The sequence below is a fragment of the Candidatus Cryosericum hinesii genome (genome assembly GCF_003570985.1).
Classification (GTDB): domain Bacteria; phylum Caldisericota; class Caldisericia; order Cryosericales; family Cryosericaceae; genus Cryosericum; species Cryosericum hinesii.
Genome location: NZ_QXIW01000033.1, coordinates 57,672 through 115,342 on the forward strand (window position 1 = coordinate 57,672; position 57,671 = coordinate 115,342).

A 57,671-nucleotide genomic window follows, 5' to 3' on the forward strand; every position below is an offset into this window, starting at 1 on the left:
AGGCAATAATGTGGAAAGCATTTTCTGTGTCGTTGATTTACCTGCGCCATTGGGACCTAGAAAACCAAAAATTTCACCCTTCTTTACGGCTAAGTCCACACCCTTTACGGCTTCCACTTCTTTCTTCTTGCCTTTGATTTTAGAAACAAATGTTTTCTTAAGTCCCTTTGTTTCGATTACAAGTTCCTCGGTCATAGACACTCCTCGGTCACATACGCTTTTTGATCATATGGATTATATCGTATTCCCTATCATCAATATGGTCAATCAAACGAAAAAACCGCCTCAATTAGAAGGTGGCAGTTCAAGTCTCATCCCTCTGTATCCCAAAATTGGATATAATTTACGAACAAAAATAGATAAAAACGATGCACCCGGGACAAAGAGATTCGAATCACGTGAGCCGCGCCAGACCATGCCCTGCCCATAATTGTGTTTCAGTTTTTCATCAAACCGTCGGCTTCGGGAAAAATCCCGTCTGTGTCAGGATCTTCCGGAGTGCTTCCCGGTCCGTCTCACCCAGCGGCACCAGAGGTGAGCGGGGAGGGCCGCCGTAAAGGCCGATCATCTCCATGGCGGCCTTCAGACCGGCGATACCCCACCTTTCCGTGACCGCATTGTTGCTGTCCATGAGAACCATCTGCAGATTCCGGGCTTCCTCCATCTTGCCGGCTTCGAAAAGCTTCTGCAGACGGGCGCATTCGTTTGGGAAGACGTTGGCCAAGGCGAGGGTGCCTCCGGTGGCGCCGAGGACGAGGCTCACGTAAAGGAAACTCGCGGAACCCGCAAAAACGGAAAAACCCTTCGGTGCATTCCGGATCATGTCTGCGATCTGGACGATATTGCCGCTGCTATCCTTGATTCCGATGATGTTTTGGTGCTTTGCAAGTTCGACGGCAAGTTTGGCAGAGATGTTGATTCCGGTATTGCGCGGCATGTTGTAGAGAATGAGCGGCAGTGGAGAGACGTTGGCTACATCTGTGTAGAAACGCGCCAGAACCGGGTCAGTCATGCTCCCTTTGTAGTAGTTCGGGGTCACGACCAAGACCGCTTCCGCTCCCGCTTCGGCGGCCTTTTCATTGAGATGGATTGTCTCCATCGTCGATTCGGCGCCGGTTCCCGCGATAACGGGTTTTTTACCTTTGGCTCGGGTGCAGACAAATCGCATCAGTTCCACTTTTTCCTCCGAGGACAGCAGGACGAACTCCCCGTTGGAGCCCATGACTACGATGCCCTCCAAGTCAGATTTGAGCCAGAAATCCAGATTTTTTTCTAACTTATCGTAGGCGATTTTCCCACCTGCAAACGGCGTTGCGATGGGTGCATAAATTCCGTGAAGTTTAAACATCGGAGAATCCTCCTTTTCCTACCAGCATATCGGTAGGGAACAAATGGCTGAATGACGTTGACACTGCCCTGAAGACCGCAAAGATTGAATTGATCTTGTGTAGCCAAGACTCAGCCAAGTGGCCATGGAGCAACTTCGAGGCTGGCATGGGGACACCTCTAGATTAGCTACGACATTAACTATGTCCCCGTTACCACTATAAACATAAATCACGAAATTCCCCTCATAATCCCCAAGTGTTGTTGCCCATGTTAACATCCATTCATCTGAATCCGGACTAGACACCCCACCAAACCGTGGGATAATTATTAAAATAGAAAGTTCAAATTGAGGAGATTATTGGGATGCCAATTCAGGGGGGACCAGTTCGCGGGGGGTCATTTTACGGGGGCATGCGGAGCATTATCAATTCCCCCGATGAAAAACCAAGAATCACACGGCAACTGCTTAAACGGGTGCTCTACTACGCCAAACCCTACCGCTGGCTCATCGGCGGTATGCTGCTGCTGGTCTTGGTCAACACGGGTTTGATGCTGCTGACACCGCTCATCTTGCGTGACTTGATTGACAACACCATCCCGGCCCGGAACATTCATAGGTTGATACTACTGGCCATGGCACTGCTTCTGATCCCAGCCTTGACTGGTGCAATCAACGTGGCCCAGCGGCGCATAAATGCGCGCGTTGGTGAGGGCGTAACGTATGATTTGCGCCTGGCACTCTATGCTCGTTTGCAACGTATGTCGCTGCGCTTCTTTACCAACACCAAAGTCGGCGAGCTCATGAGCCGTCTCAACAACGATGTTGTGGGAGCACAAGATGCCATCAGCAGCACTATTGTCAGTATGGTCACCCAGACCATCCAGGCAGCGGCGGTATTGACGATCATGCTGACACTCGAATGGCGGTTGACGTTGATCAGTGTGGCTATTCTGCCTTTGTTCATTTTAGCGGTGCGCCTGTTGGGCACCCGCCTGCGCGACATTGCCCGCAGACAGATGGAAGCCAACGCACAGATGAACGCCATGATGAACGAGACACTCAATATTGGCGGTGCACTGCTTGTAAAGCTGTTTGGTCGGCAGCAGTTGGAGGTTACCCGTTTTGGCCAACGGGCAACGCAGGTGCGTGACCTGGACGTGCAGCGGACATTTACCGGATCGATCTTTATAGGAATTATCGCTCTGATCAGTGCGGTGGGCACCGCCCTGGTTTATGGGCTGGGTGGCTATTTTGTCATCCAGGGTGCTTTCACGATCGGAACAATTGTGGCCTTTGGAGCCTATCTGAGCTACCTGTATAGTGCGCTGCAAGGGCTTTCAAATGCGCCTGTGGACTTTGCCACCTCGATGGTCAGCTTTGAGCGTGTGTTTGAAGTGATCGACCTGCCTGTCGATATAGCCGAGAAATCAGGTGCAGTAGCACTCCAAAACATCCAAGGTGAGATTGTTTTTGACAATGTCTCTTTCAAGTACGAAGCCGGCGATGAAAAGTTGCTCGCTGATGTCCACCGCTATGGCAGTATGGACAACGTCACAGCGGTCCTCTCGAGAGCACGGACAAGCGCAGAGGATGAGGAGATTGCCTCGCGCAGTCAGGCGCGCAGTATTGCGTTAGAAAACGTCAGTTTCAGGGCTGCACCGGGGCAGCTTGTTGCACTTGTGGGGCCGAGTGGCGCAGGTAAAACGACCCTCACGTATCTCATCCCCCGCCTCTATGATCCAATTGCCGGGGTCATTCGCATTGATGGTCACGATCTACGTGACTTGACACTCGAATCACTCTCGGCACAAATCGGCATGGTCACCCAGGAAACATATTTGTTCCACGATACCATCCGCACCAACCTGCAATACGCCCGGCTAAATGCAAGTCAGCAAGAACTCGAGACCGCCTGTCGGGTCGCGAATATCTACGAATTTATCCATGCGTTGCCAGAAGGGTACGATACGATCGTAGGCGAGCGCGGTTATCGCCTGAGCGGTGGCGAGAAGCAACGGATTGCATTGGCGCGTGTGATACTCAAGAATCCGCGCATTCTGGTATTGGATGAAGCCACCAGCAGCTTGGACAGCGAATCTGAAGCTCTGATTCAGGATGCACTTGGTTCTGTGATGGCACAACGCACCAGCATAGTCATCGCCCACCGGCTGAGCACCATCCTGGCTGCAGACCTGATTCTGGTCATGGATCGGGGGAGAATTGTGGAGAGTGGCAATCACGCCACGTTACTGGCGCAGGGTGGGCTGTATGCGGGCCTGTACGAGACGCAGTTCCGAAAAAGCTCTCAGTAAAGACGTTTATTCGATGACGTTATGCCTTTTCTTTAGGAACCAAAACCCTGATCGCCTCTGGAATGATCTTGATATGAAGAGGCATTTCTTTTAATACTTCGCCATCATATTGAATCGTTTGTTTGGGGCTTGAGGAAACGCTGATGTCTTTGCCTTGCCAGTGCTCCACTAATTCAAAATTGTCCGGACGTTCCCGTTTAAGCAAGGTGACAGCCATAAGTTTAAGCAGACTGAGATTCGCTTCTCGTACGACAACAACATCCAAGAGCCCATCGCTGACGTCTATGTGCTTATCGTAAGAAATGTTGCTGAACCCGAGATTCCCCGTATTGGTAACAATACATGTCAGACCTTGAACTTCGTGCTTTTGTCCATCGATTTCCAGATGGTAGACGGCCTTCTTGGCTTTCTTTAGTGCCGCGGCCGCTGAAAGAAAATAGGCGAAGAAACCAATTCTATTTTTGGTCTCACGATCCGCACCCTCAATCAAATCCGCACCAAAACCAAGACTTACTCCTAGAATGAAATAGTGGCCACTAAACTGCCCCACATCAATGGTTTTCATTGTCAACGGAACTTGACTCATGAGTGCACAGGCTTCTTTAAGATCCTGGGGTATGCCAAGTTCCTTGGCCATGATATTCGCCGATCCTCCCGGTAAAATAACCAAGGGGACCCCTGATCCCATCAGGCCACTGATTGCTTCCATGAGTGTGCCGTCGCCGCCGAAAACAGCAAGGGCATCTACTCCTTCTTTGACAGCAGCCTTGGCAAACTTGATCGCCTCGCCCGCTTCGTGGGTAATTGATGCATGCCACTTAATGCCAGCTTCTTTCATGGACAGATTGAGAACAGGCAAAACAGATTCTCCCCTTCCAGCGGCTGGATTAATAATAACGCGGATATTGCCTATTTTCTTCTCCATAGCAACTTTTATTCTGACCCTATTCTACTACTGTGTCAATTTTACTCTTTCGACACTTATAGCAATGTTCTTACAAGGAGAGGGAGGAATCCATGGGGAAGGTATATTCAGTTTTGAGTGCCAACTACATGGCGGAATAGTCAGGGTTTACTATGGGTGGAAGAAACTCAGAATTGGCAAGTGTTTGAACCAGATGCTCCTGCAATGCCACATAGGACAGAGGAATAGCAGAAAATGCAAACTGCCCGTACCGAGATGGTTGTTCGATTTTCGGTTGTCGGTGCTTTCAAATAGTCGCATAATGGCAATGCGTCAAGATGATCCAAAACACAAAATACTGAAGAACAGGGAAGGTGAATCTATGAATCACTCATTACCCGACAGCGAAATATTGTATTCGGCGTTGGTCAACAGAGACAGCAATTTCGAGGGGATATTCGTGGTTGGAGTCAAAACCACGGGAATATTTTGCCGTCCCACTTGCACTGCGCGAAAACCAAAGCGTGCAAACGTCGAGTTCTTTGCTTCGGCGCATGACGCGCTCCTGGCTGGGTATAGACCATGCAAGGTTTGTACTCCCCTGGAATATAAAGGGGCTGCCCCTGACTGGCTTAAACCACTGTTGACCGAAATTAATGACAATCCATTGATCAGACTAAGGGATAGTGACTTGCGGGCAAGGGGTTTAGATCCCAGCCGCGTCAGTTACTGGTTCAAGAGACATCATGAAATGACTTTCCAGGCATATTTGCGCGCCTTGAGGATCGGGCAAGCGTTTGGACGAATCAAGCATGGAGAAAGCGTTACCAGAACGGCTCTTGAGTCTGGTTATGAATCGTTGAGTGGTTTTGCAGATTCGTTCAAGAGAACGGCCGGCTTTTCTCCGAACAAGAGCCAGGAGAGTCAGCTCATTGTGACAACAAGGATCTTGACACCTTTAGGGCCAATGCTGGCAGGGGCTACCGATGATGGAATCTGCCTATTGGAATTTGTCGACAGAAGAATGCTGGAGACCCAATTGAAGAGATTGAGCAAGTTGCTGAACGCCGAATGTGCTCCTGGTTTCTGCAAACACTTTGACAAGTTGAGCAGTGAATTGGAAGAGTATTTTTCTGGAAAGAGAAGAGAATTTGATGTTCCCCTGGTGCTGCCAGGAACACCATTTCAGCAAAGAGTATGGACCGCATTGCAGACGATACCGTACGGTTCAACGCGTTCTTACAAAGAACAGGCCGAAACCATAGGTCTTCCCAATGCGGTCCGGGCAGTTGCAAGGGCGAATGGCGATAATCGAATAGCCATCATCATTCCGTGTCACAGAGTCATTGGGGCAGACGGTAACCTCACCGGCTATGGTGGTGGGTTGTGGCGCAAGCGATACCTGTTGAATCTCGAATCCAGTCATGGCCCAAGATAGGACCTCTGGGCGGCTAACACCGCATGCACCAAACTTTCTCTGTCGCACTTCACAGGTGGCAGACTGCGAGTAGTCCACTTTCTTGGAAAAATGCTAGACTCATCTTGACATGCAGCTGCGATACATGCAATCTGGGTAAACCAACTGTAAGCTAACAGCGTCCTGGCTACTCGAACCGGAGGTGAGGGTGTGAGTATCGTGTTTAATGAAATTCTCTTAGGTATCAAGAGATCAATTGGCTTACTGAGCCGAAGAGAAAAGAGAAGCCTCTGTATTGCAACCTTCCTAATGCTCATAACGGGTATCCTGACCAATGGCCCTGCAGTTATTTTAGGAAAACTCGTGGATCAACTGGTGAGTGGCAGCACTATTCTATTCAGTGTTGTGGTTCCTTTCATCCTGCTGCTCTGTATTGTCATTCTGGTGCGTGAAGGATTGACCGTAATTCTAAAATATCTCATTCAAAATATCGCCACCCAAACTGACAAGGACCAAACGGTCAAGGTGATTGAGCGATTACTAAAAGTTGATATTGGCGGATATCTCTACCAACAACAAATTGGCTCTTTGTATGGACGTATCTTCCGATCCATCGAAGGACTCATCAGTCTTCTCAAACTCACTTTTTTGGATTTTATGCCCGTCTTCTTTGCCGCACTGGCAGCCATTGGCATTGCCTTCTTACAGAAACCGCTGATGGCCTCCGTCATGATTCTCGTGATTCCCACCGGGTTGTATCTGGTTGTCAAACAAGTCTCTTCACAGAAAGGGATCCGAGTTGCCCTACTGAGAAAGAAGGAAGAGGTCGACGGCAAAGTGGTTGAAATGCTGGGGGGCATTGAGACTATTCGAGTCCTGAATACCGTCCAGTTTGAAGTCGCCAAAGTCGAGAAAAGTACCGAAGAGCGCCGCAGAATCGAAATCAAGCATCATATTGCCATGGCCTTTTATGATGCGGCCAAGTCGCTTAACGAAGGGATTTTCACGATCATGGTGATCGTCCTATCGATTTATCTGGCCTCCCGGGGCCTTATCTCAAAAGGCGATATTCTAGTTTATGCCATTCTGTTCACCAATATTACGGGTCCACTTCTCGAGATTCACCGCATACTAGATCAAGCATCCGAGAACTCTATTCAAGTAAATGATCTCTTTAATATTCTGCATCAGCCACTGGACATTTCTTTCACTGAGCAAGATGCCAATTCAAAGATAGAAGAGAACAAGAGTGAACCGGCTGTTTCAGTCCATAACCTGTCTTTTGCTTATCATGGTAGTGAGGATGTCACAATCTTAGATGGGATCAATCTAACGATCAAAAAAGGCGAAAGTATTGGCATTGCGGGCGCCTCCGGTTGTGGGAAGACGACGTTTATTCATATTCTCCTGAAATTGATCCATGACTATACTGGCGAAGTGTCCCTATTTGATAAAGGACTACAAGCCATTTCCAGAGAAGAGCTAGCAGACAAGATTGCTTATGTTCCTCAAAAACCCTTCGTTTTTTCGGGCACAATCAAGGACAATATTCTGTATGGGTGCCGGCAAACGGTACCCGACGAGGACCTGCTTGAGGCGGCCAGGAATGCCTGCATATTGGACGAGATCCAGGAAAGTCTCGGCGGCTTCAACGGCCTTGTCTCTGAAAATGGCAATAACTTGAGCGGCGGCCAGCGGCAAAGGTTGGCTCTGGCCCGCGTCATGCTGCAAACACCGCAACTGATTATTTTTGATGAGGCTACCTCCGCACTGGATAATACGAACGAAGCAATCATCCAACAAAACATCGAAAGGATATTCAACCAGAAAACGATCATCACGATTGCTCACCGGCTGACAACTCTCAAAAATGCGGACAGAATACTGGTCTTTGATGCCGGAAGAATCGTACAAGAGGGTAGCTTCAAGTCATTGTCAGAAACAAAAGGTCTGTTTCAAGACTTCCTGCAACAGAGAAGCAAGCCCCTTGACTTGAAAGAATCCCGGAACAACCAATAACTGACTGACGCCGACGGCGAGGTCCTGGGATGACGTTTAAGCGTGCAGTAGACGTCGTCATACCAGACCTTGGTGGATTTGTCGCAGGATTGGATTTGCTGTGCACTTGTAAGTAACGCGCCCAACACGGCATGCGGCGGAGGGGTCGAGATGGACGACGAAACGAATAACCAACTGGGGCTCGAGGGCACAGGCACGCGAATCACCCAGGAGATTCCTGGACCAGCATCAGGGGAAATACCGCACGAAGAGTCTGTCCCAGTCCACAGCCGCATCTGGGTGTCAGCGGCTGACGGCGCCACCGCTATCCTCTGTTCGATCGCCGAAGGCGCAGCACTGACCTACTACTTCACGCGCATCATGGGACTGGCCCCACGCCTTGCCTCCATCGTGTGGCTGCTCTTCGGAATCTGGAACGCCTGCAACGACCCACTGTTCGGGTACATCAGCGACCGGACCAGGAGCAGACTTGGGCGCCGTATTCCCTACATCCGGTATGGGGCACCCCTGTACGCAGTCGCCTTTGCAGTCTTCTGGATAGTCCTGCCTGGGTTCAAGGGCAATCAGACGGCATTGTTCATCCAGATGCTCATCGGCATGTTCCTGTTTGATGCCTTCTATACGGCTATTGCAACTGCTGTCTACATCATGCCGTATGAAATGGCAGTCTCCAACAAGGCACGAAGCAGCATTTTCATCTGGAAGATCGGCTTCAGCCTCATTTCCACTGCCTTTCCCATCGTCATTGGACTCATCCAGCCGGGACCCGGCCAAGATGCCACACCGTACCGACTCATCATGATCGGTCTCGGCATCGTCATGGCGGCAGTCATTTATGTCAGTACCTTCTTCTATAAGGAGAACCACTTCCAGCAGGAAGAGGAACAGTTCAACTTCTGGAAGTCTCTGGGCGCGTGCTTCCACAACAGGTCCTTTGTCGTGTTCGAATCTATCAGCTTCACCGTCATCTACGTCCAGAACCAGCTCATGCAAGGCATCTACTACTACTATGACGAAGTGAGCATGGGCGTCGCAAAGGGCGTAGGTACCGCCCTCACGCTTGGCTCGCTCTTCGTTGGAGCAGTCCTGGGCCTGCTGCTGTTCCTCAACCGTCGCGATGTCTGGGGCGTGAAATGCTGTGTGCGCGTGTTCGCCTTCTTGTTCGGCATCGGATGCATTATTGGGCTCCTGTTCCCTCACCAGCTCATTCCGATGATGGCCGCCTTTCTGTTGATCGGCGTTGGCTTTGCCGGTGGCATGTACCTCATTCCGCTCATGAATGGTGATGTCATCGATGTGGACGAATATACAACAGGACTGCGGCGCGAAGGCATGTATGCAGGAGTCAACAGCTTCGTCACCAAGCCTGCCATGAGTCTGGCACAAGCTGTCTTCCTGGGGTTCCTGTCACGAGCAGGCTACGACCAGTCATCGGCAAAGGGCATGCAGAGCGCCTCAGCTGAAGCCGGCATCGTGCGAGCATGGTTCCTCGTGCCTGCCCTGCTTCTGCTCGCCTGCGCAGTCATCCTCCGCTGGTATCCCCTGGATGGTCTCAGCTGGGAACAGATCAAGGCCCATCTCACCGTCGTACATCGAGAGAAGGAGAGAAGATACCTGGCCGAACACGGTCTGAAGTAAAGAAAGGGAAGCTCTCCACGCGTGCCTTCTTGATTGTCTGGCAATGGCACACCTTGTGGAGGCCCCGCACCCGATTCTGCACTATACTCTTCTCTTGAGTCTCTGACTCGCAAGAACTGAGAATCAAAGGAGTACGATTATGCTCAGCCGAGAGAAACGAATGCGTCTGTGGACGTACCTTCTTGACCCGCCAGTGCTTGCCATGCTGACATTCCTTTTCTTCTATGTCATGAAGCCGACCGACCGAAACCTCGGCGCATGCCTGACAGGAGTCATCTGCCTTGGCTTCGTCCCACTCAGCGCCTGGTTTCACATGGTGCATCACCCAGCTGACTTCGCCGGCGAACGCAAGGTCGGTTTCATACTCAGTATTGCCGGCTATGTTGTGGGGACGCTGACTATGCTCATCTTTTTCCGCGAGTCACGTCTGAACATGGCACTTATGCTTTCGTACTTGTTCACGGTAATCGGACTTACAATCGTGAACCTCATGCACTACAAGGCATCAGGGCATGGGTCCGGAGCCGCTGGTCCAGCTACAGCGCTCACCATCGTGTACGGCTGGCCGGGCGCAATCTCCTTTCTCCTGCTCGTCCTCGTCGCTGTAGCCAAGATCGACATCAAGGAGCACACGCTGGGTCAACTTTGCACGGGAGCCGCCCTCTCGATAGCTTCCACTCTGGCTGCTTTCGCGGTCATGGGCCTGCTGCGCTTCTAGCTCCGCACTCTTGCGGGATCGAGATCCTTCAGCGTCAACGCGCGCGCCGTTTCACTTCACCCAACATACCGGCGTCGTTGCACAACCCGGCGCCGAGTCTGAACCTCTCCACGGTGACACCCGGCCAGGAAAATGCTGGTATACTTGCATGGATTGCCTGCAGGCGCGGTCGCCCCTGCCAGACGCGTCGACGTGATGGCGGCATATCGAAGACAAAGGAGAGGAAAATGAACTACGACTTCGAACACGGGCTTGAACGACACAACACGGGCTGCGTCAAGTGGGATCAAAGCTGTACGGTCTTTGGCAGTGATGACGTCTTGCCGATGTGGGTGGCCGACATGGACTTCCCGATACCAAAACCGGTCACTGAAGCACTGATACGGCGTGCCCAGCACGAGTGCTACGGCTACTCATGTGCAAGTCCGTCCGTCCTGGAGGCCATTACACAGCGCCTGTGGCGCAACTACCAGTGGAAAGTCGATCCTGAGTGGCTGCTGTTCACCCCTGGTGTCGTGCCCGCTCTGCATGCTGCGATGCGTGCATTCACGACCCTGGGGGACGAAGTCGTCCTTCAGAGCCCGGTCTATTACCCTTTCTGGTCTGCCGTCCGTGAGAATGGCTGTCAAGTTGCCAACAACCAGCTGCAGTGGGACGGCCACCGGTACGTGATGGATCTCGACGGGATGAAGGACATCTTTCAGCCGCACATGTCCGGCATGTCGACGTGCCCCTCACACACGAAGATGATCATCCTGTGCAGCCCGCACAATCCCGTTGGTCGTGTCTGGTCACGGGACGAGCTGATGGCTGTCGGTGAGATCGCCCTGGCCAACGATGCGGTCATCGTCTCCGACGAAATACACTGCGAACTTGTGTTGAATGGTTCGCGCCATGTCCCATTTGCCTCTCTGAGCCCCGAGCTGGAGCAGAACAGCATCGTGTGCATGGCACCATCGAAGACGTTCAATCTTGCCGGCCTCGCCACCAGTTTCATCGTCGTTCCCAACCCCAGGATGCGCGCAGCGATGCAACGGCGCATCAACGGAGCCGTGGGCAGCGTCACGCCATTTGGGTACACTGCGCTCGAAGCCTCGTTCCGGGAAGGCGACGACTGGCTCACCCAGATGCTGCACTACATAGAAGGCAACGTGACGTATGTCCGTCTGTTTGTGCAGGACCACATGCCACAGGTCAAGGTCATGCCCATTGAGGGGACGTATCTGATGTGGCTCGACTTCCGTGCTCTCGGCATGGACGTCCATCAGCTCTCTGACTTCCTGCGCAAGAAAGCAAAAGTAGGTCTGGACGAGGGTTACGTCTTTGGTCCCGGCGGCGAAGGCTTTGCACGCATGAACATCGCGTGTCCACGCTCGACGGTGCAAGAGGGACTAACCCGTATCGCTGGTGCCATACAGGCACTGGAGCAGCGATGATGGGCCTGTCCAGACGTGAAGGCGATGAACTGGACTGCACGACGATTGTCGTCGGCCGGTCTGCATCGCAGTCGGGTTGCCTCGTCGTCGGTCACAATGAAGATGATGCGCACCGGCTGGTCGTACGTCATCATATCGTCAAGGTCGGTGAACATCCCGGCGCTATGCGGCTGAGTGATGGGACACTGCTCTACCGCGAACTACACTCCTCTCTGGAACTCCCTGTACCCAAGGACACTCTGGCCTACGACTGGACAGAATTGGTCGGACAGGACTTCGCAGACAGTTTTCTCAACAGCGAGGGCGTCAATATTTGCTGCGACAGCGCCGCAGGCACACGTGAACAACAGCCTGAACTGGAGCGAGGTGGCATTGGTCACTTCCTGCCACAACTGGTCACCCAACAGGCCCACTCCGCCCGTGAGGGTGTCCTGCTGGCGGGTCGGCTTATCGAAGAATACGGCTACTGCGATGCTCGTATCATCACGATCGCGGACCAGCACGAGGCGTGGATCCTTCAAATACCCGGGGGTCACGAGTGGCTGGCGGAACGCGTTTCCGACGATGCGATTGTCCTCCTGCCAAACTATCTTATCTCTCGTCAGGTCGACCTGGCGAATACAGACCAGTTCCTGGCATCGGTGGACCTGGAGACCCACGCCATACAGTGCGGGTGGTACGATCCCTCCGGAACAGAACCTTTTGATTTCAAGAAGGCTTACGGACCGCCCGAGATCAATACTTCTTCATTGAGCACCAGCCGGCAGCAGACAGGGCTCTTCATGCTTACGGGGCAAGAGTTCCCGCTGGACAACATGCCGTTTTCATACGTGCCACAGCACCTTGTGTCCCTTGGTGATGTCATGGCGTGCCTGCGCTGTGTCACCCCCCATGGACAGTCTATCCAGCAGGCTCTGGAAATGAGCGGCAGCTTCCATAAAAACGTCACTCAGACTACCATGCGTCCAATTTCGGTCTGGACCACACAGGAATCCTCTGTAACCGAACTGAGGAGCCAAGCCCCCGAGCCACAATCCGTGACTGTCTGGCGAGCCTCCGGAATTCCCGACGAGCTTCCCTACACGCCATGGTATCCACTGGCTATGATGGAGACAGTTCCTGGATACCCGGACCCCTACGCCGCGGGAGACCCTGACCATCTCGACATGAGTTCCGCATTCTGGACGTTCCGACTCTTTGTGACCGCGGTCGACAGCAACTATGCCAAGCGCATCGCCGAAGTCCAGGCAGTCGTCCTGCCATTGGAAGAACAAGCCATGGCAGTGGACAAGTTCCTTCAGAACATGTGTGTGGACACAGACACCTCTCGCGAAACCATCGCCAGACTGCTCACGGCATACGGCGAAGGGCTGGGCATGGAAGCGCTGAGTATCTGCCGAGAGCTGCTTCGGCAGTGGCAAACGAACTCCGAGCGGACCCCGTTCAAGAAGTGACACCTCTCGCAGGAAGGAAGTCAAATCAGTGAGAGCGAGATTATGCTGGAATTGATAAAACCTCTAAAACTGAAATCTGGGGATTTGGTAGCTACCGTCAGCTTGTCATGGGGCGGAGCGGGAGATGCTGAAACACGTTGGCGTTATGATCTCGGGAAGAAACGGCTTGAAGAACTTTTCGATCTTCAAGTGATCGAAATGCCCAATACGTTGATAGGCAGAGAGTTTTTATATCACCATCCGGAAAAAAGAGCTCAAGATTTGATGGATGCTTTCCGTAACCCTGATATCAAAGCAATATTCAGCTGTATCGGCGGCGAAGAGAGCGTACGTATGCTTCCTTATATCGATTTTGATGTTATCCGAAAAAACCCCAAGATATTTATCGGCTATTCCGATACAACTGTCAGTCACTATATTTGTTTAAAATCCGGACTTTCCAGTTTTTACGGACCTTCAGTATTGGCAGAACTGGCGGAAAACGTTCAAATTTTCCCTTATACCGTAAAATGGCTGAGAAAAGTATTGTTCAGCGATACACCGGCAGGGTTGATCGAACCGAGCACAACCTGGACCAGTGAACGTATTCCCTGGCTGATTGAAAATAGGGATAAAGAAAAAACAATGTTTCCCAATACCGGTCCGATTGTACTGCAGGGAAAGGGTAAAGTGAAGGGAAGACTGATCGGCGGTTGCATGGAAGTGTTGGAGATGCTGAAGGATACAAAATTATGGCCGGATAAGAGCACTTTTGATTCGGTGATACTGTTTCTGGAGACATCCGAAAACATGCCTTCACCAGCCTATGTTGAATATTGGCTGCGTAATTACGGATCATCCGGGATTCTACAACGAATCAACGGGTTAATCTGGAGTAAACCTTATAATGAGAAATACTTTGAAGAGTACCAGAAACTGATAAAGAAAATTGTCACAGATGAACTTGGACTGACGAATCTTCCTATCATCTATAACATGAACTTCGGCCATACCGAGCCGATGATGATATTACCGTTTGGATGTATGGCAGAAATGAATTGTGATGACGCAAGCTTCAGTTTATTGGAAGGAGCTGTTGTTTGAGAAACAACACGCCGTCTTTATCATCACCAAGTGGCCCACCGGCCGGTATCCCCGGCAAACACTGATGCCCGAGGCATCGAAGGCACCGATCCGCAACCTTTAGCCCACTGCACACATCCCGTTGGCCGACGACAACACCGGACACATGATGTGTCCGGTGTTGCTATATACATTTCGCATCCTGATCATTTACTTTCGCCTGCCTCCTATTGCATTTTTCTTGGATAGTGTATACACTACACATGTAGTACCTACAGTACAGTGGAGGTGAATGATGGAAGAACTGACCAGCAAACAGCAAGCTGTTCTGGAATTCATCGAGGCACGCGCACGCCAGACAGGGTTCCGTCCCAGCTTGGAGGATGTACGGCGCCATTTTGGATTTAATTCTCTCAACTCGGTCGTCGTTTACGTCAGGACGCTCGAACGCAAAGGGTACCTTCCTCAGCCGGACCTCATCAAAGGCACGCCGGCTACCCCATCGCTGATGATACCGGTGCTGGGTACTGTCGCGGCCGGGACCCCCATTCTGGCCGAAGAGAACATCGAGAAGTGGATCTTTGTCACCCCGCCGACACCCTCAACTGCCGACTACTTTGGCCTCAAGGTCAAAGGGGATTCCATGATCGACGAGCACATCGTACCGGGGGATATCGTCGTCGTCCACAAACAGCAGACCGCAGACAATGGCGACATCGTTGTGGCACTGTTTGGAGACGAGGCGACCGTTAAGAAGCTGCATGAGGGAGATGACGGTATTTTTCTCATGCCGGCCAACCCTGCGTACCACCCTATTCCTGTCACCAGCGACGTAAGCATTATCGGCAAGGTTGTCGGCCTTGTCCGCGAGCACCTGTCCTGAGGAGGGCACATGAATCCCACATCTGGTTTCCCGGTTTCACCGACCCCGTCTGACAAGCTGCCGTTGCTCTACGTCGAGGAGCGAAACGGCCGTCTTGCCGCCTTTGTCTTCCGTGGCGAGGTCAAACATGTAGACCGTATCCTCAAGATGTGGGCCAGTGGACGGTTTACCTCCGACCATACGGAGGATGCAACCTACTATACGATCATGAGCGACGACAAAATGATAGTGACGGTCGCAAGAGACAACGTCCATCGACACTGGTACATGGTCCGGCTAATGGATTGACAAAGACACCATGAGCGGCCCGGCATGTCCTTTGTCCATCTGCACCTTCACACGGGCTTCAGCTTCCATGAGAGTCCCATCCGTATCGAAGACCTGGCACAGCGCAGCCGCGAACTGGGCTACTCCTCCTGTGCCATCACCGACAGCAATACCCTGGCCGGCGCCATCCGCTTCGACCGTGCGGCGCGTTCGGCTGGAATCACCCCTGTTTTTGGCACTGAGCTGACACTCTTCAGCGACAAGCCAGACGATCACGTCGTCGTCCTGGCCCGTGATCTGGAGGGATATCGCAACCTTTGTCGCCTGGTGACCTGTGCCCAGGCACACGGTCGCGTTCACCCGGGACTGACGCTTGAGCAGCTGGCTCCATACGCCGGCCACCTGGTCGCTTTGTATGGCAGTCCCGAGAGCCTGCTCTACCAGTCTCTGTCGGCACGCCGGCCACACAAGGCGCGCCGCTTGCTGGAGGAGATGCGCGAACTCTTCGAGAACAGTCTGTACCTGGACGTCCAGAACCCTATGTTCGCCGACTCCACACGCCTGCTGTACCGCATGCGCCGTTTGTCAGATGAAACCGGCGTGCCCGCCTGCGCCACCGGCGGCGTCACTCATCTGCACCGCATCGACGCAGAGGTGCGCGAGATGCTGTTGGCTATTGGTTCACTGGAAGACGTCGACGCCCGCAGCAGACAGTCCCATGTCAACGCCGAGAACTGGTTCAGGGGAGCAGACGAGATGCAGGAACTATTTGCTGACTGGCCTGAGGCACTGTCCGCCAGTGGACGCATCGCGGCGGAATGCCAGGTGGAACTGCCTCTGGATGGCTTTAAGACTCCCAGCTCGGTCCTGACGGCAACACGCAGTCTCCGCGATATCGTCTATGCCGGCGCCCGGGAAAAATATGGCATCGTCACCACTGCCGTGGAGGAACGTATCGAGCACGAACTGGAGATCATCCGGCACATGCGCATGGATGAGTACTTTCTCATCGTACGCGACATCATCGAGATAGCGCGGCGCAAAGACGTCGCCTACTCGGGGCGTGGATCGGGAGCCAATTCCATCGTCTGTTACTGCATCGACGCCACACAGGTCGATCCCATCCAGTGCAACCTGCTGTTTGAACGGTTCCTCAACGAAGGGCGCAAGAGCCTGCCTGACGTGGATATCGATTTCGACGCATTGCGTCGGGACGAGGTTGTGTCTGAACTGTTTGCCGTCTATGGCGAAGACAGGGTCTGCCGCGTAGCCAACGTGAACACGTACAACATCCGTGGAGCTTTTCGCGACGTCGGCAAGGCATTAGGGTACAGCAAAGAAGAAGTCGACGATGCTACCCGGCTCCTGCCCTGGTACAGTCACCGCCGCATCAGCGAGGTCATCGCCAGGCTGCCCGAGCTGGCCACATTCCCCTATGGGAGCATCGAACGCTGGATATCGCTGGCCGAGCGTATCATGGGACTGCCTCGCACGCTTTCTACACACCTGGCGGGGTTGATCATCGCACCCTTTCCTCTCACCGACCTGGTTCCCCTCGAACCATCAGGTACCGGTTGTCTCATCACACAGTACGACAAGGATGATGTCGAGCGTCTGGGCCTGGTCAAGATGGACCTGCTGGGATTGCGCACCCTGTCCGCTGCAGTGGAGGCAACTGCGATGGTTCGTACCGAGACGGGCACAGACCTCAGCCTGTCGACCATCCCCATGGACGACCAGCCGACCTATCGCCTGTTGCGTGAAGCTCGCACACTGGGTGTTTTCCAGCTCGAGTCGCCAGGCATGCGCAACCTTCTGCTCAAGCTGCAGCCCGTCTGTTACACCGATATCATGGCCAATGTTTCGCTGTTCCGTCCCGGCCCCATGGCAATGAACATGGACAAGTTGTACCTGGCCAGGAGAAATGGCAAAGTCCCGGTGACGTTCGAAGACCCACGCCTGGAGCCGGTCCTGAAAGAGACATATGGCGTCATCGTCTTCCAGGAACAGGTCCTGCAGGTCGCGAATACTGTCGCGGACCTGTCTCTCTCCGAAGCAGACGTTTTGCGGCGCACGATGACGGAACACACGCCCAAGGCAGAACTGGCTCGATTCGAGCAACTCTTTCTGGAACGCGCCGCAGCCAAAGGTACCGACCCGGAAACAGCTCAGCACGTCTATAACCAGCTCAAGGGCTTTGCCAGCTATGGATTCAACAAGGGCCACGCCGCTTCGTTTGGACTGCTGGCATATCGCACCGCTTACCTCAAGACGCACTGGCCCGCCCAGTATACCGCGGGGCTGCTCAATGCGATGCCTGTAGGGTTCTACCCGCCATTTATCCTGCTGGACGAAGCACGCCGCTGTCATGTTCTGATCGAGAAGCCCCTGGTGACGCGCAGCATGGTCCGGACAACTGCACAGGACATGACGGTGCGGCTCGGGCTGAGCCTGTTCAGCACGCTGCCCGCAAAGGACGCGATCTCCATCATGACCGCGCGGGAAATACGGCCCTTCGATTCAGTGATCGACTTCATGGACCGGACACGGGTCAATCGGCGAGCGCTGCAGCGCCTAGTGCTGGCCGGGGCTTTCGATGACCTCGGCACACCCGCGGCGGTCGCGGCCGACCTTGGGCTGGACCCCGATGAGGTCGAACACATCCTCAGTGTCAGTTCCAATCTTCAGTTGCGTGTCGTCCTGGGAGAGATAGCAGGTATCGGCTATCCGGTGTCGGCAAGCCTCGCCGTCCTGCTCGACCTGGCCACGGCAGACATCATGGACGCGCCTACGCCCGTGCAGGCGCGGGCGCCCCTTCTGCACAGTGCGCAGCTGCGCACATGGCCCCATGGGTCCAACGTATGGGTGCGCGGAGTTGTTGTTCGCATCCAGACTCCACCTACCAAGTCCGGCAAACGCGTTTTCTTCATCACGCTGGAGGACGAAGACGGCATGGTGGAGGCCGTCATGTTCGAGGACGCGCAGCGCAGGTATGCGGCGGCGCTCAAGCAGAACCACATGATGCGCCTGTACGGTGAACTTCAGAATACCGAGGGCAGCCCCACGGTACTCGTCAAGCGGTTGGAAGGGCTGCGGTTCATCCCCGGCGTCGAGGAGGCTCCTGTTGGCTGCGAATGTGCTTGAAATCGTTCATCGACAGTTCACAGCGCCCGTGGCGGTTCTTGGGAGCGGCATCCCCGCGATAGACCGCATAACCGGCATTGGCGGCTACCCACGCGGGCGTATTACGGAACTGTTCGGAACAGCCAGTTCCGGCAAGTCGGCCCTCGCAGTAGCCTGTTGTCTGAATGCAGCCGCCCTGGGTTTGACCGTCGTCTGGATAGACCTGGAACACAGCTTGACGGCCAAGCTGCCGCTGGACCCCGGTCCATCCGCACGGGATATTCTGCTGCTTGAGCCACAGACTGCAGAAGACGCTGTCGACATGGCTGTCATACTTCTGGAACGTGCCGACATCGACCTGCTGGTCATGGACTCGGCGATCGCCATGAACCCGTCACGCCGGCCTGAAGGCATGCCATCCAACATGGCGCGCGCCGAGATGGTCGGACGTGCGTTGCGCAAGCTCACCACGCTGGTCGCTCGTCGACAGTGTGTCATGCTCTTCCTCAGTCGCAGCTACCTGATGGCCGTTCCTGCATCGGTTGCCTCCATCGGCGGAGGCGCCCTGCGCAGTTTTGCCTCATTGCGCCTGAAGACGACACAGGAACAGTTGTCCATGGATGAGGGAGATCTGTCTTCTTTTGCAGTGCGGGTACGCATAGTCAAAAACAAACTTGCACCACCAGAGCACGAGGCGCTCCTATACTATTCGCTGGCGGACGGTACACTGGCAGAGGAACCGCCGGCAATGGTGGCAGAGGAACCCGGGGAGGAACCGTGGCCATGAATGCAGACATACGTATCGGCACGTGCGGATACTCGTTCCCAGACTGGAAGGGCGTCGTCTATCCGCCCAACGTGCGCCCCTCGCTGTACCTCGTCTATTACGCCCGCACGCTTGGCTTCAACGCGGTGGAGCTGGACAGCAGCTTCTATTACATGCCCACTATTCCACTGATCGAGGCTCTCCTTCAGAAGACGCCACCCGGTTTTCTGTTCACCGTGAAGGCCCATCGCAGCATGACGCACGACGTATGGAATGCCATGAAGCCTGCTAATCCAGGACGCCCGGCATTCCCTGAACTGGCCTCGGGACTCAAGAACGCCGCTTTCCTGGCGCCTGCATTCACGGAGTTCTGGGAGGCAGTGATACCCATGGCTGACGCAGGCCGNNTCCATCGAGTTCCGTGACCAAAGCTGGCACAAGGAGGACACCCTGGCGTTCCTCAGGCAGGAACACCTCGGCTACATCGCCGTCGACGAGCCGCAGCTTCGCAACCTCCTGCCCCTGGTCCCGGCTGTCACCAGCGATGTTGCTTATCTCCGGTTGCACGGACGCAATCCCAACTGGTTCGGCGCGAGCAAGGAAACACGGTATGACTACCTCTACTCGAAGGAAGAGCTGGAACAGATGCTCCCGTCCATCCGCACCATGGCTGCAAGCGCGCCATTGATGTTCATCATGACCAACAACTGCCATCGGGGCCAGGCAGTGCAGAACGCACGGGATCTGCAGGCAATGACGTTATTTCCGGAACAAAACCGGCCGCAGCAATAGCGCTATACTGTACACGCATTGGAAACCGGAGCCTCAGGCCCCGTTTTGCACATTGCAGAAGTGAGGAAGCAACACATGATGAATACACAGAAATTGGCAGAACTCATCCGGAAGTCGCATCACATCGTCGCGCTGACTGGCGCAGGAATATCGACGGCTGCGGGCATCCCAGACTTTCGAGGTCCAAACGGGCTCTACGTGACCCGCCGGTATGACCCCGAGAAGACTTTCGACATCGACTGGTTCGACACAGATCCCCGCACCTTCTTCGCATTCGCCCGTGACTTCCTGACGATGGTCGACCGTGTTGAGCCGACTCAGGCTCATGCTTTCCTGGCCGAACTCGAGCAGCAAGGTCTGCTCCAGTCTGTGATCACCCAGAACATCGACGGCTTGCACCAGAAAGCGGGTAGCAGGAACGTCATCGAGGTACACGGCAGCTTTCAACAGGGGCATTGCAGAGGGTGTGGACACGACTACTCGTATGACGAACTCAAACATAAGATTCTCGCCGAGGAGGTTCCCCATTGCGACCACTGTAAGGGCGTGATCAAGCCGGACATCGTCTTCTACGGCGAGGCAGTTCGAGGCATGGATGAAGCAGAATCGGAAGCTCGCCATGCAGACTTGTTTCTGGCCATCGGAACGTCGCTGACTGTCTATCCTGCAGCAATGCTGCCACAGTTCAGCGGCGGCCCGGTCGTATCCATTAACCGCGGGGCCTTGGGCGAGGTCGTTCGAGGTATGGAATCCATTGAGCGCGACATCGACGAAGTGTTCGCTGAGGTCAGGAGTATACTCTCTCCGAGTTTGTGACACAGTCGACGCGAATCTTCTCGAAATGTGAGCCCCTCGCCTGCAAGGCGAGGGGCTCACCATATCCCTGGACGAAAGACGGCTAGTACACGCCCAGGACGACGTCCGCTATGTTGTCGGAATGGTCCGAGATGCGCTCGAGGTTCGTGAACAGATCGACGACGACGACACCGACCTGCGGGTCCAACTCATGCGCGTTCAGCCTCAAGATGTTCCGGGACATGCATTCCTTCGTCATCAGGTCGCAGCGGTCTTCCATGTCCTTCACGTGCTTGGCCCGTTCGGCGTCATAGTCGCGCAACGCCGTCATGGCCTCGTCCAGTGTCGCAAGGACATGGGCAAACTCAGCCTTCAGATCGTCCTGCGTATCATTGTTGAGCTTCAGCCTCTTGTCGTCCTTGATCTGGATGAGTTCGACGAGGTTGGTGGCGTGGTCGCCCACGCGTTCGATGTCATTGACTGCATGCATCAGAGCCATGACACGCGTGCCCTGCGCCTCGGAGAGATCGTGCTCGGTGATCTTGGTGAGGTACCCGGTGATCTCCTTCTGCATGGAGTTCACCAGTTCCTCGTTGCCGAGCACAATCTCCAGGAGGTTCATACGGTTCTCGAAGAGGGCGATCCTGCAGTCATCCACCATCTCGTAGGTAATGTGTCCCATGCGGTAGAGTTCCTGCGTTGCCTGGGAAAGAGCTACGGACGGCGTCGCAAGTACTCGATCGTCAATGAACTGGACGATCCGGGTTTCGACCTCCTTCTCCTTGGACGGCAGGAGCCGCACGACCAGCTTCTCGAACGGGTTGATGAAAATCAGGGCAATGATGGTCATGAGGACGTTGAACATCGTGTGCGCGTTGGCCACCTGATGAGGTAGACTCGCCGCAGTGAGTTGAACGAGCTTGGCGAACGGCTTCAGGAATGGGAACATGATAATCGTGCCCAAGAAGTTGAACAGGAAGTGCGTGAGCGCCGCTCGCCTGCTGGTAATGTTGGCACCGAGACTGGCAAGCCCCGCGGTCACGGTCGTCCCGATGTTGGCTCCCAGGATCAGGGCGATCGACGACGGCAGCGTAATCATCCCTTTCATCGCAAGGGCAACGATCAAGCTGGTACTCACCGACGAGCTCTGGATGAGCGCAGTGAACACGGCTCCGGCGCCAACACCCAGGATAGGGACCTGGCCAAACCGTACCAGGAAGTTGATGAAGCCTGGATTGTCCTTCAGCGGCGCGAGGGTGTCCGCCATGAAGTAGAGGCCGAAGAACAAGATACCGAAGCCAAGAATAGCCTCGCCGATAGCTTTGCTGGTCTTGCGCTTGACGAAGAATTCCATCATGACGCCTACCAGCATGAAGAGCCAGACCAGCTTATCCAGCTTAAGCACAATGATCTGGGCCGTGATGGTCGTGCCGATGTTGGCACCGAAGATGACGCCCATGGCCTGTCTCAGCGTCATCAGTCCAGCGTTGGCAAACCCAACGACCATGACCGTCGTGGCTCCGCTGCTCTGGATGATGCCAGTGACCACCATACCGACCAGCACCCCGCGGATTGGTTTGTTCGTGAGAGCCTGCAGGATGCGTCTGAGAGAATCTCCGGCCGCCTTCTGAAGTCCATCCCCAAGGAGTTTCATGCCGTACAGGAAGAAGGACAACCCAATAACGAGATTCATGGCTAGCGAAAGGTATTGACCACGCATTCGTGCCTCCGAGAGTCAGTTTTCGGGCCAGTCTAGTAGTGTGCAAACAATTTATTTTATGACATTACACCAACTGGTCAAACAGCGAGTCGGAAGGAACGGAACATCATCGTCATGCATGACTAGCGGATCGGTCGATGCTGCTCCCAGTTCCACGCTGTCCGGACAATAGCCTCGAGGTCCGCCAGCTGAGGCGTCCACCCCAGTTCTCGGCATGCCCGCAGATTGCTTGCCACAAGCACCGCAGGGTCCCCCTCGCGTCGGCCCGCCTCAAGGATCGGGATGTCATGCCCCACGACCCGCTGGGCAGTCTGGATGATCTGCCTCACCGAGAATCCCTCGCCGTTTCCCAGGTTATATGTAGCCTCCGCCTGTCGCTCGAGTGACTCCAGGGCAAGAACATGGGCATCTGCAAGATCATTCACATGGACGTAGTCCCGAATGCAGGTACCATCAGCTGTCGCATAGTCACGCCCGAACACGTTCACCGACGATATCCGGCCCGCTGCAGCTTGCAGCACCAGAGGTATCAGATGTGTTTCCGGATCATGGTCCTCGCCAATTCCACCATTGGGATCGGCTCCGGCGGCGTTGAAGTATCGCAGGGAGACTGAACGCAGCCCATATGCCACAACGTAGTCATGCAGTATTCCCTCGATGACCACCTTGGTGCGCCCGTAGACGTTAGTCGGCGCCAAAGCGCTGTCCTCGCCTATTGGAACGGTGGTCGGCTCTCCATAAACAGCAGCTGAGCTGGAAAAGACGATGCGGTCGACACCCGTTGTACGCATAGCATCGAGAAGATGCAGCGTACCGATCACATTGTTCGTGTAGTAGGTGCGAGGCTCAATCATCGATTCGCCGACAAGACTGCAGGCTGCAAAGTGGATGATGCTCGTCACGTGGAACTGTCGGATGGTCATCGCGACATGGGCCGTGTCGGCGATGTCGCCGACAATAAGCGGAACATCCTGTGAAACAGCCCAGCGATGCCCTTTAGAAAGATTGTCGAACACGGCGACCTGATAGCCGTTCCGTACGAGCCTCCGTACAGTGTGCGATCCAATGTAGCCAGCGCCACCAGTCACGAGAATCGTTCCAGTCATTACCCCTCCACCTCTTCAGCACATACTTGGTTACACAAGTAGTATAGTCTGCATGGCCTGCATGAACAAGCAAACAGCATCGCCCGACCTGTACCAATGCAGGTATTAGGCTATAATACATTATGAAAAGCCAGTGCTACGGCACTGTTGAGAAACAGGAGGACCACGATGGCAGAACTACGATGGAACCCACTTCTGCGCACATGGACGATGGTGGCAGGCAACAGGCAGGCACGACCCAACCTGCGCACCGATGGCTGCCCCTTCTGCCCTGGATCGGGCAACGTCCCGTCCACTTACGACGTTCTCGAATACGACAACGACTTCCCAGCACTGACGACGGATCCCGACGAACCCGACGCCGTCGGATCAGAGCTATCGCCGGTTGCTCCCAACTATGGCAAGTGCGAGGTCATCCTGTACTCTCCACAGCACGATGCCAGCCTCCACGACCTGAGTATCGCGCATCTGACACGCCTGGTGGAACTCTGGACCGAGAGGCAACGGATTCTCTCGAGCGATCCTCGCATCAAATACATCTTTCCCTTCGAGAATCGTGGTGAGGAAGTCGGCGTCACCATGCGGCACCCCCATGGACAGCTCTACGCCTACCCATTTGTCCCGCTGAAGATCAGGACGGAACTGGACAGTGCACGCGCCTGGCACAACGAACATGGAAGCTGTATGTTCTGCGACCTTACCCGCGACGAAATGTCGGACGGCCGGCGCATCATCTTAGCAAACGAGAGTTTCGTGGCATATATCCCGTCGTTCACCGACTACCCATATGGTGTCTTTGTCACGAGCCGTGTGCACAGGGGATCCTTCCTGGATTTTACACCCTCGGAACGGACGGACCTTGCCCGCATACTCAAGACCCTCACCGGAGGGTTCGACCTGTTGTTTGCCCGGCGCTTCCCTTACATGATGTGCTTCCATCAGACACCGGTGAACAGCCCGGAAGACGCTGGCTGTGAGGACTCATACCACTTTCACATCGAGTTCTACCCTCCACTCCGGGGCGAAACAACCGTAAAGTACTACGCCTCGTCAGAGATGGGCGCGTGGGCAGCATGCAATCCTCTGCGCGTAGAGGATACTGCACCGGCTCTTGCGGCAGCATGCAGGAAGTTCGAGCAGACCATAGTGAAACCGTGAGCATGCCTCCGTTCCTTGCCCAGGAGTTCGTGCATCTCTACGGTACCGGGGACCATGAAGTCCGGTCATTTTTCGCTCCTGGCCGAGCAAACCTCATCGGAGAACACATCGACTACAACGGCGGTCTGGTCATGCCCGCGGCAGTCACGCTAGGGATTACGGCAACCTGCCGGCTCCGCTCCGACCGTCTCATCAGACTTCACTCATCGGATGACGCGCTGGCCGTCCAGATCGACCTCGACCGACCCATCGAACCCGACCCTGCACGCGGCTGGGGCAACTACCCGGCGGGAGTCCTCCGTGAACTCCTTCTCCAGGAAGTGAATTTCATGGGAGCCGACGTCCTCTTCACTACGACGCTTCCACAGGGAGCCGGACTCTCATCCTCTGCAGCTATGGAAGTATTGACTGCGTTTTCCTTTCTCGCACTCGCGGGGGCACCCACGAACGACCTCAAGGCCATCGCCCTGCTTTGCCAGAAGGTGGAGAACCAGTTTGTCGGAGTCAATTGCGGCATCATGGATCAGTTCGCCGTCGCGCTCGGCAGGGAGAACTGTGCCCTGCTGCTCGACTGTGAATCGCAGGACTACCACTATGTGCCTGTGGCCTTGGGGGCACACGCTCTGGTTATCATGAACACATCCAGGCAGAGGCAACTGGCCGGCTCAAAGTACAACGAACGGAGAGCCGAGTGCGATGCCGTACTCCGACTTCTCGGCACAGATGCGCCCCGAAACGGTCTCGTCCATGCTCCATGGGAAAGCATACTGTCCCATGTTTCGGACCCGGTGCTGCGGAGAAGAGCACGTCATGTCATCTCTGAGCAGGCACGGGTCGAACAGGCCTGTCGCGTGCTAGCAGCCGGCGACCTGGCCGCATTCGGGAGACTGCTTACAGAGTCTCACGCGTCGCTTCGAGATGACTACGAAGTGACCGGACCACATCTCGATGCGATCGTTTGTGCCGCACTTCAGGCTCCAGGATGCCTGGGGGCCCGCATGACGGGCGCCGGTTTCGGAGGCTGTGCAATCGCGCTCGTCGAGCAGGTCGAGATTCCAGACTTCACCTCTTCGGTTCGATCCGCCTACCTGGCAGCGACTGGTTTGGAACCTGCATTTTATGTGACACACGCGGCTGATGGTGTCCACGAAACGACCAGGAAGGGGTAGAATGGAAAATGTAAGGGGAAAACTGACCTATCGTTGCGGGGCGGTTGTCAAGACCTTGAACTTCGACCTGGACGGGCCAGCGGAAAATGATGACCTCGTCATTGCGCCGGCCATAAGCACAACTGCTCCCGGAGAACACTGGACCATCACCGTGACCTCTCGCACCACGGTGAAGCTGCTCACAGCAGAACTGCGAGTCCCCATTGCTGTTCCACCGTCCAGCCGCGTCTTCGTGAATGGCTACCAGACGTGGACAGAATCACATGAGATGGGACCCAGGGATCGTATCCCTTCACTCAACAGGCTGGCCCGCTCACGGTGTTCCATGTACGGCGATTACGAATACGTCACGAACCCCGGCTTTCCGGGACGTTTCCACGGCTGGACCTATGGATACGTTCGAACCGAACCTGATCTCTTGACTCTGTTTGCCTCACTGGCTGAACATACAGGATTCACCCTGATCACGGTCACCGCCTCCGCGGGAAGAGCCATCCTCCAGAAGGAGTGTGGAGGGGTCATGCCTGTTGAACCGTATCTTCTGTACGACGTGTACGTAGGAACTGGAACGGACAGCGAGACCTTCGGCCGCTATTTCGACCTCCTTGGTCTCCGGCGCCTCCGGACGCCACCTCTGACCGGCTGGACAAGCTGGTATAACTACTACACGAGCATCACGCAGGAGATCCTTCGACACAACCTCGACGCGCTCAGCGAACACGAGGTCCCTCTCGACGCCTTCCAGATCGACGACGGGTGGCAACATGCCGTCGGCGATTGGTTGACAACCAATGCAAAATTCCCGGACGGGATGGGGGCTATGGCCGATGCAATCCACGGGCGCGGCTACAAAGCCGGCTTGTGGCTAGCGCCCTTCATCGCCGAGGAGGCATCTGACCTGCTGCACGATCATCGCGACTGGTTCCTTACCGAGGATGACGGACACCTCGTCAAGGCTGGTTACAACCTAGGCTGGAGCGGCTTCTTCTACTCGCTTGACATGGCGAACCCGGCTGTCCGCACCTATCTCCGCGATGTCTTCAACCTGGTCCTCCACACCTGGCACTTCGATCTGGTCAAGCTCGACTTCCTGTATGCCGCCTGTCGCAGGGCCCCCGACGGCAAGACACGAGGCCAGGTCATGTCCGAATCCATGCAGTTCCTGCGCGACATTATCGGGGACAACCTCATTCTGGGATGTGGCGTTCCACTCGGCCCTGCATTTGGACAGGTCGACTTCTGCCGAATCGGCGGAGATGTCGCCCTGAAGTGGGAAGACCGCCTGTTGTCGACGATTCACTACCGCGAGCGGGTATCGACAGTCTGCGCACTGCGCAACACGATCAGCCGACGGCACCTGAACGGAATGGCCTTCTGGAACGATCCGGACGTCTTCATCCTTCGTGACACCGGAAACAGTCTGACGGAGGCCCAGCGTCGCACGCTCTTCCTTGTGAACCAGGCGATGGGGGGCCTCGTCTTCACGTCAGACGACATCTCCTCCTACACGGACCAACAGCTCAGGCAGTACCTTTCCCAGTTTCCATTCTCTGCGAAGGCCGTCGATGAGGCCAGACCATTTGGTGAGGCATGGCGCTTGACCTTGCACGCAGAGAACGCCACATACATCGTCGCTGCCAATCTTGGCTCCCGGCCTGCTACGATAGAGCTGGATCCTGGTGTCTACTACTGCAATGGGCACCTGGTCGATGGACAAGAGCCCCTGAAGCTCCTTCCCTTCGATTCGACCTGTCTCCGGAAGGCGAACGGGGACAACGTCGAACTCCTTGGAACCACGACCCACCTGTTCCCGGGCCTCGATGTCGCACACTTCGACTGCCACGAAACGTCAATAACATTCAAGCGGTTCGACACCGCACAACTCGAAGGTGAAGCACTGATAGGCGTCCCCGACGCATCCGATCGATGGACAGTGAACGGGGTAGCTGCAACCCCTGAGCGCCAGAGCGGTCACACGGTCTTACGAGCGCCCATATCGCGAGTTGCGCGGCCAGTCGATTGAGGCATACTACTGACACCGGCTACACCAGACAAGGAGGTATGACCATGGAACCATTTGCATTGCCAGAGAGTTTCCTGCTGGGCACGGCGACAGCTTCGCTGCAGATCGAGGGTGGTGATCGCAACAATAGCTGGTATCGCTGGGTTCAGACCGGTCATGTCAAGGATGGTACCAGCTGCATTGTAGCTGACGATCACTGGAACAGGGTGACTGAGGACATTGCTCTCATGAAGCAGCTCCATCAACAGACCTATCGAATGAGTCTGGAGTGGAGCCGCATCGAGCCGACACGGGGGCACTTCGACAAGGATGCCATCGGCCACTATCGTCTCGAGATACAGCAACTGGTGGACGCCGGAATCAGGCCTCTTGTCACACTACACCATTTCTCAAACCCATTGTGGCTCGAAGACGCGGGTGCGTGGGTCAACCCAGACGTCATCGACCTTTTTGAGCGATACACGGCCTATGTCGTGGAGAACCTTGGCGATCTCGTGAGCGACTGGTGCACCATCAACGAACCAAACGCCTACCTCGCGGCGGGATATGTCATGGGCGGATGGCCTCCGAGCAACATCAGTATCACCAAGTACTTCAGGGGTGCTCGCAACATGATCGTGGCACACATCAAGTCCTATCGCAAGATCCATCAGGTGCGTGCGTCCAACGGCTATAATGATACGATGGTCGGCGTCGCCAATCACCTCAGGCTGTTCGATCCCAAACATGGCAACGGCCGCGAACGGTGGGCGGCAGGCATGTACGAAAGGCTCTTTCAGGAGCTTTTTGTCACAGGGATGTGCGAGGGAAGGCTCCTGTCGCCGCTGGGCGGGGGATACCCTCTTGGCGAGGGTCGCTACTTCGATTTCCTCGGCGTCAACTACTATACGCGCGACATCGTCGACTGTTCCGGAAAGTCCACAAATCCGCTGGGCAGACTTGAAGTACGCGAAGACAGCCAGAAGAACGACCTCGGGTGGGAACTATACCCTGAGGGGCTGTATCGTGTCTGCAAGAAGTACTGGGACCGCTATCATACCCCCATCTTCATCACCGAGAATGGCACGGCCGACGCCAAGGACGCCTTCCGAACAAGGTACATCTATGACCACCTTCTCCAAGTGAGCCGGCTCATCGAGGACGGTGTAGATGTACAGCGCTACTATCACTGGTCCCTGATGGACAACTTCGAGTGGATCGAGGGCCTGAGCGCGAAATTCGGCATTGTCGCAGTGGACTACGCCACGCTAGAGAGGACAGTTCGTACCAGCGGATGGTTCTATGCCGACGTCGCGAAACATCGCGGCGTCACGGAGAAAATGATCCAACAGTACCTCGCATGAGAGGAGCAGCCTCCACGATGAGCCTGATGATGGGATCCCGACAGACAACCTCATATGCATATGCCCACACGCCCCAGGCACGGACACAGGATGTGGCACACAGAATGTCTGCCCAATGCCGGGAAAGCCAGTTCTTGTGGCCTGCTACGATACCACAGGATGCACGCGCAGATAGCAGACACTGACGCTCCTGACCATGCCGGAGTTGCTCTCTGTATGCTTCCTGTGGCATTTCCACCAGCCACAATATCAGGATCTCACGTCGGGAACAGCACTGCTTCCGTGGACTCGGCTTCACTGTGCACGCAACTACGCGATGATGCTCGAGCTCCTGGAGGAACAACCTGCTGTGCACGTCACCATCAACATCACCCCGGTCCTGGCGACACAGCTTGACGCATACGCGCATGGCAGGTCCAGCGACGAGTGGCTTGAGCTGACATCGACCCCTGTCACCAGGTTGGACGTGGACCAGCGAATGCGGCTGATCACCCTGTTCCTGGATGTCAACCGTGAACGTATCATCGACCCCGACGCCCGCTATACCGAGCTGTACCGTCTGAGGAACGAGCCTCCCGGCTCCTGGTCCGAACAGGAGCTGCGCGACCTTCAGTGTAAGTTCATCCTTGCCTGGACATGCCGCGGTGACCTCCAGGCAGGTCTGGTGGATCGGACACTTCTGGCGAAATCTCGTGACTATACCGAGGAGGACCGCACGGCCCTTCTCGAAGCTCAGCAGGAACTTGTGCGAAACTTCCTTCCCAGGTTGGCGCGACTTGCTGCGTCCGGCCAGATCGAACTGGCGACGTCACCGTTCGCACACCCTATCATCCCCCTCCTCATCGACACCGACGTCGCCCGCTCCGTTCAGGACACTCCGTTTCCACAGCCTGGTTTCCGCCACCCCGAGGATGCCTTCATGCACCTCGATCTCGGAAAGAAGACTGTCGAAGACCTGCTGCACCAGCGTGTGCAAGGGTGCTGGCCCTCTGAGGGAAGCGTGTCCCAGGACGCCGTGGCCGAGATCGCTCGCGCGGGTTTCTCCTGGACCGCCACCGATGAGGAGATCCTACTGCGGGAGCTCCCTGACGAGCCGCATCGGGTGCTGTACCGCCCCTACCGGGCACAGACCAGGGCGGGAGAAGTCACCATGGTATTCCGAGACAGGGGACTCTCCGACGCCATAGGTTTCTGGTATGCCTCCCTGACGAAAGAACATGCTGTCGGGCAGTTCCTGGACAGTGTCCGTTCGATCCGCGACGCTCTCGACAGACCCGGTGTCCTCTCGATCATCCTGGATGGAGAGAACGCATGGGAGTTCTACCCAGAGGGAGGGGTACCATTTCTCAGAGCACTGTATGCTGCCCTTGCCGATGAGCCAGGTGTGTGCCTGAGCACGGTAGCGGAAGCCATCGAGCGCAACTCCGCGACGCCCATGCCGGACTTCCGTCCCGGATCGTGGATCGATGGTAACTTCCGTATCTGGATAGGCGAGGATGAAGATAACAGGGCGTGGCAGTACCTCCGGGAGACCCGGGAGGACTGGGCGCGGTTTGACCCGGCTGAACAGGAGCACTCGCGCATGTCCCTGCTTGCAGCCGAGGGATCAGACTGGAACTGGTGGTATGGGCGCGATCGCACCTTCCAGACCGCTGTGCAGTTCGACGACCTGTATCGGCTCCACCTCGCCAACGTCTACACGCAGGCAGGGAAGCAGATCCCGGATCGCCTCCTCGTTCCAATACTTGATGGCGGTCCAACGATGGTCCCCATCCTGCCCGTCGGCCTCATGAACCCTGGCATCGATGGCGGCCCCCCTGGAGACCTCGACTGGGCATCTGCACACCATATCAAGCCCAACAGCGGGGGGGGAGCAATGAACTCGGGAGTGCCGGTCGTCACGTCGGTGCGAATCGGCTACAGTCTCTCGGACATGTACCTTCTGATGCAGTTTGGGTCTCAGGCGGCCGCGGCAAGAGACCTGCAAGTGGAGGTGCGCTGTACGTCGCCTGGAGGTAGTACCCATCTGATCATCCGCCGCGACGACGGCAAGACCAAAGCATCGATAGACCCTTTGGGACCAATGATGTGGGCCCTGGGAGAGACACTTCAGATCCGCCTGCCCTTTGAGTCTCTACGGGCCCGACGCGGGGACACCATCACATTTGCCATCGTGGTCCTGGGAGAAGGGCACCTGATGTCAGCCGTCCCCGCCCATGGTGTTATGTCCATCGAACTTCCTGCTGCCGACTACGAACTGCAACACCGGGAGGTGTGATATGAAAAGACTGTGTCTTTGCATCCACAACCATCAACCGGTGGGGAATTTCGATTACGTCTTCCGCGAGGCCATCGATCGATCGTACGTACCGTTCCTTGAAACACTCTCCCGGTACCCCCGCATCAAGGTCTCTCTCCACACATCAGGACCTCTTCTGGAGTTCATCGAACGAGATTCCACGTCGACGTACCTGGACCTTGTGCGCAGTCTGGTGGCTTCGGGCCAACTCGAGCTCGTCGGGGGTGGCTACTTCGAGCCAATTCTGCAGCTGCTTCCCGAGCGTGATCGCATCCAGCAGATCCAGTTGATGAGTGACGAGCTGCTCAGGCTATTTGGACGTCGCCCCACGGGTCTCTGGCTGGCGGAGCGGGTCTGGGAACCCGACCTCGCAAGCAGCCTGGCACGAGCCGGCGTCCAGTGGACTCTCGTGGACGACAATGGATTCGAGAAGAGTGGTCTGCGGGGACCGGACCTGACCCACGCCTATGTCACCGAAGACCAGAGCCAGACACTGACTGTCTTTCCCATCCTCAAGGAGTTGCGCTACAGGATCCCCTGGTCAGAACCAGAAGAGACGCTGGGTTACATCCGCGAGTTCGGGGAGGATGCGGAAGTGTTCGTCTACGGCGATGATGGCGAGAAATTCGGCCTTTGGCCTGGAACGTACGATCACGTCTACACTCAGGGGTGGCTGCAACGCTTCTTCCAGGCACTGACAGACGCAGAAGATGTGACCACCGTGACCGTCGCCGAAGCTGTATCTTCCCTCAAGCCACGGGAACGTGTCTACCTGCCCACCTGCTCATATGTTGAGATGGAAGAGTGGTCTCTGGCAGCGTCACGGCAGAAGGTATTCGCCGATTTATGCCAGAAGACCAGTCCGGAGGAACGTTCTTTTCTCAGTGGCGGTACGTTTCGCAACTTTCTGGCCCGATACCCCGAGGCCAACCGCATGCACAAGCGCATGCTGTTCGTAGGATCTGAATTAGGAAATGCGGACAGTGAGGCTCGTATGCACTACCTGCGGAGTCAGTGCAACTGTGCGTACTGGCACGGCATCTTCGGAGGGTTGTATCTTCCCCACCTCCGTGACGCCATTTACACCGAGCTGCTCACAGCCGAACGGTTGATACCAGAGCGACGGTTGGGCACGTGGCTGCAGGATACAGACGCTGACGGGCAACCTGAGGTCGTCATGGCAACCAAGCATCAGGTGTTCTTCCTGCACGTCTGCGGTGGTCGTCTGGTCCTATGGGATGACCTGCGACAATCATGGTCGTGGAGCAACGTCATGACACGATATCACGAGGCCTTCCATGACCGGATGCTCGAAGCTACGTCGCAGAGTGAGACGCATAGAGTAACCAACATCCACGAGACTCTGCGTCTCAAGGATCCTGATGCGCCTGGCGCACTCCAATTCGACGATCATATGCGCGTCAACTTCATCGATCGCTTTGGTCCGTCACTTGATGCTGCCACAGGTGGTGAACCTGTGATGAAAGAGTACTCTGCAGAACTCGGCCAGACCTGGGCACGGCTCGAGGCATCCGGGCTGATAGTCAAGACATTCGCGCCGAGCGAGGGTGGGCTCCGTGTTGATTTCGAGATTGGGGCACCACAGAACTGGTACGTATGCGAACTCAACCTGGCTCTGTGGTGGGAAGACAGAGAACGCTCGTTCGTGGCGGACTCCTTTACCATCGGGACCGAAGCTCATCGTCTCTCGGTACGGACCAGCTCCCCTATTCATGTGGAACTGTCTCCGATAAGGACAGTCTCGAATTCGGAGAGCGGCATCGAAACCATCTACCAGGGAATGACAGTATTCATTGCGCTTGACCTGAGAACGTCGCGGCACCTGACCCTTGAGATTGGAGGCTGACATGAATGGTCGCTTTGTCATGGTTCTGCATTCGCACCTGCCCTACGTCCTTGGCAAAGGACGCTGGCCTTTCGGTGAAGAGTGGTTGCATGAGATTGCCCTCGACACGTACCTTCCTCTCCTCGAGGAATTCGAACGACTGGACCATGACAACGTGCCGGGGACCATTGCTCTTGGCATAACCCCCATCCTCATGGAACAGCTCAAGTCCCCCGCATTTGTCGACAGCTTCCGAACGTGGGTCGACGTAAAACGCAAGGCCCTGGAACAGGACGTCTCACGTCTTCCGGATACTCCAGAAGCTCACGACCTGAATATGTTCTATCGTGAAGAATTGGATCAGCGTCTTCGACAGTTCGACATGTTGGGCGGCGATCTGCTGGAGGCCTTCGCAAGGCTGCAGGAAAGCGGTCGCCTAGAAATTCTGACGTCATGCGCCACACACGGATACATGCCGCTGTTTGGCAACGACGAATCCCGGCGGCTACAGATCCGCACTGGAGTTGCGGTTTATCAACACTGGATGGGACGCAGGCCAACCGGATTCTGGCTGCCGGAATGCGGCTATATCCCAGGTGTCGAGCGTCTTCTGGCCGAGGAGGGCCTGCGCTACTTCATTGCGGATGCAACCACATTTGATGCCGGCACGGGACAGGAACACACTAACGTGCACATTCCCGTTGCAACGAGCACTGAGGCTCCATGGACACCATGGAACATCGGCGCAGACGTCGCAGTCTTCCTGCGTAACCCCGCAACAAGCAAGCAGGTCTGGTCACGTGATTTCGGCTATCCCGGAAATGGCTCCTATCGCGAGTTCCACAAGCGGTGCGAAAGTTCGGGGTGGCAGTACTGGCGCATTACCAGCAAACAGACGGATCTGGGAGCAAAGGAACTCTACAGACCAGACGAAGCGCGCAAGCGCGCCATAGAACATGGCCAGCATTTCGCTTCACTGGTCAGGGACCTCGCGGCACAACGAGAGAGGCTCACTGGTGACCCAGGCGTGATCGTGGCGGCCTATGATACCGAACTCTTTGGGCACTGGTGGTATGAGGGGCGTGAATGGATTGGCGCCGTGCTCCGCAACTTGGCTGCGAAGGAATCCATCTCGGCAGTCGCCCCGACAGCAGTACTGGCCGAGCGCAATCTGCCCCTCGGGCGGCTGCGCGAATCCAGCTGGGGCTCAGGGGGAGGACACAGTACCTGGATGAACCCCGAGACCTCGTGGATCTGGGACAACATCCACGACGACCAGCGCCATTTCGTCGACCTTCTGCCTCAGCTCCACGGCCAGACGGGGGACGCGTTGCTGCGTGAGATCCTTCTGGAAGAGAGCTCGGACTGGCCCTTCATGATCACCACTGCACAAGCGCGCACCTATGGCACGGCGAGATTCCTTGAGCACCACCGCAAGGTACGTGCGCTGTTTGCAGCTATCGAGGACACGGATCAGATCCCGACGAGTCAGGCAGGATCGGATGATCCTGTGTTCGAGCATATACGTCTGAACGAGATATGGAAGGCATAATGCCGGAACTGCGCAAAGTTGTCGTTGAGGAAAGTGCCCAGTTCCTGCGTAAGGTAGAGCTGTGAAAGTCTTCTTTGTGGCCTCGGAAGGAACGCCCTATGTCAAGACAGGTGGTCTCGGAGACGTTACAGGCAGCCTTCCTGCCGCTCTGCACATGCTCGGGGCGGACACGTTCCTGATTCTGCCATTCTATCGGACCATCATGGCAAAAAACCTTCCGCTGGAGCAGGTGATGACTGGCACGTTGGCGATGGGTGACAGGGCCCTTCCGTACACGGTCCTTCGCCATCAACAGACCTACTTCATCGCTCAGAACGAGTTCTTTGACCGTGACGGCCTCTACAATACGCGCGGAGGTGACTATCCAGACAATTGGATGCGGTTCGCCTTCTTTGCGCGCGCCGCACTCGAGACCATCGTCGCACTTGGCGGCGCTGAGGTCATCCACGTGCATGACTGGCAAGCCGCACTGCTCCCCGTCTATCTGAGCGTCCTCTATCCGAAGCACCGGGAGAAGACCCTGCTGACGATCCACAATATCGCCTACCAAGGACTCTTTTCCCCCGAGATCCTCCCTGACATCGGATTGCCGAGTTCAGTCTTCACCATCCACGGCCTCGAGTTCTTCGGCAATGTGAACTACCTTAAGGGGGGCATAGTCTGGGCCGACGAAGTCAATACTGTTTCTCCGACATACGCCCGCGAAATCCGGACCGAGGAGTACAGTTTCGGGCTCCACGGCATTCTGGCTACGCGGCGTGAGCACCTGAGTGGCATTCTCAATGGTATCGACTGCTCCTATTGGGATCCTGCCGCAGATAGAGCACTGCCTCATATGTACAGTCCCTCATCGCTGGCTGGAAAGGCACAGGACAAGGAAAGTCTATTGCAGGAAACCGGACTCACGGCAGAACCTGACCGTCCTTTGTTCGTCATGGTGTCTCGACTGGTTGCCCAGAAAGGAGTCGACCTCGTGCTCGGCGCCTTTGACCAGATGATGTCGCTTCCCATAAACCTGATGGTCCTCGGTACGGGCGACACCGAAATCGAGACAGCTCTCGTGGCAAAGGCTGCCGCCTATCCCGGGCGTTTCGTGTTCAGCCAGAAATTCAACGAGGGTCTGGCACACCGCATGTATGCCGGATCAGACTTCTTTCTTATGCCCTCGCGGTTCGAGCCGTGCGGCCTGTCACAGATGATTGCCCTCCGCTATGGAAGCGTCCCAGTGGTACGAAGAACAGGTGGACTGAAGGACACGGTCCAGGACGTCCATCCCAAGACAGGAACGGGGAACGGCATCAGCTTCGATGGCGTGACACCGTCCGAGTTCCTTGACGCCGTGAGACGTGCCGTTAGGCTATACACTGACGGTGACGCGTTCCGACGTATCCAGGCCGTTGGCATGGCCTGCGACTTCTCTTGGCAAGCTAGCGCGCGCGAATATCTCGCATTGTACCATTCCATGGAGGCGTCCTCATGAAAGCAGTCATTCTGGCAGGAGGTTTTGGTACGCGGTTACGCCCATTGACAGTCAATCTTCCAAAACCGATGGTTCCATTCGCCAACCGCCCCATGATGCTGCACATCATGCGACTGCTCAAGAAGCACGGGTTCGATGATCTTGTTGTCATCCTGTATCACCAGCCCGATGCCATACGCAGCTACTTCGGTGACGGCAGCGATTTCGGTGTAAAGATCGAGTATGTCACCAGTCAGGAGGATCTTGGAACCGCTGGAGCTGTTGGGCTTGCGCGAGCTAGCCTGCAGGAGACGTTCCTGGTCATTGCGGCCGACATCGTCACTGATATCGACCTCACCAAGGCAGTTCAGTACCATAGCGAACACAAGGCAGCTGCGACAATTACTCTGTCACGAGTGGAGAACCCTCTGGAGTATGGCATTGTCATCACCGACTCCGAAGGGCATATCGTACGCTTCCTTGAGAAACCATCATGGGGAGAGGTTTTCTCTGACACAGTGAACACAGGGATCTATGTCCTGGAGCCGTCCGTCTGGGATGACATTCCTGAGGACAAGGAGGTCGACTTCTCGAAGAACCTTTTTCCCTCCCTGCTGGCGCACAATCAGCCGCTGTTCGGGTATATCGCTCCGGGTTACTGGCGCGATGTCGGCAACATCCGCGAGTACAAACACGCGCATGGAGACGTGTTGAAAGGAAAGGTCGACCTTGAGGCTCAAGGCGAACGCATCGGTGGCATCGGCAATGATGTCTGGGTCGGCGAAGGAAGCCAGATCTCGAGCTTCAAGGGGTTTGACGGCTCAGTCCTTATCGGCAAAGACACGACTATCGGCGAAGCACGCGTACGCAGTTCCTTCATTGGCGACCATGCAGTTATCCAGAGTGGAGCAAACATCGATAACTCAGTCCTGTGGGACGGCGTCGTCGTGGAGTCGGGAGCCCGTATCTTTAACTCTATCGTCTGCAAAAACGTCCACATTGGCAAGGACGTCCTTCTCGAGGGTGACAATACCGTGGCTGACGATTGCATCATCGGTCAAGGATCTGTCCTCAAGTCCCAGGTCGAGATCTGGCCGGGCAAGACTGTCGAACCAGGCTCTACCGTCACGAGCAACGTCGTTTGGGGCAAGGCCTGGTCAAGAGCCCTGTTTGGCTCTTATGGCATCGTCGGTGTCAACAACGTCGAAGTCACTCCGGAGATGTGTGCCAAGCTGGGCTGTGCCTATGGTACGTTCCTTGGCAAGGGTTCGGTCGTTTTCACTGCGCGCGACGACCACCAGTCTTCACGCATGCTCAAACGTTCGCTCATCGGAGGCCTCATGAGCACCGGCGTACGCGTCATGGACCTCCAGGCAGCTCCAGTGCCCCTGGCACGGTTCACCGTAAAGTCCTTCGCGGGCAGCGGTGGCGTTCACGTCATGCGTTCACCATTCGACCGTCGACTCACAACGATACGATTCTATGACCGATCAGGGTTCGATCTTTCCACCACGCAGGAAGGAGCCATCGAGCGCCTGTTCTTCCGTGAGGAATTTGCACGCGCCGACGTCGAAGAGGTGGGGACTATCGATATTCCGCCTCGTGTGGTGGAGTCGTACCGTGACTACTTGCTGAGCACTCTGGATGTAGCCGCCATCCGGTCCTCCGGCATCCGGTTTGTCATCGACTACTCGTATGGCACTCCCGTCCAGTTCTTCCCTGCCATTGCAGGAGAGTTTGGCCTCGAGATCATCTCACTGCACGCTTACACTGACGGGCGACGAGCGGTGAGGACGGCGTCTGAGTTCCGGGACGCCAAACGCAAGCTGTCTTCCATGGTCAAGTCGCTGGGAACATCGTTTGGCGTGATCCTGGACGCCTCCGGCGAGAAGATCTTTCTCGTGGATCGGAGTGGTGAGATCCTTTCTGATACCCGTGCCACGGCACTCATAATTGGCTCCAGACATCGGTCCGGGGTCCTGAACTCGGTTACCCTTCCCATTACGGCATCCATCGAGTTGGAACGGTACGTCAGGGATCAGGGTGTCGATGTACACTGGTGCTCGACGCTGCCACGCAACATCATCCACGAAGCGACAAATACCGACGCTGGCGCGGACATCCTGGGAGGCTTCATCTTCTCCCGTGCTGTCCCTTTCTATGACGGTATGCTCTCCATTGGTTTTCTCCTTGAGACGCTTGCCAAAACAGGGGAAGATCTCGTCGCGCTAAAGCAGGAGACGCCGGCCCGGGATCCCAGCCACCTCGAACTGCCGTGCCCGTGGGAGTCCAAGGGGACCATCATGCGCCGCATGAGCGAGCTCTATCGTGACACTGCGGAGTTCGTCGAAGGGGTCAAGGAACGCGAGGAAGATGGGTACACCCTCGTGCTGCCTGACAGGGACCGCCCGGTACTGCACATCTATTCCAGCTATACGACCGACGAACGTGAACGCGACCGACTGGCCGACGCAGAGAAGAAAATCCGTTCCTGGATGGAATAGCCGCAGCCTCATTGCCGGAAGAAGCCACGAAACTACACCATTCGGTCTAGCCTTTTCAGACTGAGACTGGAGGAAATAGTGGGCGAGCACATCAAACCGCTTTCGATGATCAACGGCAACGGCCTGATCAATTTCGGATGGGCCAGGCAACCGCTGTTCGACGTGAACATGGCAGCTGCTGCGTCGGTGCATCGACACATCTTCAGTACGTGGCGCCTCAAGCGGTGGGAATATTTCTACGTCGCGACACCAACAGTCTTCTTCGCAGCGCAGATTGCCCACCTGGGATACTTGGCCAACCTCACCGCATACCTGTATGATATTGAACGCAACGTCTTGCTGGAGCGCACATCGAACATCCCCTTCGGAACCGACGTCGTCCTGGCCAACCATCCCCGCCAGGGGACGACCAGCGCCCGCGCAGGAACTTCCAAGTACCTCCAGTTTGAGATGACGCCAGAAGGCAAACACGTCACCGTCGACTGGCCCCGATTCAACGGGCAACAGGACCTCCACGCAGACCTGCTTCTCGGCTGGCCCAAGGAACTCGAGTCCCTGAGTGTCGTCGACCCCCTGAGGAACGGACGCTTCGCCTATACGACCAAGGTAACCTGCATGCCTGCTACGGGGGCTATCCGTATTGGACAGGAGAGATGGGAGTGTAATCGTTCAGAAGCACTGGGCGAATTGGACTGGAGTCGGGGTTTCCTCGAGAGTGTCACAGTATGGAAGTGGGCGACAGCTTCAGGACGGACACGGCAGGGTCAGACGGTTGGCTTCAACCTGTGCAGTGGTTTTCACGACGGGGGTGACAACGAGAACGCCGTGGTGGTCGACGGGCATCTCACCAAGTTGGGCCTCGTCTCCTTCACGTATGATCAGGCTCACATCATGCAACCCTGGCACGTCAATAGTTCCGATGGGCGCGTCGATCTGTCGTTCATCCCGATGGTGGATCGTCAGTCGTACACAGACGCCGGCCCTCTCCAAAGTCATATCCATCAGCTCGTGGGTCGGTACAGTGGTACCGTGACGTCAGAAGGTTCAGATCCGATAGCAATCACGGACTTCGTGGGGGCGGCCGAGGACCACTACGCTCGCTGGTAGTCGATTCATGGCTGGGCACAACGACTCAGAGCAAACGCCCCGGGCATATGGTGTCCGGGGCGTTTGCTGTCGACCAGGCGTCAGGCGCCTACAATCCCGCTTTCGATGCCCTGACCAGCGTAGAGAGGCCGATGCGAATGCTCTGCTCCTCGGCTGTTTTGAACAGGCCCTCGGCACTCTCCGGCTTGATCGCATCCTTCGTGACGCTACCGTCAACAGCAAAAAGGGCAGACGTGCGGACGCCACGGAACTGACCGACGATGAAGAGGCACCCGCTTTCCATTTCGATCGCCTTGACACCCGACTGCATCATCAGGCTCATCTTGTCCTTGTCGTAGTTACGGTAGAATGCGTCACTGCTGATGACGATTCCGTGTTTCGCCGTCGGAACAACGTCCCGGGCTGTTTCCATGGTGACGCGAAGGAGGTCGGCATCCGGCACAGCCGGGAACGACAGTGGAAGGTATTGGGGCGACGTTCCATCGTCACGGATACTCCCCGTGGCAACGACAAGGTCGCCGGCGTCGACGTCCGACGCAATGCCCCCGGCCGAGCCAACCCTGAGCAGCACACGCGCCCCAAGGTTGCACAGCTCCTCCACGACGATTGCTGTCGATGGGGCCCCCATTCCCGTCGTGGCAACCGACAGCCGTTCGCCCTCATATATCCCCGTGAAGACAAGCAGATACCGGTACTCATTGACCAGGCGAGCATCCTGGAGCAGCTTCGACACCTGCTCGGCTCGCTGGGGATTGCCGACCAGCATGACGTGCGGCGCAAGGTCCTCTGCCTCAAACTTCAAGTGAAACTGTGCCATGGAATCTACCTCCCTGAGATACTAAAGCATGCCACGAGCCAGCCGCACCGTTCGCTCCGCCAGGGCGTGGATCGAGAGTCGTTCTTTACCTGGAATATACGTTTCGAGCCGATCACCGATGGGGTCCGCCCACACGGCAGGAACTCCACCCATCACGCCCAGGACCGTTCCGACGAGACCGGCATTGCAGTCAATGTCGAGTCCGCCACGCGCCAACAGGGCGAATGATTCCGTCATATCCCGACCACCATACCAGAGTGAAATGGTGTCCGCCGCCATATTCGGGTAGGCATGGATCCAGTTGTACTGCTCAAACCGCTGCTCGGCCCATGCAAGCACCGAGGAGACGTCCGATTCCCGCGTGACCATGTCCAGGCACTCGTGCAGGACGGCGGCGTATTCGCTCCCCTGAGGGAGATATCCCGCCGCTTCGACCGCAACGACACGCGGATCATCGCGCACATAAGCGAGGGCCGTTAGCGCTGCCGCATACATGCCCCCATACACGCCGTTTGCTGCATGGGACACGACCCCGTCGAGATGAGCAAGCCTTACCGCCTCAAGTGGTCGCCCCGGCGCCAGCATGCCGCAAATCATCCCGCGCATCTGAACACCAATCCAATCCGAATACGGATTTCGGTAGCTTCCCGATTCGGGCGGAGTGAGACCAGCACGCAAGTTCTGGATAGCAATCCATTCTGCCGACCAGCCAAAAGGTATTTGCCGCAACCATTCGTCGGCAATGTCCTGCGACGTAAGACCGCGTCCATGTGACTCGAACGCGTCAAGGAACGCCAGCTCATAGACAACGTCGTCGTTCATCGTCTCGGGATCTGTGACATAGGAACGGACGTCGCCATAGACCTCTGAGATACGTTGGCCCGTATATCCCTCGATGGCAGTGCCAAATGCACCACCCGCAAGCTGGCCGACCCATCCAGTCAATGCCTTCTCCTCGACGCTATCCGGCTGCTCGTCTTGCGGCGTGCCAGCCGCGGGCAGGCGAGACAGAACTTCGTCCCACGAAACCGGGTGTTCGAACCCGAGGTAGGAACACAAGGGGTCCTGCGGTGCAGCAAACAGTGCGTCGAGGTAATGAGCGGTGAGTATGCGCAGCGCAGGAGCGTCTCCACTGCGAGCCAAGCGTAAGCCTTCTGGGATAAGCGATACTGCCACACTCTCATCGAAGCCCTGATTCTCCATCGACTGAGCTGCCCCGCGATAGAGGCACTCCGGAGCACCTGATCCCGGCACACGACTCTCCCAGAGCATGAACATCATCTCATCCTGCCCCTTCTCGGCTGCGGTCTGCTCAGACCAGCTGCTTGGATGCAGGCGCCGGTCCAGCGGAACGGCAGAACGCCGTATGTCACGTTCCACTTGCCATGCCTTGATTCTCATGCCTGCCTCCTCTTCTTGCGAACGGAATACAGGTACAGGGAACCGAGTGTCGCGACATAGGGGATCATGGCCGTGAACTGGGTAGGAATCCGACTGCCCTGCAGGAATACCGTCAGACCATCGAAGAACCCGAACAGCAGCGATATGACCGCGATGCCCCAAGGATTTCCACTGACCAGAATGACGGCCGCCAGCGAGATCCAGCCGCGCCCAGCTGACATGTTTTCGGCAAACAGCCGCACATACCCAAGAGAGAGGTACGCACCTGCCAGACCACAGCACACAGCACACACAATGAGCGACCAGATACGTATCATCGATGCCGGAACGCCACTCGAATTCAGACACACAGCATTGTAGCCTGCAGCGCGGAGCCGGAGCCCAAAACGAGTCCTGAAGATGACGAACGCGGAGAGCACGGTTGCCAGGACGGCGACGTAGACGATGAGGTTGTACCCGCTCAGCAACCTCCCCAGAAAGGGGATTCCGTCAATCAACGGCAGCTTCACGGATGGAATCGCGCGGATGCCGGCATCGGTGAAGGCTCCCTTGACGTGAAAAATATCGCGCAACAAGAACGTCGTCAGGCCCACCGCGAACAGATTCAGCGCTATGCCTGTCAGGAATTCGTCCGTATGAAGTTTCACGGCAAACAGAATGAAAATGCCGGCCATGATCAGCGCCCCGGCTATCGCGCACAGAACGCCAAGGAACCAGCTGTGCAGGAAGAACGACCCGAGAACGGCACAGAACGCACCGACCAGCATCATTCCTTCCATGGCGATGTTGAAGATGCCGGCATAGAAGGTGAATGTTCCACCAATGGCCGCCAGCAGGATCGGCGTGGCTCCGACAACCATGGCTGAGACAAGCCCGAACAGGACGTTCATCGCGCGCTCTCCTTCAGTTTTCGCCTGGTCGCCAGCCGGTCGAACACCATGTTCAGAGAAACCCTGCCCGCCACGACGACCAGCACAATGACTGCCTGCAGTACATCGATAAACTCCGAAGGTACGGCAGTGACGAGTTCCATGCCTATGGCGCCCTGCTGTAACGCGCTGAAGAGCAACCCATAGAGGAACGTCCCCGAGATGCCATTGCTGGCTACGACTGCAATCATGATACCGTCCCAGGCATAGTTAGCGCCCAGCCCCTTGACAAAACGATGGGGGCCACCCATGATCATCAGCCCTCCGGCAAGCCCCGCGAGGGCTCCGGTGACCAGCATGACGCGGACATAGTTGGCGTCCACCTTGCATCCGCCGATCCTCGCAAACAGTGGGTTCTGTCCGGTCATGCGCCATTCATACCCACTGCGGCCTCTACTCATGATTAGCCAGCAGATAACTGCTGCAAGCACCATAAACAATACACTTGTGTTCACCCCTCCCAGATCGGGCAGCCATGCAGCGGTGTTGATGGATCTGGTCATGGGACTCGAAGCTGAGGGGTCAAACAGCGGGTACGTGATGACCCACAATGCGAAGTAGTCAGCGATGAAATTGAGCATGAGCGTGACAATGAACTCATCCATGGCGAAAGCACGTTTGAGCAGTGCTGCAAGCCCCGACCATAGCGCCCCACCGAGAAGAGCCGCCAGGATACACAGCGGGATAAGGAATGCCGAAGGCAGATGGACGAACAACCCGATCAGTGTCGCACCCAAGGCCCCCATCTCGAGCTGACCCGGCTGTCCAAGGTTCACGGGGCCGGAAGCAAACGCGATCGAAGCTGAGAGTCCTGTCAGGATCAGGGGAACGGCTCGCGTCAACGTAGCAGTGAATCCCGACGCACTGAACAACGAGTACTGGAGCAGTGCACCGTAGGTCGCAACCGGATTGAACCCCTGAAGCGCCAGCACGAGCGCTCCAATGACGAACGCAGCCAGGACGCCGAGAATCCCGCTAAGAGTCTGTTTCCGCATGTGCAGCATCCTTTTTTCCCCCGAGCATATAGTACCCGACCTCTTCACCATTCGTCGCGTCCGTGGCAAGGTCCGCGACCACGTCGCCCTGGCACATGACGACGATGCGGTCGGCCACCATGAAGAGTTCGTCGAGGTCGGCCGATATCAACAGGACAGCCCGTTTCTTGCTTCGCAGGGCCAGGAGCAGCTGATGGACATATTCGATGGAACCGACGTCCAAGCCTCGCGTCGGCTGGTCCATAAGGACGAACGGCGTTTCCAGCAATAGCTCACGACCAAGAATCACCTTCTGCTGGTTGCCTCCCGACAGCGAATGGAACGGATCCGATAAGTGCCCCATGTTGACAGCAAACTGGTCTCGAATCTGATCAACAAACTCGGCTGCATGCCGGTAGTTGAGTCCAAGCCCCTTCCACGTGCGAAACCGTGGGTCAAGGATGTGGTGTGTCATAATGGCATCCTCCAAAATGGACGCCGCCAAACTCGCACCCATCTTTCCTCTGTCCTGAGGAACGAACGCAATCAGCGTCCGTCTGGTCAGGATGTCGGCATGCGTAATATCCTTCCCCTTCACCTCAAGTGTCCCTGATGTCATTGGGACCAGACCCATAATTGCGTTCACCAGCTCGAACTGGCCGTTCCCCTCGACGCCGGCCACTCCCACGATCTCGCCGGCACGCACTTCGACGTTTGCGTCATGCAGTCTTGCGCGATGCTCGGTGTCGCTGCAATTCAGCCCTTGCGCACGGAAGACGATCTCTCCGGGTTCCTGAGGCTGGCGCCGCGATGTGAACAGGACCTCTCTTCCCACCATCTGCCGAGCCAGATCCTCTTTCGTGAGCTTAGACGCAGCGGACGTACCTACGATCTTGCCACGCCGCATGACGGTCACCCGATCGCTCAAGGTCAGGACCTCGTCCAGCCGGTGAGATATGAAGATGATCGTGTGTCCTTTGTCCCTGAGACGCGCCAATTCGGTAAACAGCTGGGGGATCTCCTGAGGTGTCAGAACCGCCGTCGGCTCGTCCAGAACAAGCACGGAGACATTCCGGTAGAGTAGTTTGAGGATCTCGACCTTTTGGCGTGCAGCCACCGAGATATCTCCTACCAGTGTGTCAGGATCCAAGTTGAACTGAAACTCCTCGATCTTCTGGCGCACTGCTTCACGCGCCCTATGAACATCGATTGTCCCGAAAGCGCTGACGGGCTCGGCGCCCAGGACGATGTTCTGCCATACCGTGTACTCCGGAATGAGCAGGATCTCCTGGTGCACCATACCTATCCCGGCGGCAATCGCTTCACGTGGCGTCCTGAATTCGACCTTGGCACCCCTGAAGAAAATGTCCCCTGCGTCTCGGCGCTCGAGGCCATAGAACACCTTCATGAGCGTGCTCTTCCCAGCTCCGTTCTCTCCGACCAGCGCGTGGATCTCGCCGGATTCAAACGATACCGACACGTCAGCAAGCGCGACGGTGTCCGGGGGAAACACCTTGGTGATGTGCTGCAGGTCGATCAGGACGTCACGTGCCACAAACAGCCCGTCCTACTGGTACTTGGTGACCGCGAGCGTACCGTCGATGATCTGCTGACGGACTTTACTGATGCGATCGAGAATGCTCTGCGGAAGAACTTGCACCTTCGCCTCGGTCACCAAATCAACAGTACCAGTATTCATACCGTACTTCAGAACTTGACCCGGCTTGTACGTGCCGTCCTTGATCGTCTTGTAGACATCTTCGATGGTCTTGCCCACGTCCTTGATGTCCGATGCGATGACGTAACCGGGTTCGATATCGTTCTGATTCGTATCGACGCCGATTGCGTACAGACCACGCTCCTTGGCTGCCTGCAGAACACCAAGGCCGGTTTCAGAAGCTACCTGGAATACCACATCGCATTTCTTGTCATAGAGACTAAGGGCGGCCTGCTTGCCTTTGGCCGGGTCATCCCAAATGCCAGCGAGCACGACGCGCTCGACCTTGATGGCCTTGTCAATATAATGCACACCGTCCTCATAGGCCTTTACAAAAGCCATCACGACGGGATCATCCGCCGCTGCGACAACGCCGACGACCTTGTCGGCGTTGACATTCTTGATGCTCATATCTGTCGTTGTAAGACCGGCACAGACGCCCGCGAGAAACGCACTCTCTTCTTCGATGTACTTGATGGAGGTTATCGTGTTCTTGCTGTTCTGAACGATCGTGTCGATGTTGACGAAGATCTTGTCTGGATACTTGTCAGCCATCGCTTTCAGGTTGTCCTCGAACGCATAGGAAATGACGAACACGACGTCGCTGTATTGTGCAGCAGCCTCCAATCCGGGCTCGTACTTGCCTGCATCGAAGTTGCACTCGATCGTTCTGGTCTCGACTCCATACTGGCTCTTGATATTGTCGATCCCTTTCTGGCCAGAATCGTAGAACGCATTGTCGCCAAGGGCTCCATTGATGAGGTAGACGACTTTGTCGGTCTTAGGACCAGTTGCTGTCGGCTTGCAACCGGAAAATGACAGGCCTATGATCATGAGCGCAAGCAATATACACAGTATTCTCTTCATGTCGACTCTTCTCCTTTGTCCTTCAGATCTGCTGCTCTGGGCATCCAGTCTTCCTTGCGCAGCCTTGCCTCAAGAAACGCAGTCACTTCCACTTCGTCCGGCATCGATTGCTGAGCACCCGGCCGCGTTACCGTAAGCGCACCCGCAGCCATCGCCCAGTAGAGCGCCATGTCGGGGTCAAACCCCAAGTCTATCGACGCGGCAAATGCTCCCTGAAAAGAATCGCCTGCAGCAGTCGTATCGACCGATACCACCGAAAAGGCGGGCACCTCAGGACTCTCGAACGCGCCAACCGCAAATGCACCCTTTTCTCCCCGCTTCACGACGACGGTCCGTGCGCCCAAGCCCAGAAGGACTGCTGCAGCCTCTTTGAGATCGGTGGTTCCGGCAAGCGCACGTGCCTCACCCTCGTTCGGCATGAGGTAGTCCACATCGGCGAATACCCCCGACGTTAGTATGATGGACCTCCAGGGCGAAGGATCGAGGATGACAGTGGCCCCTCTCAGATGTGCCACGTGAGCTGCCTCGCGAACGACTGAAAACGGGATTTCGCACTGCAGCAGGAGGACGACCCCGGGCCGCAGCAAGCCGTCCAGCGTCTTGAGTTCGGCGGCACCGACGGCACCATTTGCGCCCGGGACGACCACAATGCGATTCTCGCCGTCCCTTTCCACCAGGATACACGCAACACCTGTCGACAAGACTGGATCCACCATGACGCCGCCAAGATCCACTCCATAGGCCGACAACCCATTCATCACGTCCCGCCCAAAAGCGTCTGATCCCACACGACCCACCAGGAAAGTCTCCGCTCCCAGTCGGGCAGCCTGTACCGCCTGGTTCGCACCTTTCCCACCCGGGTTGGTGAGCCATCCAGTCGAGACAATGGTCTCACCCTGGTCCGGCGCACGCTCGCACTGGACAACCAGGTCCATGTTGATGCTGCCGAATGATACGACCACGACTACAAGATAGTTGTCGAAAAATGCTCTACAGAAGTATTCCGGAGAGCTGTCGAATCCCGGACCACAAGCTCCGTCGGAAGAACCACCGGCTGACGTGGCACATGACCGGCTCTCATGTCGAGAATCGCTCTCACTGCCCGTCGCCCCATCTCATAGGTCGGCTGTCGCACCGTCGTCAACGACGGACTGAAGATCCTCGCAAACGCGATGTCGTCAAAACCAGTGACCGATATCCGTTCCGGCACCGGGACACCCACTTCTGCAAGTCTCGCCAGAACGCCAAATGCACACAAGTCATTGGCACAGACGACACCCGTCGTGCCATCTATCATGGACTCGGTCTGCTTCATAGCTCCGTAGCCGTCGTCGATGTCAAAACCGGCACGCACGACGTCGAAACTGATATGGTGCAGACGGCACTGGTCGCGGAACCCTCTGAGCCTGTCTTCAGTTGTAGAGATCATTGGAGGGCCTGAAAGATACAGCAGTTTTCGGTGCCCCAGTCCCGCCAGGTAGTCGACAACAGCCTTGCTCCCGCCATAGTTGTCGGCATTCACCTGTGACACCAGGGACCCGGAGAGTCTACGGTCCATGACAACTACGGGAATGCCGGCCGCCAGCTCCGCTACATATGCATCTCGTCGGGAAGCGCTAGCCACTATGACTCCCGCCACAGTCAGATCATGCAGAGAATGCAGGTACTGCTTCTCCTTGGCCACGTGACCGTCACTATTGCAGACGATGAGGTTCAGGCCATGCTTGCGTGCTTCATCCTCCGCGCCTCGCACGATAGCTGGAAAAAAGGGGTTCGTGATGTCTGGAACCACCAGTCCAATGAGATCGGATTGGCCAAGGACCATGGCACGTGCGATAGGGTTGGGCTTGTAGTCCAGCTCCCTGGCCACCTCCAGGATGCGCTCACGCAGTTCCGGCCGCACCATCTCCGGTTTCGAGAACGCCCGCGACACTGTGCTTGTGGAAACGCCCAGCTTCCGCGCGATTTCCCTCATGACTACTCTACCCGCGGCAGCCAGATACCTGTCTGATTCTGGTACTTCCCCTTCTTGTCCTGATAGGAGACGCTGCACATGTCATCTGCTCCCATGAAGAGGACCTGAGCGATCCCCTCGTTGGCGTAGACTTTTACGGGGAGTGGCGTCGTGTTACTGATCTCGATGGTGACGAAGCCTTCCCATTCGGGCTCAAGTGGTGTCACATTAACAATGATACCCGCTCGAGCATACGTACTCTTGCCAATGACAAGACACAAGACATCCCGGGGAATCCGGAAGTACTCGAGACTGCGCGCAAGAGCGAAGGAGTTCGGTGGGATGATGCAGGAATCACCGTTCATGTCCACGAAACTTCGCCCGGTGAACGCCTTTGGATCGACAATGGCATTGAAAACATTGGTGAAGACCTTGAACTCGTCCGCCACACGCATGTCGTATCCATAGGATGACACGCCGTATGATACGACGCCCTTGGGGCAATCTGATGCGAACGGTTCGATCATGCCAGCCAATGCATGGGCCGCGATCCAAGTGTCAGATTTGATTCCCATCTCCCGCCTCCAAATCCCGATTTTCGCCTGCAAACGCTACCATTGTGTTCAGAAGCATCCAAACTTCAAGGTTGACAGCCAGCCACCGCTCTCTCAGACGTCATATCACTCATTATAGGTGTCAGGGAGGTCGTTCTCAAACAACACCGTATCACCGGGTTTCAGCAGGCTTTGCATGAGTCCCGTGACCTCCTCGAGAGAACGAGCCGTGAGGATGTTCGTCTCTGGGAAACCAGCCGACAGCAATCCCTCGCGGACCGGTCGAGTCTTTTTCGGACCGACAAGGATCACCATGTCCGCCGCTCCAGCCGCCCGCCTGCCCGCCTCGATGTTTTCGGTATCCTCTGCTTTTCCCAATGACACCAACCCGGGAGTGACGAGCACCCGTCGCGAAGGAAAAGCGGCCAGCACCTCCATCGCCATGGCAAACCCGGCAGGATTCGAGTTGTAGGCATCATCGATGATGCGGACGCCGCCGGCGCCGGCCATCATCTGCAGCCGATGAGGTGGCGCCTGCAGCGTGGCGACACCGTCCTGGATAGCGTTCCAGGACACCCCCAGCTCACGCGCCACTGCGACCGCCAGCAGGATATTCTCAACGTTGTGCCGGCCGAGCAGCTTTGTACAGCATGCGATCCGCTGACCTTGATTCATCACGACATCAAAAGACAGGCCGTCAGCACTCATCACGATGTTCTCGGCATGCAAGTCAGATGACAACGATCCGCCTGCGCTCGCCCTCAGGATTCTCTTCCCCTGTACGCTCCCGATTTCTGCAAGGACAGGATCATCGGCGTTCAGGACGACCGTGGATCCGCTCCCAGGCATGCTGACGAATCCCTTCATGACGCGCCGGATGGCAGCCTCGGAACCGAACTCTTCGAGATGTTGCAAACCGACCGACGTCACGATCGAGATACTGCAGGGGACCAGACGGAGAAGATGCTCAAATCCACCCTTCTCATTCTCGGCGAGTTCCACGACGAACACCTCGTGCTCAGGGCCGAGCTGTCCGCGAATGACCCGGCAGATACCCATGGCCGTGTTGTAACTCTCAGGCGTCATCAGAACACGGTACCGTGCCTCGAGCAGGTGCGCCGTGAAGAATTTGGTGCTCGTCTTGCCATAGCTCCCGGTAATGCCGACGACGGTTGGAGCATACCCTGCAAGGGTCCTGCGGGCGTCTCTGACGTACCAGTCCCGTATCGACGCCTCAACGGGCTCCATGATCATGCAGCTGATAACCAGGATGACAGGAGCCAGCGTCGGCAGGAGCCAGGCTATCGCGAGAGCGAGTCTTGCCTGTCGAGCAAGCAGTATCAGACAAATCCCCAGACTGATGATTGCAGCACACGCCAGCAGGCGTCGCGCACGCGGAGTCATGACCAGAGCTTTCTTCACTGGACTTCGTGCCCTGAGACGGCGTTCCCACAGCAATCCTGTCAGGCCGACGGCGATCGATAGGCCGCAGGCGATGACGTCTTTCGACGATACCGACTCAAAAGGCAAGAACAGCACGACGACCCCAAGGAGACCAAGGAGATCAAGCATGGGATTGGCGGCCATCTGGTCGATATGAAGGACAACCCAACGCACGAACCGCAGGGTATCGTATTCCTCGAGCTGCAGCATATGAAGGAGGTGGACTATTCTTACCAGGGCAAGGGCGAGCACAGTACCGGCGGCCAGTAGTGCGAGGACTTCAGCCAAACCTCTCATCCTGTCGCACCTTGTCGCGTCCCATGGAGAAAGGCGCCGACTACCGCATTCACAAATGTCGGACTGTCAAGATAACTGAAGTGGCCGGCACCTGCAACGACAATAAGTCGGGACCCCTTGATCAGCTGTTCCATCTTTCGTCCGTCCGCAATTGGGGTTGCTGCGTCCTTCTCGCCCCACAGAAGCAGCGTCGGGGTCTTGATGGCCCCAAAACATGCGGTAAGGTCGAGATTGACGGTCTTCACCATGGATGCCCTCATCACGCCAGTCGTTGCCCGATAGTCGGCACTGCCAAACCGCATGGCAAGGCGTTCCCGTAACGCGGGCCCCTTCGTTCCAAGGATCGGAAGACGCAGGACTGTCTGGGCGGTCTTGTAGAAAAGTCGCCGCATGCGCCGTCTGAACGTCGCTGATGGTCTGATGCCGGCGGCATCGATAAGGACCAGAGCCTGGACAGCTTCAGGCGCGTACGCCGCCAGCCATATGGCGATACGGCCACCAAACGAGTGTCCGATGTACGTCGCACACGAGATCCCCAGGGAGGCCACTGCTCTCTCGACAAAGGCGGCATATTCGGGCGTACCCCAGGGAACTGGAGGAGGGTTGCTTCCGCCAAAACCCGGCAGGTCAAACGCAAGAACCCGATACGTGTCCCGCAATGCCACGATGAGGGGCGTCATGCTGGCTGCCTGACCTCCCCAGCCGTGCAGGAGCACGACGGGATCGCCAGACCCTTCGTCCACATATGAAAGCGTGATGCCGTCGACTAGCGTGATCGCCATGAGACGATGTCAGACCTTCCTGGTTCCGGACTTGCCCTTTGAACCCAGCCTCAGTATGTCTGATACATCGTAGCTGACGATGTTCGACCTGCGGTCTTCGAATGCTTCGCAGGCCAGGTTGATCAGGTTCGTGAGCAGGTCCCGATACTGCATGCCCACAGCCTCCCAAAGGTAGAATGACAGAGCACCTGGGATCGTATTGATCTCGTTAACATAGACAGCTCCAGATCCATCGATCAGAAAATCGACCCGGACAACACCGCGGCAATCGAGAGTCGTGAACGCGCGGCACGCCAGTTCCTGCACCCGATGGGTAAGGTCGTCGCCGAGATCCGCCGGCACCTTGCGTGCCTCTGCCTTCTGGGGGCCGCTATCTGACCCAGCCGTGGTCTTGTACCCCACTTTGTACTTGGCGTCGTAGTCGAGGAAGGCGTGTGAGCTGAAGACCTCCTCGCATGCCGATGGCATTGGATCGTCGTTGCCCAGAACGGCACAGTTAACCTCGCGATGATCGACAACAGCCTGCTCCACCAGCAGCTTCCGGTCAAAGTGACTGGCGACCTCCAGTGCGTATCGCAGCGTATCGTGATCCGTCGCGCGCGTGATGCCGACACTGGAACCAAGGTTGGCTGGTTTCACGAACATGGGAAACTGAAGGTGCTGCTCGGCATCACGAAGGCAGTCATCCGGTGAAGAACGCCAGGCGCGCCTGCTGAAACTGACGTAAGGGACGACCGGGATTCCGGCTGCCGCAAACAGCTGCTTCTGAAATACCTTGTCCATGCCCAGCGCAGAACCGGTGACGCCTGCGCTCGTGTAGGGGATCCCCAGTAACTCGAACATGCCCTGCATCGTCCCGTCTTCGCCGTTGGTGCCGTGGTTGCAGAACAGTGCGACGTCGACAGCCAGCGGCTCCACATCTGTAGCATGACTCATGAAGCCTCTATGCGGGACCTGCACGACAAAAGTTGATTTTCCGGCAAAGGGCTGCAACTGCACGCGTTGTGCCTTGCCCGGAAGACCGGCCAGATCACGGAACGCGTCCATCGTCTTCAGGGCTTCTCCGGTGAACCACGCACCCTCTTTGGACACGTAGAGCGGGATGACCTCAAAGAGCTCTTCGTCCAGAGAATTCATCGCCTGAACGGCGGTAATAATAGAGACCTCGTGCTCCACTGAGCGCGAACCGAAGACAACGGCGACTCTCTTCTTCATGCATAGCTCCTTGCACCGGCCCCACAGGGAGAATATTGCCTGAAAAGCCTGTGAATTGCTGATTTCATACACATTCAGTCTATTCCCTTTGAACGGTATTGCAACGGACCAGACGAATTTGACAGAGATGTCCGACGTTATATATTGGAATACGAACCACTTTCTGCGAAAGGGTGTGCCACATGAACTACAGGACGTTCGGGAAGCTCGACTGGAAACCGTCTGCACTCGGATTTGGCACGATGAGACTGCCTACTGTTGGCGAAGATCCCTCGGTCATCGACGAACAGCAGGCCATCACGATGCTTCGTACCGGCATCGACGGGGGGATCACCTACGTCGATACGGCATATTCGTATCACGGAGGCAAGAGTGAAACGCTCGTCGGCAAAGCCCTTCAGGAAGGCTACCGTGGCAAGGTGCACCTTGCCACCAAGATGCCCTCCTGGCTCATCGAGTCACAAGCGGACATGACCGGGCGGTTCGAAGAACAGCTGCAGCGCATGCAGACCGACCATGTCGAGTTCTACCTGCTGCACGCCCTCGACGCTGCACGTTGGCATAAACTGCGCGATGCCGGGGTCCTCGAGTGGGCGCACGAACGCATCCGGGAGGGTCGCATCGGTCATCTGGGCTTCTCCTTCCATGACACCAACACAGTTTTCCGGGAGATCGTGGATGCCTATCAGGAGTGGACATTTTGTCAGATCCAGTACAACTTCCTCGACGAAGAAACGCAGGCGGGTACCGACGGACTGCATTATGCAGCATCCAGGGGACTGGGGATCGTCGTCATGGAGCCTCTGCGCGGTGGAAAACTGGCAGTGCCAAACGCAGAGATCTCAGCAATGTGGGGCACAGCCTCCACAAAACGGTCGGCGGCCGAATGGGCCCTGGACTGGGTGTGGAACCACCCCGAGGTCTCGCTGCTGCTCAGTGGCATGAGTACGCTGGCACAGGTTCAGCAGAATCTGGATGCTGCCGGCGTGTCAGCAACCGGCATGCTGGCTCCCGGCGAGCTGGACCTGATCGCAAGCGTCAGGGATGCCTACAACGCCCTCATCCGTGTCCCCTGTACAGCTTGCAGCTACTGCATGCCCTGTCCGCAGGGTGTCAACATCCCGGGCATGTTTCAGCTTGTCAATGAGGGGTCGATGTTCGGAAGCTGGGATACGCAGCGCAAGAGATATGCCCAGATGAAGAGCGAAGGTTCATCGGCTGATAGCTGCATCCGTTGCGGAGCATGCGAGGACAAGTGCCCACAGCATATTGCCATTCGCGACGAGTTGGCTAACGTCGCCGAGCAACTCACCTGATTCTCTGGTCCGATCCTGGAGATTGTCGTCCAGAACGGCAATGACGGCAGTATCCGTACAACACGAGGCTGTGATCAGTGACCTCAAAACCGAGGTCCTCGGCCGCACTGTCGACGGAATCCTCAACAGGACACTTCCGGATCGGGAACATCTGATGGCACCCCAGGCAGACCATGTAATGCCGATGAGCGTGTCCCACCAGCTCAAAGAACGCGTGGCCGTCATTGCTGAGTAGCGTCCGTTGCATGCTGCCGCGACTGACGAGTTCATCCAGGGTCCGATAGACCGTGGACAGCGCTATGTCCGGCATGGTCGCATTCACGCGCTCGAGAATGTCTTCAGCTGTCAAAGGAATGCCCGACTCACGAAGGACCTGAAGAATGATCCGACGATCCCTCGTCATCCTGAACCCCTTCAGCTGCCCGGGAACTTGATTTGCTCCCGCTTCGTGCCTGTGCTCCGAATCCATGACGTCACTTCCCCAACAGAGACTGGATCAGGATGCCGGCAGCCACACTGATGCCGAGCAGCCAGGCAACGACCTTCAGCGTATTCTTGGTATCGTGGTTCTCACGAAAGAGCACGATGAGTCCCAGTCCGCCCGCAGCCCCGAGACCTGCCACCGTGGAGCCGAAGCTGATTGTGCCAGCGATGTACAGCTGCGTGACCGCCACACTGGCGGCACAATTCGGTATGAGCCCGAGAAGGGCTACCAGAACAGGCTGGAAGACCGTGTGAGTAAGGAATACGCGCGACAGGTTCTCCTGCCCGACCCGATTGATGAGCAACCCAATGACAAGCGATGTCACCAGAACAAACAGGATGATCTGAGCCGTTCGCTTCGTCGCCGACCACAGGATCTCCTTCCAGTCGATGCTGCCGGTCTCCTTGCTCGTACACGATGCACGAGTACCGTCACAGGAACAGCTCTCCTCACCGATCCTCACCGCATCCTGCTCGGCCTTCCGGCGGTCCTGGCATTCCTGCGTACGCCNNGGCTTCGAAAGAAGGATGGGCAGGGCTTCGTCAGATGTGGCAAGGTACACCGCGATGATCGTGCCCATCGTGAGGAGTCGTTGCGTATATAGTGCGCTTGCCATGACCGAGAAACCACACTGGGGAATGGCACCCCCCACCGCTGCGATGACAGGCCCGACGTGCCCCGCTTTCTCGACAGCATCGACGATCCGCTGCTGCCACCTCGCCTCAACGTATTCCAGTATCAGGTAGACCCCAAACAGGATTGGCACCATGTTGAGCGTATCCCTGAGAGCATCCAGAATAACTTTCACCACAGGCCAACCTCCTCTCTACATGCAAATGATTTGCAACAAGACAACCTTCAGTATACTCGCGAGAGGACGACATCAACCCGCAAACGGTGATTACGGCCATTCATCCGTTGGTCGTGTCAACTCATGCAAGAATGGAGGTGAACCGCCCTGCCTCCGTCATTCCCGCACGCCAATTCGTCATTCCCCCCCGAGCCCGAGGATGTTATTGTATCCGAGGGTGTTCTGCATGTTTGTCCAATGCGAGGGGCGCTTTCGGCGAAGGCGGGAACCCATCTTGAATCCGTCGTTCCCCCGAGCCCTTTTGTACAAGGCGAGGGGTGCTTCTCCGCGAAGGCGGGAACCCATTCCTTGTCTCTTGGCAGTTGACGCAACTCCGCGCTGACGCTCTTCGCCCTTTTGCGCTATACTGCCTCATATTGATTGACACAGCAAAAGGAGCTGGCATGGAAGAGGCGTCACCGATAGGGTTCGTCCTAGGCACCAAGCTCGGAACCATGATCGTACACCAGCCCGACATCCCCGCCCCCGTCCTCATCAACTTCCCCCTCCCCGCTTGGGCCACCCGTGGCGAAGAGGTCGACGACCAGGACCTAAACAAGGCAGCACGAGAGTTCGCGGAGAAGTTCTAGGATGAATCGCTGGACGCTATCCCTCTTGTGATCTGCCATTGCGCCGATAGGCCATTCTGATCATGTCAAACCAGGAACGGATTCACGGGAACGCTGCAACCACGGTCAATCTGAAGAATCACTTGGTCAATGCGGGAATATGTGGGATGGAGGAGGAGACAATGACCGACAACGAAGTCAGAATGTCTTTGGTTCTTGGAAATTGCTCTTTGGAGGTTTCGGGAAGTGAAGCTTTCGTAAGAGAGCAAGCGCAATGGTTTGGCGCGCTTATGTCCTCGAGGCAGGACGCTGAGTCCTGTTCCAATGGCGAAGTCCCCCAATCCGGGGATTCAATTCCCGACAGCACCAATTTGCCAGCACCAGTCAACATGGGTCAGGTGAACAATCCGTTTCCCCGTGTGTTTCATCTCGCTTCTGGGAAGGTTCAACTTCTCCTCAAGAAGGCTCCAGGTGGCAAGGCAAAGCAAAGCCAAATGCGCAGCCTCGCTCTGTTGTATCTGCTAGCCAAGGACCTACAGGGAGTAGCCAACGTAGATTGGTCAGAAGTCAAGAGCTTGTGCGTGGCATATGCTTGCCTTGACGAGTCCAACTTTGCGGAGGTATTCGCTGACCCCAGCACTTTCGTGGTGTCAGGAAAGCGTGGTTCAAGAACTGCTTTCCTGACGGTTCTCGGAAAGGGAGAGGCAGAAGCCCTCGCCAAGCAACTCAACGATGGAACTCCAGGTACGCCCTGAGTCAACTCAGGTAGGATGGCGCTAGCATCGGCGAAGGAGGATTGACAAGCCATGGAAGACAATGCAGGAAGCAATGGTCACGTTCGAGTTCATTTGACAGTGGGCGACGTAGACATCGAAATCGAATCTTCTGAAGCTTCCATTGAGAAGGTGTTTGACCGCGTTGCTGGATTGATTGAAGTATTGCCCGACAGCGTCCAGCGTGTTGAAGGTACTGGACAACCAAGTTCTGGAACTTCAGATATGCAGTCCACGGGCAGTGCCAACACCGTAGCCGTGTCTCCCGCCATCCCTGGTGACGGATTAGATCAGAAGAAACACAGAACGCCCTCTACAGCAAAGCCGGAGTATCTCCGCAAAATAGACCTGGGTATTTCTCCAGAGCAAATGGGCGCATTTCGTGATTTCTACAAAGAGAAAGCCCCCGTGGGACAGAACGACCAGGTCCTTACTGTAATGAGTTGGCTAAGCAGGAACCTCGGGAGTCCCAAGCTCATCCGGGATCAAATCTTCACAGGGCTTCGTACGGTGGATGAAAAGATCCC

General features: G+C 56.3%; 48 protein-coding genes (2 of these 48 cut by a window edge). 29 read left to right on the forward strand and 19 right to left on the reverse strand.

All coding sequences use genetic code 11. The features are described from left to right. Together SMC3_RS08410 and SMC3_RS08415 are read right to left on the reverse strand one after the other, a co-directional pair. Positions 1 to 195: the start of an ATP-binding cassette domain-containing protein gene (locus SMC3_RS08410; protein ID WP_119088076.1), read on the reverse strand. Its footprint begins 783 nt before the window's first position; the window shows 195 of its 978 coding nt (coding positions 1–195); the start codon lies at positions 193 to 195; its stop codon lies off the left edge, out of view. 253 nt (positions 196 to 448) lie between these two features. Beyond that, entirely contained in the window at positions 449 to 1,348 is a 900-nt protein-coding gene (locus SMC3_RS08415) for a dihydrodipicolinate synthase family protein (RefSeq protein ID WP_119090058.1), read from the reverse strand. Between the two features lie 392 nt (positions 1,349 to 1,740). Here SMC3_RS08415 and SMC3_RS08420 point away from each other — a divergent pair, with 392 nt between their 5' ends. Next, positions 1,741 to 3,642 (forward strand): ABC transporter ATP-binding protein, encoded by a 1,902-nt coding sequence (locus tag SMC3_RS08420; protein WP_119088129.1) that lies wholly within the window; start codon positions 1,741 to 1,743, stop codon positions 3,640 to 3,642. Between the two features lie 19 nt (positions 3,643 to 3,661). Here the strand turns inward: SMC3_RS08420 and SMC3_RS08425 are convergent, their stop codons facing one another. Then, positions 3,662 to 4,567: a diacylglycerol/lipid kinase family protein gene (locus tag SMC3_RS08425; RefSeq protein WP_119088078.1), complete on the reverse strand. Its 906-nt coding sequence runs from the start codon at positions 4,565 to 4,567 to the stop codon at positions 3,662 to 3,664. Positions 4,568 to 4,928: 361 nt separating this feature from the next. On the opposite strand from SMC3_RS08425, the gene SMC3_RS09810 reads away from it, so the two are divergent. The 14 genes from SMC3_RS09810 (at position 4,929) to SMC3_RS08495 (ending at position 20,937) form a co-directional block, all read left to right on the forward strand. Further along, positions 4,929 to 5,984 (forward strand): bifunctional transcriptional activator/DNA repair enzyme AdaA, encoded by a 1,056-nt coding sequence (locus SMC3_RS09810; RefSeq protein WP_119090068.1) that lies wholly within the window; start codon positions 4,929 to 4,931, stop codon positions 5,982 to 5,984. Between the two features lie 189 nt (positions 5,985 to 6,173). After that, a complete protein-coding gene (locus tag SMC3_RS08435; protein WP_119088079.1) occupies positions 6,174 to 7,982 on the forward strand; it encodes an ABC transporter ATP-binding protein in 1,809 nt (602 codons plus the stop codon). Positions 7,983 to 8,132: 150 nt separating this feature from the next. Beyond that, the gene (locus tag SMC3_RS08440) at positions 8,133 to 9,620 is read left to right on the forward strand and encodes an MFS transporter (protein ID WP_119088080.1); all 1,488 of its coding nucleotides are present in this window, start codon (positions 8,133 to 8,135) and stop codon (positions 9,618 to 9,620) included. A 160-nt stretch (positions 9,621 to 9,780) separates the two neighbouring features. Then, the gene (locus SMC3_RS08445) at positions 9,781 to 10,338 is read left to right on the forward strand and encodes a hypothetical protein (protein ID WP_207799731.1); all 558 of its coding nucleotides are present in this window, start codon (positions 9,781 to 9,783) and stop codon (positions 10,336 to 10,338) included. Positions 10,339 to 10,565: 227 nt separating this feature from the next. Continuing rightward, a complete protein-coding gene (locus SMC3_RS08450) occupies positions 10,566 to 11,774 on the forward strand; it encodes a MalY/PatB family protein (protein ID WP_119090059.1) in 1,209 nt (402 codons plus the stop codon). Continuing rightward, a complete protein-coding gene (locus SMC3_RS08455) occupies positions 11,771 to 13,228 on the forward strand; it encodes a C69 family dipeptidase (protein WP_119088083.1) in 1,458 nt (485 codons plus the stop codon). Before SMC3_RS08450 ends, SMC3_RS08455 begins: the two co-directional genes overlap by 4 nt. A 42-nt stretch (positions 13,229 to 13,270) precedes the next feature. Further along, positions 13,271 to 14,311 carry a S66 peptidase family protein gene (locus SMC3_RS08460; RefSeq protein ID WP_119088084.1) on the forward strand — a complete coding sequence of 347 codons (1,041 nt, stop codon included), beginning with the start codon at positions 13,271 to 13,273 and terminating at the stop codon, positions 14,309 to 14,311. 271 nt (positions 14,312 to 14,582) lie between these two features. Then, complete coding sequence (lexA, locus tag SMC3_RS08465) at positions 14,583 to 15,173, forward strand: transcriptional repressor LexA (protein WP_119088085.1); 591 nt, start codon at positions 14,583 to 14,585, stop codon at positions 15,171 to 15,173. Positions 15,174 to 15,182: 9 nt separating this feature from the next. Beyond that, positions 15,183 to 15,461, forward strand: a complete 279-nt coding sequence (locus SMC3_RS08470) for a hypothetical protein (protein ID WP_119088086.1) — start codon at positions 15,183 to 15,185, stop codon at positions 15,459 to 15,461. 24 nt (positions 15,462 to 15,485) lie between these two features. Continuing rightward, positions 15,486 to 18,584 (forward strand): DNA polymerase III subunit alpha, encoded by a 3,099-nt coding sequence (locus tag SMC3_RS09635; protein WP_119088087.1) that lies wholly within the window; start codon positions 15,486 to 15,488, stop codon positions 18,582 to 18,584. Next, a complete protein-coding gene (locus SMC3_RS08480; RefSeq protein ID WP_165846694.1) occupies positions 18,565 to 19,350 on the forward strand; it encodes a hypothetical protein in 786 nt (261 codons plus the stop codon). The genes SMC3_RS09635 and SMC3_RS08480 overlap by 20 nt, the downstream gene beginning before the upstream one ends. Next, positions 19,347 to 19,754: a DUF72 domain-containing protein gene (locus tag SMC3_RS09815; RefSeq protein WP_126850817.1), complete on the forward strand. Its 408-nt coding sequence runs from the start codon at positions 19,347 to 19,349 to the stop codon at positions 19,752 to 19,754. The genes SMC3_RS08480 and SMC3_RS09815 overlap by 4 nt, the downstream gene beginning before the upstream one ends. Positions 19,755 to 19,779: 25 nt before the next feature. Then, on the forward strand, positions 19,780 to 20,121 hold the full coding sequence (locus tag SMC3_RS09970; protein ID WP_413814578.1) for a DUF72 domain-containing protein: 342 nt from the start codon (positions 19,780 to 19,782) through the stop codon (positions 20,119 to 20,121). A gap of 75 nt (positions 20,122 to 20,196) precedes the next feature. Next, complete coding sequence (locus SMC3_RS08495; protein WP_119088090.1) at positions 20,197 to 20,937, forward strand: SIR2 family NAD-dependent protein deacylase; 741 nt, start codon at positions 20,197 to 20,199, stop codon at positions 20,935 to 20,937. A gap of 82 nt (positions 20,938 to 21,019) precedes the next feature. On the opposite strand, the gene SMC3_RS08500 is transcribed toward SMC3_RS08495, so the two are convergent. Next, positions 21,020 to 22,636: a Na/Pi cotransporter family protein gene (locus SMC3_RS08500; protein WP_119088091.1), complete on the reverse strand. Its 1,617-nt coding sequence runs from the start codon at positions 22,634 to 22,636 to the stop codon at positions 21,020 to 21,022. A 122-nt stretch (positions 22,637 to 22,758) separates the two neighbouring features. Then, positions 22,759 to 23,742 (reverse strand): UDP-glucose 4-epimerase GalE, encoded by a 984-nt coding sequence (galE, locus tag SMC3_RS08505; RefSeq protein ID WP_119088092.1) that lies wholly within the window; start codon positions 23,740 to 23,742, stop codon positions 22,759 to 22,761. A 168-nt stretch (positions 23,743 to 23,910) separates the two neighbouring features. Here galE and galT point away from each other — a divergent pair, with 168 nt between their 5' ends. The 10 genes from galT (at position 23,911) to SMC3_RS08555 (ending at position 40,202) form a co-directional block, all read left to right on the forward strand. Next, entirely contained in the window at positions 23,911 to 24,900 is a 990-nt protein-coding gene (galT, locus tag SMC3_RS08510; RefSeq protein ID WP_119088093.1) for a galactose-1-phosphate uridylyltransferase, read from the forward strand. Between the two features lie 2 nt (positions 24,901 to 24,902). Further along, a complete protein-coding gene (locus tag SMC3_RS08515) occupies positions 24,903 to 26,069 on the forward strand; it encodes a galactokinase (RefSeq protein ID WP_119088094.1) in 1,167 nt (388 codons plus the stop codon). A gap of 1 nt (position 26,070) precedes the next feature. Then, positions 26,071 to 28,092, forward strand: a complete 2,022-nt coding sequence (locus tag SMC3_RS08520) for a glycoside hydrolase family 36 protein (RefSeq protein ID WP_165846696.1) — start codon at positions 26,071 to 26,073, stop codon at positions 28,090 to 28,092. Positions 28,093 to 28,136: 44 nt separating this feature from the next. Further along, on the forward strand, positions 28,137 to 29,435 hold the full coding sequence (locus SMC3_RS08525) for a glycoside hydrolase family 1 protein (RefSeq protein ID WP_119088096.1): 1,299 nt from the start codon (positions 28,137 to 28,139) through the stop codon (positions 29,433 to 29,435). 196 nt (positions 29,436 to 29,631) lie between these two features. Beyond that, a complete protein-coding gene (locus tag SMC3_RS08530; protein ID WP_119090062.1) occupies positions 29,632 to 31,713 on the forward strand; it encodes a glycoside hydrolase family 57 protein in 2,082 nt (693 codons plus the stop codon). Position 31,714: 1 nt separating this feature from the next. Continuing rightward, entirely contained in the window at positions 31,715 to 33,601 is a 1,887-nt protein-coding gene (locus tag SMC3_RS08535; protein ID WP_165846697.1) for an alpha-amylase/4-alpha-glucanotransferase domain-containing protein, read from the forward strand. A 1-nt stretch (position 33,602) separates the two neighbouring features. After that, positions 33,603 to 35,132, forward strand: coding sequence for a 1,4-alpha-glucan branching protein domain-containing protein (locus SMC3_RS08540; RefSeq protein ID WP_119090063.1), 1,530 nt, complete (start codon positions 33,603 to 33,605; stop codon positions 35,130 to 35,132). 61 nt (positions 35,133 to 35,193) lie between these two features. Next, positions 35,194 to 36,612, forward strand: a complete 1,419-nt coding sequence (glgA, locus tag SMC3_RS08545; protein ID WP_119088101.1) for a glycogen synthase GlgA — start codon at positions 35,194 to 35,196, stop codon at positions 36,610 to 36,612. Beyond that, on the forward strand, positions 36,609 to 39,095 hold the full coding sequence (locus tag SMC3_RS08550) for a sugar phosphate nucleotidyltransferase (protein ID WP_119088102.1): 2,487 nt from the start codon (positions 36,609 to 36,611) through the stop codon (positions 39,093 to 39,095). The genes glgA and SMC3_RS08550 overlap by 4 nt, the downstream gene beginning before the upstream one ends. A gap of 78 nt (positions 39,096 to 39,173) precedes the next feature. Further along, on the forward strand, positions 39,174 to 40,202 hold the full coding sequence (locus SMC3_RS08555; protein WP_119088103.1) for a DUF2804 domain-containing protein: 1,029 nt from the start codon (positions 39,174 to 39,176) through the stop codon (positions 40,200 to 40,202). 88 nt (positions 40,203 to 40,290) lie between these two features. On the opposite strand, the gene SMC3_RS08560 is transcribed toward SMC3_RS08555, so the two are convergent. From SMC3_RS08560 to SMC3_RS08615, 12 genes are all read right to left on the reverse strand, one after another. Then, positions 40,291 to 41,019 (reverse strand): nucleoside phosphorylase, encoded by a 729-nt coding sequence (locus SMC3_RS08560; protein ID WP_119088104.1) that lies wholly within the window; start codon positions 41,017 to 41,019, stop codon positions 40,291 to 40,293. A 21-nt stretch (positions 41,020 to 41,040) separates the two neighbouring features. Next, entirely contained in the window at positions 41,041 to 42,420 is a 1,380-nt protein-coding gene (locus tag SMC3_RS08565; protein ID WP_119088105.1) for an ADP-ribosylglycohydrolase family protein, read from the reverse strand. Continuing rightward, positions 42,417 to 43,310: an ABC transporter permease gene (locus SMC3_RS08570; RefSeq protein ID WP_119088106.1), complete on the reverse strand. Its 894-nt coding sequence runs from the start codon at positions 43,308 to 43,310 to the stop codon at positions 42,417 to 42,419. Before SMC3_RS08570 ends, SMC3_RS08565 begins: the two co-directional genes overlap by 4 nt. After that, positions 43,307 to 44,344 (reverse strand): ABC transporter permease, encoded by a 1,038-nt coding sequence (locus SMC3_RS08575; protein WP_119088107.1) that lies wholly within the window; start codon positions 44,342 to 44,344, stop codon positions 43,307 to 43,309. The genes SMC3_RS08570 and SMC3_RS08575 overlap by 4 nt, the downstream gene beginning before the upstream one ends. Beyond that, positions 44,325 to 45,878, reverse strand: a complete 1,554-nt coding sequence (locus tag SMC3_RS08580) for an ABC transporter ATP-binding protein (RefSeq protein WP_207799166.1) — start codon at positions 45,876 to 45,878, stop codon at positions 44,325 to 44,327. The genes SMC3_RS08575 and SMC3_RS08580 overlap by 20 nt, the downstream gene beginning before the upstream one ends. 12 nt (positions 45,879 to 45,890) lie before the next feature. Next, on the reverse strand, positions 45,891 to 46,907 hold the full coding sequence (locus SMC3_RS08585; RefSeq protein ID WP_119088109.1) for a BMP family ABC transporter substrate-binding protein: 1,017 nt from the start codon (positions 46,905 to 46,907) through the stop codon (positions 45,891 to 45,893). Continuing rightward, on the reverse strand, positions 46,904 to 47,869 hold the full coding sequence (locus SMC3_RS08590) for a ribokinase (RefSeq protein ID WP_119088110.1): 966 nt from the start codon (positions 47,867 to 47,869) through the stop codon (positions 46,904 to 46,906). Before SMC3_RS08590 ends, SMC3_RS08585 begins: the two co-directional genes overlap by 4 nt. Positions 47,870 to 47,871: 2 nt before the next feature. After that, the gene (locus SMC3_RS08595; protein ID WP_119088111.1) at positions 47,872 to 48,882 is read right to left on the reverse strand and encodes a LacI family DNA-binding transcriptional regulator; all 1,011 of its coding nucleotides are present in this window, start codon (positions 48,880 to 48,882) and stop codon (positions 47,872 to 47,874) included. Positions 48,883 to 48,884: 2 nt separating this feature from the next. Beyond that, positions 48,885 to 49,436 (reverse strand): dCTP deaminase, encoded by a 552-nt coding sequence (gene dcd, locus SMC3_RS08600; RefSeq protein ID WP_119088112.1) that lies wholly within the window; start codon positions 49,434 to 49,436, stop codon positions 48,885 to 48,887. Positions 49,437 to 49,541: 105 nt separating this feature from the next. Continuing rightward, complete coding sequence (locus SMC3_RS08605; RefSeq protein WP_119090064.1) at positions 49,542 to 51,155, reverse strand: Mur ligase family protein; 1,614 nt, start codon at positions 51,153 to 51,155, stop codon at positions 49,542 to 49,544. Then, a complete protein-coding gene (locus tag SMC3_RS08610) occupies positions 51,152 to 51,937 on the reverse strand; it encodes an alpha/beta fold hydrolase (RefSeq protein ID WP_119088115.1) in 786 nt (261 codons plus the stop codon). Before SMC3_RS08610 ends, SMC3_RS08605 begins: the two co-directional genes overlap by 4 nt. 9 nt (positions 51,938 to 51,946) lie before the next feature. After that, positions 51,947 to 53,152, reverse strand: coding sequence for a D-alanine--D-alanine ligase family protein (locus SMC3_RS08615; RefSeq protein ID WP_119088116.1), 1,206 nt, complete (start codon positions 53,150 to 53,152; stop codon positions 51,947 to 51,949). A 182-nt stretch (positions 53,153 to 53,334) separates the two neighbouring features. Between SMC3_RS08615 and SMC3_RS08620 the strand changes: the two genes are divergently transcribed. Further along, entirely contained in the window at positions 53,335 to 54,468 is a 1,134-nt protein-coding gene (locus tag SMC3_RS08620; RefSeq protein WP_119088117.1) for an aldo/keto reductase, read from the forward strand. Here SMC3_RS08620 and SMC3_RS08625 read toward each other — a convergent pair. Then, positions 54,461 to 54,937: a Fur family transcriptional regulator gene (locus SMC3_RS08625; protein WP_119088118.1), complete on the reverse strand. Its 477-nt coding sequence runs from the start codon at positions 54,935 to 54,937 to the stop codon at positions 54,461 to 54,463. The genes SMC3_RS08620 and SMC3_RS08625 overlap by 8 nt on opposite strands. A 4-nt stretch (positions 54,938 to 54,941) precedes the next feature. Beyond that, positions 54,942 to 55,763: a putative manganese transporter gene (locus SMC3_RS08630; protein ID WP_119090065.1), complete on the reverse strand. Its 822-nt coding sequence runs from the start codon at positions 55,761 to 55,763 to the stop codon at positions 54,942 to 54,944. Between the two features lie 443 nt (positions 55,764 to 56,206). Here SMC3_RS08630 and SMC3_RS08635 point away from each other — a divergent pair, with 443 nt between their 5' ends. The 3 genes from SMC3_RS08635 to SMC3_RS08645 form a co-directional block, all read left to right on the forward strand. Beyond that, positions 56,207 to 56,392, forward strand: coding sequence for a hypothetical protein (locus tag SMC3_RS08635; RefSeq protein ID WP_119088120.1), 186 nt, complete (start codon positions 56,207 to 56,209; stop codon positions 56,390 to 56,392). Positions 56,393 to 56,553: 161 nt separating this feature from the next. Continuing rightward, complete coding sequence (locus SMC3_RS08640; protein WP_119088121.1) at positions 56,554 to 57,126, forward strand: hypothetical protein; 573 nt, start codon at positions 56,554 to 56,556, stop codon at positions 57,124 to 57,126. 51 nt (positions 57,127 to 57,177) lie between these two features. Beyond that, on the forward strand, positions 57,178 to 57,671 hold the 5' portion of the coding sequence (locus tag SMC3_RS08645; RefSeq protein ID WP_119088122.1) for a hypothetical protein. It continues 139 nt past the right edge of the window; the window shows 494 of its 633 coding nt (coding positions 1–494); the start codon lies at positions 57,178 to 57,180; the stop codon falls past the right edge of the window.

Coding starts and splice junctions, on each gene's coding strand:
- SMC3_RS08415 (WP_119090058.1), bottom strand. CDS start 1,348: ATGTTTAAACTTCACGGAATTTATGCACCCATCGCAACGCCGTTTGCA.
- SMC3_RS08420 (WP_119088129.1), top strand. CDS start 1,741: ATGCGGAGCATTATCAATTCCCCCGATGAAAAACCAAGAATCACACGG.
- SMC3_RS08425 (WP_119088078.1), bottom strand. CDS start 4,567: ATGGAGAAGAAAATAGGCAATATCCGCGTTATTATTAATCCAGCCGCT.
- SMC3_RS09810 (WP_119090068.1), top strand. CDS start 4,929: ATGAATCACTCATTACCCGACAGCGAAATATTGTATTCGGCGTTGGTC.
- SMC3_RS08440 (WP_119088080.1), top strand. CDS start 8,133: ATGGACGACGAAACGAATAACCAACTGGGGCTCGAGGGCACAGGCACG.
- SMC3_RS08445 (WP_207799731.1), top strand. CDS start 9,781: ATGCGTCTGTGGACGTACCTTCTTGACCCGCCAGTGCTTGCCATGCTG.
- SMC3_RS08450 (WP_119090059.1), top strand. CDS start 10,566: ATGAACTACGACTTCGAACACGGGCTTGAACGACACAACACGGGCTGC.
- SMC3_RS08455 (WP_119088083.1), top strand. CDS start 11,771: ATGATGGGCCTGTCCAGACGTGAAGGCGATGAACTGGACTGCACGACG.
- SMC3_RS08460 (WP_119088084.1), top strand. CDS start 13,271: ATGCTGGAATTGATAAAACCTCTAAAACTGAAATCTGGGGATTTGGTA.
- lexA (WP_119088085.1), top strand. CDS start 14,583: ATGATGGAAGAACTGACCAGCAAACAGCAAGCTGTTCTGGAATTCATC.
- SMC3_RS08470 (WP_119088086.1), top strand. CDS start 15,183: ATGAATCCCACATCTGGTTTCCCGGTTTCACCGACCCCGTCTGACAAG.
- SMC3_RS09635 (WP_119088087.1), top strand. CDS start 15,486: ATGTCCTTTGTCCATCTGCACCTTCACACGGGCTTCAGCTTCCATGAG.
- SMC3_RS08495 (WP_119088090.1), top strand. CDS start 20,197: ATGATGAATACACAGAAATTGGCAGAACTCATCCGGAAGTCGCATCAC.
- SMC3_RS08500 (WP_119088091.1), bottom strand. CDS start 22,636: ATGCGTGGTCAATACCTTTCGCTAGCCATGAATCTCGTTATTGGGTTG.
- galE (WP_119088092.1), bottom strand. CDS start 23,742: ATGACTGGAACGATTCTCGTGACTGGTGGCGCTGGCTACATTGGATCG.
- galT (WP_119088093.1), top strand. CDS start 23,911: ATGGCAGAACTACGATGGAACCCACTTCTGCGCACATGGACGATGGTG.
- SMC3_RS08515 (WP_119088094.1), top strand. CDS start 24,903: ATGCCTCCGTTCCTTGCCCAGGAGTTCGTGCATCTCTACGGTACCGGG.
- SMC3_RS08520 (WP_165846696.1), top strand. CDS start 26,071: ATGGAAAATGTAAGGGGAAAACTGACCTATCGTTGCGGGGCGGTTGTC.
- SMC3_RS08525 (WP_119088096.1), top strand. CDS start 28,137: ATGGAACCATTTGCATTGCCAGAGAGTTTCCTGCTGGGCACGGCGACA.
- SMC3_RS08530 (WP_119090062.1), top strand. CDS start 29,632: ATGCCGGAGTTGCTCTCTGTATGCTTCCTGTGGCATTTCCACCAGCCA.
- SMC3_RS08535 (WP_165846697.1), top strand. CDS start 31,715: ATGAAAAGACTGTGTCTTTGCATCCACAACCATCAACCGGTGGGGAAT.
- SMC3_RS08540 (WP_119090063.1), top strand. CDS start 33,603: ATGAATGGTCGCTTTGTCATGGTTCTGCATTCGCACCTGCCCTACGTC.
- SMC3_RS08550 (WP_119088102.1), top strand. CDS start 36,609: ATGAAAGCAGTCATTCTGGCAGGAGGTTTTGGTACGCGGTTACGCCCA.
- SMC3_RS08560 (WP_119088104.1), bottom strand. CDS start 41,019: ATGGCACAGTTTCACTTGAAGTTTGAGGCAGAGGACCTTGCGCCGCAC.
- SMC3_RS08565 (WP_119088105.1), bottom strand. CDS start 42,420: ATGAGAATCAAGGCATGGCAAGTGGAACGTGACATACGGCGTTCTGCC.
- SMC3_RS08570 (WP_119088106.1), bottom strand. CDS start 43,310: ATGAACGTCCTGTTCGGGCTTGTCTCAGCCATGGTTGTCGGAGCCACG.
- SMC3_RS08575 (WP_119088107.1), bottom strand. CDS start 44,344: ATGCGGAAACAGACTCTTAGCGGGATTCTCGGCGTCCTGGCTGCGTTC.
- SMC3_RS08585 (WP_119088109.1), bottom strand. CDS start 46,907: ATGAAGAGAATACTGTGTATATTGCTTGCGCTCATGATCATAGGCCTG.
- SMC3_RS08595 (WP_119088111.1), bottom strand. CDS start 48,882: ATGAGGGAAATCGCGCGGAAGCTGGGCGTTTCCACAAGCACAGTGTCG.
- dcd (WP_119088112.1), bottom strand. CDS start 49,436: ATGGGAATCAAATCTGACACTTGGATCGCGGCCCATGCATTGGCTGGC.
- SMC3_RS08605 (WP_119090064.1), bottom strand. CDS start 51,155: ATGAGAGGTTTGGCTGAAGTCCTCGCACTACTGGCCGCCGGTACTGTG.
- SMC3_RS08610 (WP_119088115.1), bottom strand. CDS start 51,937: ATGGCGATCACGCTAGTCGACGGCATCACGCTTTCATATGTGGACGAA.
- SMC3_RS08615 (WP_119088116.1), bottom strand. CDS start 53,152: ATGAAGAAGAGAGTCGCCGTTGTCTTCGGTTCGCGCTCAGTGGAGCAC.
- SMC3_RS08620 (WP_119088117.1), top strand. CDS start 53,335: ATGAACTACAGGACGTTCGGGAAGCTCGACTGGAAACCGTCTGCACTC.
- SMC3_RS08625 (WP_119088118.1), bottom strand. CDS start 54,937: ATGGATTCGGAGCACAGGCACGAAGCGGGAGCAAATCAAGTTCCCGGG.
- SMC3_RS08635 (WP_119088120.1), top strand. CDS start 56,207: ATGGAAGAGGCGTCACCGATAGGGTTCGTCCTAGGCACCAAGCTCGGA.
- SMC3_RS08640 (WP_119088121.1), top strand. CDS start 56,554: ATGACCGACAACGAAGTCAGAATGTCTTTGGTTCTTGGAAATTGCTCT.